Source organism: Rothia sp. HMSC072E10 (assembly GCF_001813965.1).
In the GTDB taxonomy this organism is placed as follows: Bacteria; Actinomycetota; Actinomycetes; order Actinomycetales; family Micrococcaceae; genus Rothia; species Rothia mucilaginosa_A.
In genome coordinates, this window is sequence record NZ_KV814486.1 from 82953 (window position 1) to 140623 (window position 57671).

The 57671-nt window shown below is 62.8% G+C and carries 45 protein-coding genes, 1 tRNA gene and 2 pseudogenes (1 of these 48 only partly in view); 29 read left to right on the forward strand and 19 right to left on the reverse strand.

The window, feature by feature from the left end; all coding sequences use genetic code 11:
* Positions 1–695 (forward strand): annotated as a pseudogene (locus HMPREF2944_RS01985) (hypothetical protein); the annotation flags it as partial.
* A gap of 136 nt (positions 696–831) precedes the next feature.
* On the opposite strand, the gene HMPREF2944_RS01990 reads toward HMPREF2944_RS01985, so the two are convergent.
* The 5 genes from HMPREF2944_RS01990 to HMPREF2944_RS02010 all read right to left on the reverse strand — a co-directional run bounded on the left by HMPREF2944_RS01990 (position 832) and on the right by HMPREF2944_RS02010 (position 8146).
* A tRNA-Pro gene (locus tag HMPREF2944_RS01990) sits at positions 832–905 on the reverse strand.
* A gap of 128 nt (positions 906–1033) precedes the next feature.
* Positions 1034–2896, reverse strand: coding sequence for an ABC transporter ATP-binding protein (locus HMPREF2944_RS01995; RefSeq protein ID WP_070679977.1), 1863 nt, complete (start codon positions 2894–2896; stop codon positions 1034–1036).
* A complete protein-coding gene (locus HMPREF2944_RS02000) occupies positions 2896–4950 on the reverse strand; it encodes an ABC transporter ATP-binding protein (protein ID WP_070679980.1) in 2055 nt (684 codons plus the stop codon). Before HMPREF2944_RS02000 ends, HMPREF2944_RS01995 begins: the two co-directional genes overlap by 1 nt.
* Entirely contained in the window at positions 4950–5963 is a 1014-nt protein-coding gene (locus HMPREF2944_RS02005; RefSeq protein ID WP_049343243.1) for a metallophosphoesterase, read from the reverse strand. Before HMPREF2944_RS02005 ends, HMPREF2944_RS02000 begins: the two co-directional genes overlap by 1 nt.
* Positions 5964–5989: 26 nt before the next feature.
* Positions 5990–8146, reverse strand: a complete 2157-nt coding sequence (locus tag HMPREF2944_RS02010; protein WP_070679982.1) for a transglycosylase domain-containing protein — start codon at positions 8144–8146, stop codon at positions 5990–5992.
* Between the two features lie 188 nt (positions 8147–8334).
* On the opposite strand from HMPREF2944_RS02010, the gene HMPREF2944_RS02015 reads away from it, so the two are divergent.
* From HMPREF2944_RS02015 to HMPREF2944_RS02025, 3 genes are all read left to right on the forward strand, one after another.
* Positions 8335–8538, forward strand: a complete 204-nt coding sequence (locus HMPREF2944_RS02015) for a hypothetical protein (protein ID WP_049331637.1) — start codon at positions 8335–8337, stop codon at positions 8536–8538.
* A gap of 217 nt (positions 8539–8755) precedes the next feature.
* Positions 8756–9238: a RidA family protein gene (locus HMPREF2944_RS02020; RefSeq protein WP_070679985.1), complete on the forward strand. Its 483-nt coding sequence runs from the start codon at positions 8756–8758 to the stop codon at positions 9236–9238.
* Positions 9231–10427, forward strand: a complete 1197-nt coding sequence (locus HMPREF2944_RS02025; protein ID WP_070679988.1) for an NUDIX hydrolase — start codon at positions 9231–9233, stop codon at positions 10425–10427. Before HMPREF2944_RS02020 ends, HMPREF2944_RS02025 begins: the two co-directional genes overlap by 8 nt.
* A 233-nt stretch (positions 10428–10660) precedes the next feature.
* Here the strand turns inward: HMPREF2944_RS02025 and HMPREF2944_RS02030 are convergent, their stop codons facing one another.
* On the reverse strand, positions 10661–11338 hold the full coding sequence (locus tag HMPREF2944_RS02030; protein WP_005504653.1) for a Crp/Fnr family transcriptional regulator: 678 nt from the start codon (positions 11336–11338) through the stop codon (positions 10661–10663).
* 328 nt (positions 11339–11666) lie between these two features.
* On the opposite strand from HMPREF2944_RS02030, the gene HMPREF2944_RS02035 reads away from it, so the two are divergent.
* Positions 11667–12842: a MarP family serine protease gene (locus HMPREF2944_RS02035; RefSeq protein ID WP_070679991.1), complete on the forward strand. Its 1176-nt coding sequence runs from the start codon at positions 11667–11669 to the stop codon at positions 12840–12842.
* A gap of 149 nt (positions 12843–12991) precedes the next feature.
* Here the strand turns inward: HMPREF2944_RS02035 and aroQ are convergent, their stop codons facing one another.
* On the reverse strand, positions 12992–13432 hold the full coding sequence (gene aroQ, locus HMPREF2944_RS02040) for a type II 3-dehydroquinate dehydratase (protein WP_070679994.1): 441 nt from the start codon (positions 13430–13432) through the stop codon (positions 12992–12994).
* A gap of 140 nt (positions 13433–13572) precedes the next feature.
* Here aroQ and nth point away from each other — a divergent pair, with 140 nt between their 5' ends.
* Both nth and HMPREF2944_RS02050 read left to right on the forward strand, forming a co-directional pair.
* Positions 13573–14499 (forward strand): endonuclease III, encoded by a 927-nt coding sequence (nth, locus tag HMPREF2944_RS02045; protein ID WP_070679997.1) that lies wholly within the window; start codon positions 13573–13575, stop codon positions 14497–14499.
* Positions 14500–14609: 110 nt separating this feature from the next.
* Positions 14610–15365, forward strand: a complete 756-nt coding sequence (locus HMPREF2944_RS02050) for an NUDIX hydrolase (protein ID WP_070680000.1) — start codon at positions 14610–14612, stop codon at positions 15363–15365.
* A 97-nt stretch (positions 15366–15462) separates the two neighbouring features.
* Here the strand turns inward: HMPREF2944_RS02050 and HMPREF2944_RS02055 are convergent, their stop codons facing one another.
* Positions 15463–17493, reverse strand: a complete 2031-nt coding sequence (locus tag HMPREF2944_RS02055) for a bifunctional 3'-5' exonuclease/DNA polymerase (protein ID WP_070680002.1) — start codon at positions 17491–17493, stop codon at positions 15463–15465.
* Between the two features lie 1038 nt (positions 17494–18531).
* Here HMPREF2944_RS02055 and HMPREF2944_RS02060 point away from each other — a divergent pair.
* The 5 genes from HMPREF2944_RS02060 (at position 18532) to HMPREF2944_RS02080 (ending at position 22504) form a co-directional block, all read left to right on the forward strand.
* On the forward strand, positions 18532–19515 hold the full coding sequence (locus HMPREF2944_RS02060) for a TadA family conjugal transfer-associated ATPase (RefSeq protein ID WP_246826235.1): 984 nt from the start codon (positions 18532–18534) through the stop codon (positions 19513–19515).
* A complete protein-coding gene (locus tag HMPREF2944_RS02065) occupies positions 19512–20720 on the forward strand; it encodes a type II secretion system F family protein (protein WP_070680008.1) in 1209 nt (402 codons plus the stop codon). Before HMPREF2944_RS02060 ends, HMPREF2944_RS02065 begins: the two co-directional genes overlap by 4 nt.
* An 87-nt stretch (positions 20721–20807) precedes the next feature.
* Positions 20808–21497: a DUF4244 domain-containing protein gene (locus HMPREF2944_RS08940; RefSeq protein ID WP_083313048.1), complete on the forward strand. Its 690-nt coding sequence runs from the start codon at positions 20808–20810 to the stop codon at positions 21495–21497.
* Between the two features lie 79 nt (positions 21498–21576).
* Positions 21577–22044, forward strand: coding sequence for a TadE family type IV pilus minor pilin (locus HMPREF2944_RS02075; RefSeq protein WP_070680010.1), 468 nt, complete (start codon positions 21577–21579; stop codon positions 22042–22044).
* On the forward strand, positions 21992–22504 hold the full coding sequence (locus HMPREF2944_RS02080) for an Rv3654c family TadE-like protein (protein WP_083313049.1): 513 nt from the start codon (positions 21992–21994) through the stop codon (positions 22502–22504). Before HMPREF2944_RS02075 ends, HMPREF2944_RS02080 begins: the two co-directional genes overlap by 53 nt.
* 29 nt (positions 22505–22533) lie before the next feature.
* On the opposite strand, the gene HMPREF2944_RS02085 is transcribed toward HMPREF2944_RS02080, so the two are convergent.
* On the reverse strand, positions 22534–25260 hold the full coding sequence (locus HMPREF2944_RS02085; RefSeq protein ID WP_083313050.1) for a DEAD/DEAH box helicase: 2727 nt from the start codon (positions 25258–25260) through the stop codon (positions 22534–22536).
* A gap of 167 nt (positions 25261–25427) precedes the next feature.
* Between HMPREF2944_RS02085 and HMPREF2944_RS02090 the strand changes: the two genes are divergently transcribed.
* The 7 genes and pseudogenes from HMPREF2944_RS02090 to HMPREF2944_RS09335 form a co-directional block, all read left to right on the forward strand.
* On the forward strand, positions 25428–26339 hold the full coding sequence (locus HMPREF2944_RS02090; RefSeq protein ID WP_070680013.1) for an oxygen-dependent tRNA uridine(34) hydroxylase TrhO: 912 nt from the start codon (positions 25428–25430) through the stop codon (positions 26337–26339).
* Complete coding sequence (locus HMPREF2944_RS02095) at positions 26339–26836, forward strand: GyrI-like domain-containing protein (protein ID WP_070680016.1); 498 nt, start codon at positions 26339–26341, stop codon at positions 26834–26836. Before HMPREF2944_RS02090 ends, HMPREF2944_RS02095 begins: the two co-directional genes overlap by 1 nt.
* 276 nt (positions 26837–27112) lie before the next feature.
* Complete coding sequence (locus HMPREF2944_RS02100; RefSeq protein WP_070680021.1) at positions 27113–28216, forward strand: LLM class flavin-dependent oxidoreductase; 1104 nt, start codon at positions 27113–27115, stop codon at positions 28214–28216.
* Between the two features lie 870 nt (positions 28217–29086).
* Positions 29087–30040, forward strand: coding sequence for a hypothetical protein (locus HMPREF2944_RS02105; RefSeq protein ID WP_070680024.1), 954 nt, complete (start codon positions 29087–29089; stop codon positions 30038–30040).
* 757 nt (positions 30041–30797) lie between these two features.
* Complete coding sequence (locus HMPREF2944_RS02110) at positions 30798–31157, forward strand: Cd(II)/Pb(II)-sensing metalloregulatory transcriptional regulator CmtR (RefSeq protein ID WP_049331677.1); 360 nt, start codon at positions 30798–30800, stop codon at positions 31155–31157.
* A complete protein-coding gene (locus tag HMPREF2944_RS02115; RefSeq protein ID WP_070680027.1) occupies positions 31154–31798 on the forward strand; it encodes a cation diffusion facilitator family transporter in 645 nt (214 codons plus the stop codon). The genes HMPREF2944_RS02110 and HMPREF2944_RS02115 overlap by 4 nt, the downstream gene beginning before the upstream one ends.
* Before the next feature lie 38 nt (positions 31799–31836).
* Positions 31837–31911 (forward strand): annotated as a pseudogene (locus HMPREF2944_RS09335) (luciferase); the annotation flags it as partial.
* Between the two features lie 259 nt (positions 31912–32170).
* Here HMPREF2944_RS09335 and HMPREF2944_RS02120 read toward each other — a convergent pair.
* Complete coding sequence (locus HMPREF2944_RS02120) at positions 32171–32719, reverse strand: pyrimidine dimer DNA glycosylase/endonuclease V (RefSeq protein WP_070680030.1); 549 nt, start codon at positions 32717–32719, stop codon at positions 32171–32173.
* A 2-nt stretch (positions 32720–32721) separates the two neighbouring features.
* Positions 32722–34482: a DUF7059 domain-containing protein gene (locus HMPREF2944_RS02125; RefSeq protein ID WP_246826236.1), complete on the reverse strand. Its 1761-nt coding sequence runs from the start codon at positions 34480–34482 to the stop codon at positions 32722–32724.
* A gap of 99 nt (positions 34483–34581) precedes the next feature.
* Between HMPREF2944_RS02125 and HMPREF2944_RS02130 the strand changes: the two genes are divergently transcribed.
* From HMPREF2944_RS02130 to HMPREF2944_RS09345, 5 genes are all read left to right on the forward strand, one after another.
* Positions 34582–35028 carry a pyridoxamine 5'-phosphate oxidase family protein gene (locus HMPREF2944_RS02130; RefSeq protein WP_070680036.1) on the forward strand — a complete coding sequence of 149 codons (447 nt, stop codon included), beginning with the start codon at positions 34582–34584 and terminating at the stop codon, positions 35026–35028.
* A gap of 303 nt (positions 35029–35331) precedes the next feature.
* Positions 35332–38148, forward strand: a complete 2817-nt coding sequence (gene topA / locus HMPREF2944_RS02135) for a type I DNA topoisomerase (RefSeq protein ID WP_070680039.1) — start codon at positions 35332–35334, stop codon at positions 38146–38148.
* 296 nt (positions 38149–38444) lie between these two features.
* Positions 38445–39410, forward strand: coding sequence for a Ppx/GppA phosphatase family protein (locus HMPREF2944_RS02140; RefSeq protein WP_070680042.1), 966 nt, complete (start codon positions 38445–38447; stop codon positions 39408–39410).
* Between the two features lie 180 nt (positions 39411–39590).
* Positions 39591–41147, forward strand: a complete 1557-nt coding sequence (locus tag HMPREF2944_RS09340; RefSeq protein ID WP_246826237.1) for a DUF6609 family protein — start codon at positions 39591–39593, stop codon at positions 41145–41147.
* A gap of 224 nt (positions 41148–41371) precedes the next feature.
* Positions 41372–41920, forward strand: coding sequence for a DUF6609 family protein (locus HMPREF2944_RS09345; RefSeq protein ID WP_070680441.1), 549 nt, complete (start codon positions 41372–41374; stop codon positions 41918–41920).
* A gap of 76 nt (positions 41921–41996) precedes the next feature.
* On the opposite strand, the gene HMPREF2944_RS02155 is transcribed toward HMPREF2944_RS09345, so the two are convergent.
* The gene (locus tag HMPREF2944_RS02155) at positions 41997–43406 is read right to left on the reverse strand and encodes a chloride channel protein (RefSeq protein WP_070680046.1); all 1410 of its coding nucleotides are present in this window, start codon (positions 43404–43406) and stop codon (positions 41997–41999) included.
* Positions 43407–43777: 371 nt separating this feature from the next.
* On the opposite strand from HMPREF2944_RS02155, the gene proC reads away from it, so the two are divergent.
* Positions 43778–44623 (forward strand): pyrroline-5-carboxylate reductase, encoded by an 846-nt coding sequence (gene proC, locus HMPREF2944_RS02160; protein WP_070680049.1) that lies wholly within the window; start codon positions 43778–43780, stop codon positions 44621–44623.
* A 215-nt stretch (positions 44624–44838) separates the two neighbouring features.
* On the opposite strand, the gene HMPREF2944_RS02165 is transcribed toward proC, so the two are convergent.
* Positions 44839–45501, reverse strand: a complete 663-nt coding sequence (locus HMPREF2944_RS02165) for a potassium channel family protein (RefSeq protein WP_049331713.1) — start codon at positions 45499–45501, stop codon at positions 44839–44841.
* Positions 45494–47143: a TrkH family potassium uptake protein gene (locus tag HMPREF2944_RS02170; RefSeq protein WP_070680051.1), complete on the reverse strand. Its 1650-nt coding sequence runs from the start codon at positions 47141–47143 to the stop codon at positions 45494–45496. Before HMPREF2944_RS02170 ends, HMPREF2944_RS02165 begins: the two co-directional genes overlap by 8 nt.
* Before the next feature lie 503 nt (positions 47144–47646).
* Between HMPREF2944_RS02170 and HMPREF2944_RS02175 the strand changes: the two genes are divergently transcribed.
* The 4 genes from HMPREF2944_RS02175 to HMPREF2944_RS02185 all read left to right on the forward strand — a co-directional run bounded on the left by HMPREF2944_RS02175 (position 47647) and on the right by HMPREF2944_RS02185 (position 52238).
* Positions 47647–48903, forward strand: a complete 1257-nt coding sequence (locus tag HMPREF2944_RS02175) for an ArsR/SmtB family transcription factor (RefSeq protein WP_070680054.1) — start codon at positions 47647–47649, stop codon at positions 48901–48903.
* 85 nt (positions 48904–48988) lie between these two features.
* Positions 48989–51103 carry an FCD domain-containing protein gene (locus tag HMPREF2944_RS02180; protein WP_070680057.1) on the forward strand — a complete coding sequence of 705 codons (2115 nt, stop codon included), beginning with the start codon at positions 48989–48991 and terminating at the stop codon, positions 51101–51103.
* A 251-nt stretch (positions 51104–51354) separates the two neighbouring features.
* Entirely contained in the window at positions 51355–51453 is a 99-nt protein-coding gene (locus HMPREF2944_RS08950; RefSeq protein ID WP_005504750.1) for a 30S ribosomal protein bS22, read from the forward strand.
* Between the two features lie 95 nt (positions 51454–51548).
* Positions 51549–52238, forward strand: a complete 690-nt coding sequence (locus tag HMPREF2944_RS02185) for a histidine phosphatase family protein (protein WP_049331726.1) — start codon at positions 51549–51551, stop codon at positions 52236–52238.
* 98 nt (positions 52239–52336) lie between these two features.
* Here HMPREF2944_RS02185 and HMPREF2944_RS02190 read toward each other — a convergent pair whose 3' ends face one another.
* The 5 genes from HMPREF2944_RS02190 to putP all read right to left on the reverse strand — a co-directional run.
* A complete protein-coding gene (locus tag HMPREF2944_RS02190) occupies positions 52337–52789 on the reverse strand; it encodes a PLD nuclease N-terminal domain-containing protein (RefSeq protein ID WP_083313051.1) in 453 nt (150 codons plus the stop codon).
* Between the two features lie 111 nt (positions 52790–52900).
* Positions 52901–53815 (reverse strand): 1,4-dihydroxy-2-naphthoate polyprenyltransferase, encoded by a 915-nt coding sequence (locus HMPREF2944_RS02195; protein WP_070680060.1) that lies wholly within the window; start codon positions 53813–53815, stop codon positions 52901–52903.
* 91 nt (positions 53816–53906) lie between these two features.
* Entirely contained in the window at positions 53907–55247 is a 1341-nt protein-coding gene (locus HMPREF2944_RS02200; protein ID WP_070680063.1) for an AMP-binding protein, read from the reverse strand.
* A 153-nt stretch (positions 55248–55400) separates the two neighbouring features.
* On the reverse strand, positions 55401–56354 hold the full coding sequence (locus HMPREF2944_RS02205) for a 1,4-dihydroxy-2-naphthoyl-CoA synthase (protein ID WP_070680066.1): 954 nt from the start codon (positions 56352–56354) through the stop codon (positions 55401–55403).
* A gap of 207 nt (positions 56355–56561) precedes the next feature.
* Positions 56562–57671, reverse strand: partial view of a sodium/proline symporter PutP gene (putP, locus tag HMPREF2944_RS02210; RefSeq protein WP_070680069.1) — the 3' portion only. Its footprint extends 378 nt past the window's final position; the window shows 1110 of its 1488 coding nt (coding positions 379–1488); its start codon lies beyond the right edge, outside the window; its stop codon occupies positions 56562–56564.

Genomic DNA, 57671 nt, shown 5'->3' on the forward strand with positions numbered 1-57671 from the left:
CCCTGGCCGTCGTGTACCTGCCGCTCTGGGTCCTCGCCGTGCTGGCCATTGCCGCGAGCCCGTACCTCTCCTGGACCCACGACATTCTCCTCGAAGCCGCAGCGCGGGCTGATGCGTGGAGCGCCGGTGCGTTTCCCTTTCTCAAGGCCAACGGTCTGAACCTTACCGCCAGCGCTCAGCTGCTCTGGGTCATGTGCCTGGGTATTCTGCTGGTGCGCCTCTACACGAGCCTGGGGGCCAAGATTGCGGTGCCCGTCGTGCTCGCCGTGCTGGCGCTCTCCGTCTACCGCGTCTTCAACCCCTACACCGGGCTCGGCGTGCTGGACACGCCCCACGTGCAGCTGACCCTCAGCCTGGCTGCCACGCTCTACTTCTGGGCCGAATGTGCGCGACTACTCTCCGCGCAGGCGTGTGCCCTCACCCCCGTTGCCCGCCTCGGGCAGATGTCGCTGAGCGCCTCCATCGTGCTGAGCTCGCTCATTATCTACGCCGGCCCCACCATCAAGGCCTTTACCGTGGGTGAGCACTACGTTGCCACGGGAGGTTGGGGCACCGCCGTGTACTGGACCGCCTTCCTGATTCTGGGCATCGTCATCGCGGTGGGATTCTGCGCACTCTGGGCCCGCATGGCGCGCTCCCTGGCCGGCCGCGGCCCCCTGGAGGCAATCCTCGCCCTCATTTCTGGGCGCGGCTAGAAACATAGCGTGAACGACGACCCCCTATCTGCGTACCGCGGGTAGGGGGTTGTCTGTATATGCCTAGAATCTGCTCGGGAAGAATACCGCAGATACGACAAAGCCCCGGTCATGAAACCATGACCGGGGCTATCTGTCGGGATGACAGGATTTGAACCTGCGACCTCGTCGTCCCGAACGACGCGCGCTACCAAGCTGCGCCACATCCCGAGGTTAACCTATCGGCGAATACCGTAGGCAACTCACCCAGGATAACCCAAAAAAATACGGAACGCAAACAGAGCAACCAAAAAATCGCTCGACCCGTGCTAGAGGCTGAAGAAAGCCTCGGAACCGGGCTATTCGCCTTCCTCCGGCGCCCGATTCAGCTCATCCCAGGAGGCGTACATCGCCGCGAAGCGACCACCGGCGGCAATCAGCTGCTGCGGGGAGCCATCCTCCACCACGGAGCCATCCCGAATCACCAGCACGCGGTCGGCGCTGAGCACCGTTGAGAGGCGATGGGCAATCACTAGGGCCGTGCGCCCCCTCAACAGTGTGTGCAGGGCCTTCTGCACGGCGCGTTCGCTCGGAATATCCAGTGAAGCGGTTGCCTCGTCAAGAATCAGCAGGCGCGGATCAGCAAGGAAAACGCGGGCAAAGGACACCAGCTGACGCTGGCCCGCGGACAGGGAGATACCGCCGCGGCCCAAAAGCGAGTCGTAGCCATCGCGCAGTCGCTCAATGAACGCATCGGCGCCAACCGCCTTCGCGGCCGTCTTCACCTGCTCATCGCTCGCCTGCGGGTTACCCATGCGGATGTTCTCCAGGATGCTTGTGGAGAACAGGAACACCTCCTGCGTCAGCATAAGCACCTCGTGGCGTAGCTGCGCATCGGTCAGGTCGCGCACATCCACGCCGTCGATGCGTACAGCACCCGAGGACACGTCGTAGAATCGCGCCACGAGCTTGGCAATCGTCGACTTGCCGGCACCTGTCGGACCCACCAGGGCCACCGTCGTACCCGGTTCGATGCGCAGGCTCGTCTTCTGCAGGGCGTGGCGTTCACTCGTGTAGCCGAAGACCGCATTATCCAACTCCACCAGGGCGCCGCGTGCCGAGTCTTCAGGCGAAGAAACCGCAGGACCGGTCTTCTCGAGAACGGGAGAAACGGGATTCTCGGGATCGGCAACCTCGGGCTTCTCCGCGAGGAAGGCAGACAGCTTCTCCAACGCCGACATCGCGGACTGGAACATGTTGTAAAACTCCGAAAGCTGCATGACCGGCTCAAACACGCGCCGCGCGTAAATCACCAGCGCCAGCAGGGTACCGACCTGCATATCGCCGCCGAGCACCGCGTAACCGCCCAGCACCAGGGCCGCCGCGATAAACACATCACCCAGAAGGATCAGCACGGGGGAGTAGATGCCGAAGACCTTAACCGAGTCCATGACCCGCACACGGTAGCTTTCGGCCGTCTGCGCATACTCGGAACGGAGCTTCGCCTCCGCACCAAAAGCCTTGACCGCGCGGATACCGGCAAAAGTCTCGACAAAACGGCTCGTCAGGCGTGCCGACTCGGTGCGCATACGGCGGTACACCGGGGTAGCACGGCTCTGGAACCAGCGCGTCAGATAGTAAATCGGTACACCCATGAACATCATCAGCAGGCCGATTCGCCAGTCCAGCGCAAAAATAGCGGCCGCAGAAATAACCATCGACAGCAGGGTGATGGCCAGCTGGCTGATGCCGCTGTCCAGGAAGGAACGCACCGTATCGATATCGTTGGTCAGGCGCGAAATAACCTTACCCGAGGTGTATTTCTCGTGGAAAGAAACGCTCAGCGACTGGGCGTGCGCAAAGACTCGCTTGCGTAGGTACACCACCACGCCCAGCGAAACCCGCACCGTGCAGGCCACGTTAAGCCAGCTGCAGAGAGCACCCACCGCAACCGTCACCGCGAAGAGCACCACGAGAACCGTCAGCGGCCCCGAATCCCCCTGACGCAGGGGCGCGATGGCGCTGTCCAGCACGCGGGCAATCAACAACGGCTGAACCGCCGAGGCAATCGTGACCACAAAAACCGACAGAATTGACACGATGAGCGCCACGCGATGCGGACGCAGGGAGTGGCTCAGCAGGGCGAGGGAGCGCCTCTTCGTCTCGGCTCGTTCCTCGGGGCTGGCTTCCCGCTTGGAAGGTACCGGGAAATGGGCTGGCATTAGCCCTCCTCCATGGTCATCAGCCGGCGGTACTGCTCCGAAGATTCCATCAGCTCGGCGTGGGTACCCTCTGCCGCGATCGTGCCGTCAACCATCAGCAGCACGCGGTCCGCCAAGGCCACCGTCGAGGGGCGGTGCGCCGTCAGCAGGGTCGTGGCGCCGCCCAGGCCCTCCAGGCCCTCGCGCAGACCGTTAATGATGCGCTCCTCGGTGTCAACATCCAGAGCAGAGAACGGGTCATCCAACAGCAACACGGAGGGACGCTTCGCCAGGGCACGCGCCAGGGACAGGCGCTGACGCTGGCCACCCGAAAGGCTCAGACCCTCCTCACCGATAATCGTGTCCAGCCCCTGCGGCAGCTCGTAGGCGAACTCGCAGGCAGCCAGCTTCAGCGCGGTGTTCAGAGTTGCCTCCAGCTCGTCGCCGCCGGGGTAATCCTCGTCGAAGGTGCCGCCCTCGTACTGGTCGGCCACGCCCATCAGCACGTTCTCGCGCACCGAACCGGAGAACAGGACCGCCTCCTCAAAAACGAACGCGGTCTGCGCGCGTACCTGCTCCACCGAAAGATCCGCCATATCGTGCGAACCCAGACGGAGCGAGCCGGAGGTCGGCTCGTAGAAGCGAGGCACCAGCGAGAGCACCGTGGACTTGCCGCTACCGGTAGCGCCCACCAGAGCTAGAATCTCGCCCGGGAACGCCTTGAACGTCACGTCGTGCAGCACGTCAGCCTGCGGAAGATGCGCGCCGTGCTCCAGCGAAGAATCAGCCGCCGGATTGGGCGCGGGGGCGGACTCCTCGTAGCTGAAGGAAACCTGGTTAAAGGCCACCGATACGGCGCCACCGCTGGGGTACTGCATGCTTTCCTTTCCGGAGCGTGCCGCTCCAGAGGCGTCAGAAGAATGAGAAGAAAGAGAAGAGCGCTGCACGGAATCCTGAACGTTCGCGGGGTTCGGGGAGTACTCGTCGGCCTTCGCCGGGTCTATCAGCCGCACCACCTCAAAGCCGGGCTCGTCCATGACCTCGTTATGACGTTCAAGAGCCACCTTATAGCTCAGGTACGCGGACATGAGCGAGGTCGAACGAATCACGTGGCTCAGCACGGTCGTCTGCACCGCAAAATAGGCGGTCATCGCGCCCAGGCTCAGCGCGCCGTTGGCGACCTGCGAAGCGCCAAGAGCCAGCGCGACTGCCGTGGAGATACCCACAATCAGGGTCTGGTTCAGCGCCACGCGGGCCACGAGCATCGACCTGCCGTACTCGCGTTCCTGCAGAACATCCACGGCCTGGGAGTAGTCGCGAATCTGCTCGGGGGAGCGTCCCAGCGCCTTAATCACGCGGATGCCGCGCACCGACTCCTCGATACGGGTCGAAAGGTCACCGGTCAGCTGCTGAATCTCGTGGGAGACCCGGTAGTATTTGCGCGTGAAGTTCACCAGCGACAGCACTAGCACCGGCACCGTCACCACGAAGACCAGCGCCAGCAGGGGCGATGACTGCAGCATGTAGAAGGTGCCGCCCAGGAACATGACGATCACCGTCAGCAGCTGTACGATGCCGAAGGAAAGCCAGCGGCGTATCGTGCCCAAATCGCTCATCGAGCGCGTCAGCAGCTGGCCGGAAGGCCAACGGTCCAGCAGCGCAATTGGCGCGCTGAGCAGCCGATCGAAGAAGTTCATGCGCATGGACATCTCGATGGTGGAGGTCGGATCCACCAGCAGCCAGCGTCGCCAGTACGCGAAGGATGCATGCGCAATGGCTAGGACCAGCACCAGGCCGCCCGCCGCCCAGATGGCGCTCTCGGTGGTGCTCTGCGAGAGATGATCCACAATAATCTGCAGCATCTGCGGGATGGAAATCTCAAGGGCACCGGCACCGAACGCCACGAGCAGACCCACGCCCCAGCGCACAAGAATCGGACGCGCATACGCGGCGAGGGTGCGCGGGGCACGCTGACCATGCGCGTAGTCGATCGGGTCGGGGGTCGGTTCGCTCGCCGTCTCCAAGAAGGGGTTACGGCGGCGCTTAGTCGTGTGTTCTGTAGAAGTCGTAGACATTAGCGGCGACCACCCGCCGTACCGGCGGGCTCACCGGCGTCGCGGGCCGTCAGGGTCACCAGGACTGCTTCGGGCGGGCAGAACAGGCGCACCGGCGCAAAGCGGGAGGTACCCAGGCCGGCGGAAACCTGCACCGGGATGCCGGACTGCTCGCTCACGCCCTTGGCGCGCGAGGCCGGCAAATCGCAATTGCTGACCAGCGCCCGGCCACCCGGCAGGCAGACCTGGCCACCGTGCGTGTGACCGGCAAAGATGGCCTGCGCGCCGTCCTGCACGAAGCGGTGCAGGGTGCGCATGTAGGGGGCGTGAGCCACGCCGATGCGCACGCTCGGCTCGGTGCTCTCGTCGAAGGCTCCGGGGGCGAAACCTGGATGCTTATCGTAGCGCAGGTGCGGATCGTCCACGCCCGAGAACTCCAGGCGCAGACCGTTTAGCTTCAGCGTATCGTAGCGGTTGACCAGGCCGGTCCACCCGCGCGATTCGAAGGCCTCGTGCATCTGCTCTATGGGCAGGGCCACGCGCGAACCCTCCTCAATCGTCTGAGGGGTGCGCGGCTGCCACAGGTAGCGTGCCGGGTTCTTGAAAATGGGCGCGAAATAGCAGTTCGAGCCGGGCACAAACACGCCGGGGAAATCCATCAGCGGGTCGAGCGCCTCCAACAGTGGCTCCATACCGCCCACGTGAGAGAGGTTGTCGCCCGTGTTCATGACCAGGTCCGGCTCGAGTGCGGCCAGCGAGTGCATAAACTCGGTCTTCTTCCGCTGCCCCGGAATCATGTGCATATCCGAGATATGCAGAATCCTGAAGTCGGGGCTACCGGCGGGCAGCACCGGCAGGGACTCGGTGCGGAGCTGAAAATTGTTCAGCTCAACAAAGTGCCCGTATGCCGCCGTGGCGGCCCCCAATGCTGCAGTGGCGGCTACCGCCCCCGCAACCTTCTTCAGGAGCGGGGAGGAGCCGCGTGCGCCGGGGACCGCCACGGGGACGCGGGCGTTGACTGCGTTTTCACACATCATCAATCGCCTTTCAAACCTCAGCCTTAGCTGGGGTTGGAGTTATAAGACAGAACCTTATCGCTGGGGGTGGTGAAGTCCTTCGTGTCGTACTTCGGGGCGATGGCCTTCATAAAGGTCTGCCACTGGGCACCAGCGTAGGTTGCACCATCCACGTAGTTCAGCACGCGACCGTTAATGCCCACACCGTTCAGAGAGCGGAAACCGAGGTTGTTCGAACCAACCCACGATGCGGTGGCCAGGCCGCGGGTGTAACCCACCTGCCAGGTCTGCGAGGAGTTATCGTTCGTACCGGTCTTCGCAGCCGAACCATTCGGCAGGCCGATACCGCGCTGAGAAGCGGAACCGCCAGCCTGGATAACGCCCTTCAGAACCCAGCTGACACCGTTCGCGATATCCGGGTCCAGAACCTGCTCGCACTGGTTCTGGTATTCCTTCATGGTGTCGCCGTTGTTCTTCAGAATCTTATCGACGGGGCGCGGGGTGCAGTACTTACCTTCGGATGCGAAGATCGCGTACATCGAAGCGCTGGTCAGCGGGGAGATACCGTACTTGGTACCACCAATGTTGGTACCCAGGTCGGGGATGCTGTGCAGCGGCTCGCCGGTACCGTCCAGCGCGTGCATCTTGATGGACAGGTCGTGCACATCGCACAGGTCCAGCTGGGAGAGCATGCCGTACAGGTACGAGTTCAGCGACTGGCGGATACCGTACGCCGCGGTGTTGTAGCCTAGGCCACCGTTGAACGCGTTCTTGTAGGACCAGCCGTTGGCCTGGCCGGTGTAGTAGTACTTACCACCGTCGTAGCAACGGGCGTTCCAGCCGAAGCTGGTGGGCCAGAACAGCTGGGTACCGTTCACGGTACCGTTAGCACCGCGGCCGGAAATCAGCCACTGAGCCAGAATAATCGGCTTGAACGTCGAACCGGGCTGGAAGCCGCGGGTACCACCGTAGGCGCTATCAACGTTGTAGTTGTACTCGGTCTTGGAGTGGTCGTTCGCGTCAGCCGGGGTGCCAAGCTCGGTGTTCTGAGCCATGGCAATCACGCGACCGGTACCCGGCTCGACACTGGTCAGCGCGGAGTTCACGTCGTTCCAGTTGGTGGCGGCCGGCTGGGTGGAGTCCACAGCCTGCTTGGCCACGGTCTGAGCCTCGGGGTTCAGGGTGGTCACAATCTTCAGGCCGCCACGCTTGATGGCGGTGTTACGCAGCTCAGCGGTTGCGCCGAGGGACTCATCCTGCAGCAGGTAGTTGACCACGTAGCGGCAGAAGAACGCCTTGTCGCCTGCCAGGGAGCAACCCTGGGACTTGGTATGGACGTCGAGCTTAATATCGCTGGCGATAGCCTCGCTGTATTCCTTATCGGAAATCTTGCCGTCGCGCAGCATGGTGCCAAGCACCACGTCGCGGCGCTCGCGGGCCAGCTCGGGGTTCACGGTTGGGTCGTACACGTTCGGCGCCTGCACCAGGCCCGCAATCAGAGCGGACTGGGCCACGTTCAGGTCCTTAGCGGAGATGCCCCAGTAGTACTGTGCGGCAGCTTCGACACCGTAGTTGGAACCACCCAGGTTCACGATGTTCAGGTAGCCCTCAAGGATTTCATCCTTGGACTTGTTCTGCTCCATCGAAATCGCAAGCTTCATCTCGCGAATCTTTGCAGCGTACGTCTTGTTACCGTTGAGGGTCGCGGTAGCGTCCTCACCGCGGGACACCGCGGCGTCCACGATCAGGTTGTTGACGTACTGCTGGGTCAGGGTAGAAGCACCCTGGCGGCGGCCGCTATTGGAGTTAACGATGTTGTTGAGGAACGCACGGCCAATACCGATCGCGGAGACCGCACCGTGCTTGTAGAAGTCGCGGTCCTCAACCGAAACGATGGCGTCCTTCATGTGCTGAGAAATCTGGTCCAGCTTGACCGGGTCGCGGTTCTCGTCGAAGAAGGTCGCGATTTCGGTGGTGCCGTCCGCAGCGTAAATCGTCGAGGGACGCGAGAAGGGACCTTCCGCAATATCTTCGGGGAGGTCCTGGAACCATGACATCGATGCGTTCGCGACCATGCCGGCACTCACGGCCGGAGGCACGACAATGATTGCCGCGAGGAAACCGGCAATCACGCTGAACGCGAGGAACTGCAAAAAATCTCCCGGGCGGCGACGCGCACGGGTTTTCTTAGATGAAGCCATTCATTCAGTTTAACTCATGAAGCTGTGAGAGGAAGCCCTCTCTGGAGAGAACCTCGGTTGAGGCGCTCACTCGGGTTTTCCGACCGCTAGATAGCCGCCGGAGACGCGGAATGGGAGGCGCAGCACGTGAAAAACACAATGTGACAATCCCTTTTACAAGTAGGGCCCCGAAAGCTAGGCTAGAGGGTATGAAGAAATGGGAATACGCAACTGTACCGCTGATGATCCACACGACCAAGGCAATCCTCGATAACTGGGGCGAGGACGGCTGGGAGCTCGTCACCGTGCTCCCCGGTGCCTCCGCACCCGCCGGCGCAGCCCCCGCATCGAACATGGTCGCGCCCACTCAGGGCAACCCCATCGCCTACTTTAAGCGCGAGAAGGCCGACTAAACGTCGCCCCTCCGGCGGCTCCCCCAGCTATCTTCGCTCCGCGCCGAAAACGTGGCTGCAATTGGGAATAGCTGAGGCGGGCCGCCGGTTAGCCGTTTAACCCTTCGTAAAGCGAAGGGTACACCGCGGACCCGTGGAAAGAACTGTATAACGGCACGCAACGCACACATCTCATCACCGTCCGGGTGTGAACACCCGCAATCCTTCTGGAGTAATCATGACTGAATCTCGCATCGAAGCCCGCATCCGCGAACTCGGCTACGAGCTGCCCGTCGCACCCGCCCCCGTCGCCGCCTACGTTCCCGCGGTGACCTCCGGCTCCTACGTGTACACCTCCGGCCAGCTGCCCTTCGTCGACGGCGTTCTGCCCGTCACCGGTAAGGTCTCCGGCTCCGGTGAAGAGGGCTTCGTGAACCCCGAGGATGCGAAGAAGTACGCGGGCATCAGCGTGCTGAACGCCCTGGCCGCCGTTAAGTCCGTGATTGGTGACCTGGACCGCGTTCAGCGCGTCGTAAAGGTTGTGGGCTTCGTGGCCTCCGAGGTGAACTTCACCGCTCAGCCGGCCGTAATCAACGGTGCCTCCGAGCTGCTCGGCGAGATTTTCGGCGAGGCTGGCCAGCACGCCCGTTCCGCCGTGGGCGTGCCCGTGCTGCCCCTGGATTCGCCCGTCGAGGTCGAGATTATTGTTGAATATGTCTAATCAGCTGTACACCGGCGCACTGCCGCTGTCGGCTATCCGCGCGGCCCAGGCGCAGCGCGCCTCTCAGGAAGGTCGCCAGGTTGAGACTCCCGGCGGCGCCCACGACGTGAAGACGCTGCCCCTGCCAGTGCAGGAGCGCCGATTCGGCACTGCGGAGGTACCCGCCGAGCCCGAACGTCCCCGCATGTTCACGGGCCGCAACTCCTCGCCCGCACCCCGCACCGAGGCCATTCAGCGCCTCTACGTGATCCCGGAGTTCATGCGAGCCGCCGCAGAAAGCTGGCGCGAAGAGGGTAACGAGGGAACCCCCGGCTGCACGATGCGCCAGGCGGCCTCCGTCATCTTCGTGCGCGACGGCGACAACGGTTTGGAGACCATCCTGACCTACCGCCCGGGCACTTCGCCGCTGGGCGTGGTGGCCTTCCCCGGCGGTACCGCGCTCCCCGGTGACGACGAATCCGCCTCCTGGGTGGGCCCCGGCGCCGAATACTGGCAGAAGCAATTTCACTACTCCGACGTGACGAAAGCGCGCCGTAGCGTCATGGCCGCCGTGCGCGAATCCTTCGAGGAGACGGGTATTCTGCTGGCCGGCGAGGATGAACAGGACGTCGTGGAACGCTCCAGCACCCCCGAGCTGATGACCTGGCGCGAGGCAGTGGCCGATCAGGACAAGAGCTTCGCACACTTCCTGTCTTCGAGCGGGCTCAGTATTCGCGCTGACCTGCTGCGCCCCGTGGCGCGTTGGCAGTCCCCGGACTTCTTCCTCAAACGCTACGACATCGCCTACTTCACCACCGCCCTGCCGGTGGGGCAGGACCCGAAGCTGCTGCTCGGCAAGGGCGTGTGGGGTGATTGGCTGAACGTGCGTGAGCTTCTGGAAGCGCGCGACACGAGCGAGCTGGGCGACCGCATCGGCCAGCCCAATACTGTGGGTCGCCGCCTGGAAGAGCTCGTGACCCCCGGCGTCATGTGCATGCTGGAATCCCTCGCGAGGGCCCAAACCTCGGTGGCGTGGCTGTCGAAGCGCCGCCGCATCGAGGTGCGCAAGGCCGTGCTCGTGAGCCATAACGGCGCTTGCATGCTCTCCTTCACCGAGGTGGAGCCTCCCGCTCCGACCGGGCCGGTCTTCACCGGAGGCCTGGGCGCGGTGCCCCAGACCGGAAGCGAGCTGGACGGACGCGTCGCATAGCCTCGGGCCTGCGCACGCTGGGCATGCACACTCTCAGACCGACCGTTACCGAGGCCCAGGTCGCCTCGGCCGCACCGCTCGACGCATAAATTAACGGCAGGAGCCGCCTCCCCATGCAAAGGAGGCGGCTCCTGCCGTACGTAAAGCGTAACGTTGCGGCACTCATCCTGCCTGGCAGAGCCGGGACGAAAGACCGCAAGGTCGGAGAATGATAGCGGTTATGCCGCTACCGCCTAGCGGGAACGCTGGCGCAGGCGGGGCAGGTCGAGGATGACCACGGCGCGTGCTTCCAGACGAATCCAGCCGCGGGAAACAAACTCGGCCAGAGCCTTGTTCACGGTCTCGCGGGATGCGCCAACCAGCTGTGCCAGCTCTTCCTGGGTCAGCTCGTGTGCAACGAGCACACCGTCGGTTGCGGGGCGGCCGAAGCGGTCGGCCAAATCCAGCAGAGCCTTGGCCAGGCGGCCGGGAACATCGGAGAAGACCAGGTCGGCCAGGGCCTCGTTAGCGTGGCGCAGGCGACGAGCCAGGGTCTTGATAACCTGGTCGGAAATCGAGGGGTCGAGCTGCTGGGCACGTTTGAAGGACTCGTGCTTAATAGCTGCCAGGCGGGTCTCGGAAACAGCCACCGCGTTGGTCGAACGGGGCGAAGGATCGAAGAGAGCCATCTCGCCGAACACATCGCCGGGGCCCATGATGGCGACCATGTTCTCGCGGCCATCGGCGGCGGTGCGACCCAGCTTCACCTTGCCGGAGAGCACGGCAAAGAGCTGATCGTCCTGGTCACCCTCGTAGAAGAGGACAGCGTTACGGGAGAGGTCAATCTCCTGAATGTCATCGGTCAGCAGGGCAAATGCTGCGTCGTCAAGATTCGCAAAAAGAGGGGTGCGACGGAGGATCTCGAGATCCATGAAGTTCTCCTAGATATGAGGTGAAGAGCCGAAGCCCGTGATGTTCAGTGAGTGAGCCTGAACCTATGTAAAGTATCTCACGACTGCAGTGTGAGACGGCTCAAGCGGGTGTGACATATTCAACTGATAAGAGCGTACCCTAAAATTTTGGTTTAAGCACTCAGAACTCCGGAGCTTTACAACAAAAGTTTTTCATTCCCGGCAAATTCTAAGGTTTAGCACAGCTTATGGGTCTACTATCGGTCCATTGGGTGTGCCCACCGACGGGCCGCATATCGTGGGTGCATCCCTGATCATTTCTACCCACCCCCAAGGAGGCCCCGTCAAAATGGCTGACATTAACCCCCTTGATATCGTCATCCCTATTCTTCTACTGCTCTACTTCCTCGCCGGAATCCGTAGCGGCTTCTTCACGACCCTCGGCACCTTCCTCGGCCTCGGCCTGGGCGTTTGCGCCGCCGCGTGGCTCGTGCCCCTGGCCGTCGCCTCCGTCGGGACCCAGTGGAGCCTTATCACCGCGGTTGGCGTGCTCATCCTCTGCCTGACCATCGGGCAGTGGCTGGGCGTCGTCGCCGGACGTACCATCCGGAAGGTCACCGACGTTACCCCGCTGAAGGGCATCGAACGATTCTTCGGCGGCGTGCTCAACCTCGCCGCCTGCGCCCTCGTGCTGGTCGTGCTGACCATCTCGATGCGCACCGTGCCCATCCCGCAACTGAACACTGCGCTCAGCCAGTCCAAGACCCTGACCTGGATGGTCACCAGCACCCCCGATGCCCTTAAGGACCAGATCGACTCGGTCCGTAACAACGTGCTCGCCTCCACCTCCATTCCCGAGGTCAGCGAGCTCATCGCCCCCGAAGCATCCGCCCCGACCCAGAGCGTTGAGTCCGATGCGCTTGACGCCGCCAGCGCCTCCGTCGTGGAGATCCTGGGAGCCGCAGAGCAGTGCGGCTACACCTCCACCGGATCCGGCTTCGTGGCCGACACGGGCCTGGTCGTCACCAACGCCCACGTGGTTGCCGGCGTGAGCTCCCCGGTCGTGCAGGACTCCCGCGGACGCACCTGGCCCGGCACCGTGGTCTACATGGATAGCGAACAGGACCTCGCGTTCATCAGCGTGCCGAAGCTTCCCCTGAAGCCGCTTACCATCGGTAAGAACGCCTCCGCGGGTAGCCTCGTGACCTTCATGGGCTACCCCAAGGGCGGCCCGTTCAAGGCGCTGCCCGCCACCGTGCAGGGCATCGGCAACACCCAGACCATAGACGCCGACACCGGCCGAGCCAACGCCATGCGCCAGGTCTATCAGCTGGCAGCCGACGTTCAGCACGGCAACTCCGGTGGTCCCGTCCTCGACGAGAACGGCAACGTTGTTGGTGTGATCTTCGGTAAGGCAACCACCGGCCAGACCGGCTACGCCATCACCGCGACCACCCTCAAGCAGGCCCTGGCCGAGGGCGGTAACAACACCGCCGCCGTCTCCACTGGATCCTGCCGTAAGTAGCTAGTATCGAGCCGCGGAACAGCGGCACAACAGATCAGGCTCCCGCCCTCACACGAGGAACGGGAGCCTGAACTATTTAACGAAAGGGGGGAGGGCAAGTTACTCAGCGAGATGCTGCGCTGGGCTATTCCGCCAGATGCTGCGCTGGGCTATTCCGCCAAATGCTGCGCCAGGAAATCTACCGCCATGACGTAACCGTAAGCGCCGGCACCGGCAATCACCGCGGTGGCCTGCGGGGATACGAAGGAACGGTGACGGAACTCCTCGCGGCGGTGAACGTTCGACAGGTGTACCTCAACCACCGGAAGCTCCACCGCCTCCAGGGCGTCGTGAAGCGCCACGGAGGTATGCGTGTACGCCGCCGGATTGATAATGATGGCGGCCCCGCGCGTGCGGGCACGCTGAATCTCGTCCACCAGAACACCCTCGTGGTTGGACTGCATGAATTCAACGTCGAAACCGTGGGCGGCGGCACGCTCACGCACTGAACGCTCAATATCGTGCAGGGTCGTGTAGCCGTACACCTCGGGGCGGCGCTGCCCGAGCAGGTTCAAGTTCGGGCCGTTAAGCACAAAAATCGTATCTGACATAGAACCAGTGTGGCACAGCAGGCACCCGCACAGTACGAGCCAACGCGAACTGCCCAGAAAATGACGCGGTATAGAAGACGGAGGCCAACTACGGTGAACCTCGCTACCGTCCGCCCCCCAAAGCCCGGTACCCTCACGCTATGACCGAGAACGCCACCCACCCCGCAACGGCCGCACAGAACACCCCGGCCCAAGACACTGCGGCAGACAACACCGAATCACTCCTGCAGATTCGCGTCGTCCCAGAGTTCAAAGCCGCCGCGGCCGCACGCCGGCTCAAGGCCCGCGCACCCGAAAGCCACCTCTCCACGGTGCGCCGCGCCCGCAAAATCAACCGTATCCTGGGCGAAACCTACCCCTACGCGGTCGCCGAACTCGACTTCGACACCCCCTTCGAGCTACTCATCGCCACCGTGCTCTCGGCGCAGACCACCGACGTGCGCGTCAACTCCGTGACCGGTGCGCTCTTCGCCCGCTACCCGGATGCCACCGCGCTCGCCTCCGCACGCTACGAGGAGGTCGAGCCCTACATCCAGTCCCTCGGCTTCTACCGCGCCAAGGCACGCTCCATCGTGAACCTCTCGCGCCAGCTCGTCGAGGAGCACGGCGGGCAGGTGCCCTCCACCCTCGAGGAGCTCGTCAAGCTCGCCGGAGTCGGCCGCAAAACCGCAAATGTGGTGCTCGGCAACGCCTTCGGCGTGCCCGGACTGACCGTCGACACGCACTTTGGCCGCCTGGCCCGCCGCATGGGATTCACCACCGCCGAGGCCCCCGAAGCGGTCGAAAAAGACGTTGCAGAGCTCATCGACCGCAAGGACTGGACCATCTTCTCGCACCGCATGGTCTACCACGGCCGCCGCATCTGCCACGCCAAGAAGCCCGCCTGCGGCGTATGCCCGGTTGCAGATCTCTGCCCCTCCTACGGCATCGGCGAGACCAACGAGCAGAAGGCCCGCAAGCTCATGAAATACGAAATGGCCCCCGGCCGCGAGGACCTGCACCTTCGCTTTCTGCAGGGCGCAACCCGCCGCCAGCTACAGGCCGAGGGGTACCCGCTCAGCGCCTAGCCGGCCCCTGCCGTACACTGGTGAAACCGCCGTAGACGGCCCGCACGGATAGCGCGAGCCATGGACGAGCACAACCCCACGCCTGCATACGATGCGGAGAGCAACCAACTATGACCGTGACCAGCGGAACCGAGCACCCTGCCCGTGACCTTCTCGAGGCCCTCGCCAGCGGCGGGGTCGAATTTGACGTGGACGCCCTGCTACGCAGCGCCCCCGCCAGCCCCCTGAGCAAGGAGGCCGCCGTGCTGATTCTCTTCGGCGTGCTCGATGACTCGCCCTCCACCGGCGAATTCGAAGGATGCCCCGAGAACGTGGGTGCCGACCTGGACGTGCTTCTGCTCGTGCGCGCCGCAACACTGCGCGCGCACGCCGGTCAGCCCGCCTTCCCCGGCGGGAAAATCGACCCCGAAGACTACGCGCTCGCCGAGTCCACGGGCGAACCGGTCGCACACATCGCCGCACTGCGCGAGGCCGTGGAGGAGACCGGCCTGGACCCCGCCGGCGTGCAGGTCCTCGGCCAGCTACGCACCCTGCCGCTACCCATCAGCGACTTCATGGTCACCCCCGTCATCGGTTGGTGGAACAGCCCCGTGCCCGTCAGCGTGGTCGACCGCAACGAGTCCGCGCTCATCGCCCGCGTGCCCGTGCGCGACCTGCTGAACCCCGCCAACCGGCACACCGCCTACGTCAAACGCGGCCGCACCTCGCACCGCACCCCCGCCTTCGACGTGCGCATGCCCGGCGGTGAGGAGTTCACGGTGTGGGGATTCACCGCGATTCTGCTGGACCGCATCTTCGACTCGCTCGGCTGGACCGTGCCCTGGAACCGCAACGATCTACGTCCAGCACCCGGGTACGAGCCCTAAATCTACCGGCCGTATGGCGTGCCGGCCAGCCGGTGGAGCCAGCCGGTGGAAACGAACGCGGCCCCACCCCGCGGCGGCCCGCACAGCCCGCCGCGGGTTATTTACCTTCGGAGTAATCGTGCACGTGGTGCACCGAGACGGGAAAATCCACCGGGACCCTGCCGAAAAGCAGACGCGCCGCCTCCGCCGCACACTCGCGCACGATGCGAGCCACGCGCTCGGCCTCCAGCTCCGGACCGCACAGCAGCAGCTCATCGTGCAGAAAATAGACGATGCGGGTGCGCATGGGCATGCCGAAAATCGTCTCCGTCAGCAGACGGGTGCGCACCGAACCCATCCAGCACAGCGCCCACTCCGCGGCGGTTCCCTGAACAATAAAGTTGCGGGTCATGCGGCCGTGAGCACGCGCGGTCGACACCGCACGCGATTCGGCCGCCGGCGAGGAACGATCCGCCACAATCTCGCGAAAACGATCGCTCACCGGCGGTGAAGTGCGCCCCAGAAAAGTCGTCACCTGGCCGCCCGCCTCACCGATGCGCGCCGCCCGCTCCGTGAACTCCATGGCCTGCGGGAAGAGGGCCGCAACGTGCGGAAGAAGCGCCCCAATCTCGCCGCTGCGTCCGCCGTACATGATGGCGAGCATGCCCACCTTGGCGTGGGCGCGCTCCGTCAACCCCACGCCCTTGAGACGCGCCAACTCGGCGATGCCGGCGTACAGGTCGGCGCCTCGTCCGGCCGATGCGAGCGCCTCATCCCGGCTGAGGGCCGCCAGGATGCGCGGCTCAATCTGCGAGCCGTCCGTCACCGTCAGAATCTGCCCCTCGGGGGCCTGAATTGCCTGCCGAATCTCGGCGGGAAGCTGCAGGGCACCGCCGCCCGAAGCGCCCCAGCGCCCGGTCGCGGCCCCGCCCACCTCGAGGTGCGGGCGGAAAGCGCCCTCAGAAACCCATGTGTCGGACCACGTCCAGCCGTTGGCGGTCCAGATGCGGTACAGCTTCTTGTAGCGCAGAATCGGTTCAATGAGGGCCTGCCGCTTCTGCCGCTGCGAGGGCACGGCCTTCGCCCAGCTCTTGAGCTCCCAGGACCGGGTCGACGTCACCGAGGCACCCGCCGACTGCAGGGCGTGTAGAAGCTCCTGCGGTGAGTCGGGGTTAAGCGTGGGCATGAACAGCATGCGCTGGATCTCTTCGACCAGCTCCTGCATCTTTTGTGGGCGTTGGCCGGGCTCGGGCCGGGGGCCCAGTAGTTCCTGCAGGTGTTCGTGGTGAGCCCTCACGTTAAAGGGGATGCCGTAGTACCCGATTTCGGCAGCGACGAGGGCGCCCGCCGATTCGGCCGCCGCCAGCAATCGCAGACGTTCGGGATGCTTCGAGGAGCTGATGGCCCGCGCCTGGGCCAGCCATTCGCCCATGAGGGCGCGCACGACGGGGTGTTCCGGCAAAAGACGGACGGGCCCGGCCGAAAGCTGTGCCTCGAAAGGCTCGTGAGGCGCCGGCTCAAGAAGATCATGGGTCCCCGAGGCCTGCGCGGGATTCTTTGCGGAAGCACCGGCTGAACCGGCGTTCTTCTGAGCGGCACCGCTCAGGAAATCCGCGCCGAATAGTTCCTCCTGCCCTTGAATTTGGCGGGCCACCGGCAGGTATCCCTGGGGCTCTAGAGCCTCGGTGAGCTCCGAGAGGTCCAGCTCGGTTTCGTAGCTGACAAAGCGGCTGGGATGCGTGGCTGCGGTCCGCAGAATACGCTGCACGAGCCGCAGATCGTAGCACTGGTGCACGCGCACCCCGCGCCGCAATAGCAGGGGTGCGATGTGGCGGGTATCGGCCCAGATCCAGCGCGGGGGTCGGCGGTCCGGGGACTGCTCGGCCCTCCGCTCAACCTCGCGCACGTAGGCCGCCAGGTTCGCGGCGCTGACCCGGTCTGCGCGCAGAATCTGCGGAATAAAGGAAGGGTCGGCCAGCTGCTCGGCGGTGGGGTCTTCGTAGTGGAAAGCTCCCCAGGACGTCACCGGGCTCTCCGCCCGTCCGCGCGCGGGCACGCCCGCCGCAATGCGGGCGGTGACGGGCTGATTCGCGGTGCCGGTGCGGGCCGTGATGTCCGCACCGGTGGCGGGGCTGAGAAGGATGTACATAGCTCCATTATCGGTGACGACCGGGTGCGGGCCGTGACGGGGCGTCGACCCTGTGGATAGTAGGAGCGGCTGAGCGGCTGAAGGGGTTGTGCGAGGCTGGGGGCGCTGTGCGAGGCCGGGATGCCGTGTGAGACAGGGGCGCTGTGCGAAGCGGGGGCGGGTCTTGAAGCGGGTGAGTTTTGGAGTAAGCGAGTTTTGGGGCGGACGACTCTGGGGCTGTGCGGTTTTCGCGTTTCGTCATAAAGCCGTCGGAACGGAGGCTGAGCGGCCAAAACGAGGCGAAAACGCCCTGTGGATAACGGATTTTGCGGGGTTTAAGTCGGAATTATCCACAGAACGATTGTTCTATATTTGGGGGTTTTCCTCTCATGGTGTGATGAACCCATGAAGACCACCGACCAGCTACAGAACCCGCAGCGCACCCTACTCGCTGACCCGCCGCGCGTGAGGGCGCAGATTCCTCCGCGGGAGTCGGAACAGGGCCTTGCCCCCACACCGCCAGCTGGGGCGCCTCCCGGGGTGCCTATGCCTAGCGAGGTGTCTACCGGGGCGAGCGTTCCCGCACTGATGGTGCCCGAAGACTACCGGGCCCGCGCCGTGGCCGTACAGGCGAGGGAGTGCATCCTGCGTTCCCCGGAATTCAGCTCCCTCGCGCTCGACGGAGCCGCGGCCTTTAATGGGCCCTCATCGGCACAGCCCTTCTTCGAGTTGCCGTTACGTCCTCTCCTCGAGGGGGTCGTGGAGGAGGTTATCGCCGAGATAGACGGAGCCCCGCCGCCCGGTGCGCTCCCGGGGCCGTCCCGGGCAGCCCCGGGGATTCTGCACCGTTTTATGCCCCGGGTCCTCTCGGGTACCCTATCCCTGCGGAGAAAGCCGGGGAAGCTGCCGGGCGTTTTTACTGCACATCTCGCAGGTCCGCGCGCCGCTGAACGGGGGACCGCCCCGTGGAGCTACCCCAGCGTCGAACACGTACCCGTCGACCGAGAACTGGCTCTGCGCTATCTGGGGTCTGAGCTCTACGGGTTTGGCGCGCTCGATTTGCTCCTCGAAGCTGGAGAAAAATTCGGGGCCGCCATCACCGACATCTACGTGAACTCACCCTGCGATATTTGGGCGGGCATCGGTGGTGAAGTTCGCCCCGTCGCCCTGAGCCTCGGCAACGAGCAGCGAGTGCGTGCCCTGGCCGAGCGCCTTATTCGCCGCCGCGGTGGGCAACTGGATACCGCGCACCCGGCTACCGACGTCAGCGATGAGGTGGGTCGACGCATCCACGCCATCATTCCGCCCCTGAGCGAGCGCACCCGCCTGTCCATCCGATTGCCGGCAAGGGAACGCCCTGGCCTAAACCGCCTCGTCAGCGTCGGATTGTGCGATGCCGCAACCGCCGACTACCTGCGTCGCATGGTGGCCGAGCGCCGTGGATTCGTCATTAGCGGCGGTACGGGAACCGGTAAGACGACGCTCCTCAACGCCCTGCTGGGGCTGTGTGAACCGGCCGAGCGCATCGTCATTCTGGAGGACACCCCGGAGCTCGCCCCCGAACACGAGCAGGTCGTTGCCCTTAGAACCCGAGCCGCGAATTCAGAGGGGGCGGGCGCTATCGGCCTGGGCGAACTCATCGTGCAAGCCCTGCGCATGGGCCCGGACCGCCTGGTTGTGGGGGAGTGCCGCGGGGCGGAGGTGGTGCACCTGCTGACTGCCATGAACACCGGTCACCGCGGTGCCGGGACCACGCTGCACGCCAATAGCGCCGAGGCGGTGCCTCGCCGACTGATTGCCCTGGGCGCGCTCGCGGGCCTGGATTATAGAACGGTTGCTCTGCATACGGCGACGGCTTTTGAGCGCATTATTCACCTCGAGCAGCAGGGCGGCCGCCGCCGCATTGAGGGCGTGTATAGCCTGCACGTTGAGGGGCCCGAAGAGCGGTTGCGGGTGCGGAGGATTCCCATTAATCCGGAGTCCGATCGAGGGGTAGCCCCGTCGGAGTCAGCCGGAGGCGTCCGGGAAAGGGGGAGAACATGAGAGCCGCACGAACCGCATCGCTGAACCTGCGGGAGCACTGGAAGAATCGCCGCCCCGGCGTAGCGGATGCCGAAGAGATGCGCGTGTGGCCGCTCGTGTTGCGTTCCCTGGCCCTCAACCTGCGGTCGGGGATGAGTCTGCACGAGGCGGTGCAATCCCTCTCGTACCCCGAAGAGCACCCACGGATCGGTGAAGATATTCGCCGGTTTATTCGAGCTCTGGAGACCGCCGCGGCCTGGGGACTATCGCCGCATCTGGCTTGCGAACAGGTTCTTGACGAGGACGAACGCAGCCTGAGACCTCACAGCCGAGAACGCCTGCGCGACCTGTCCCTCAGCCTGCGCATGAGCGAAAACGCCGGAGCGCCCCTGGCCACCAGTCTGGAGCGAGCCGCCGAGCACGCCGAGGAACGTATCGATGCACTCCTGGGACGGCAGAGCGCGCTGGCGGCGCCTCGAGCTACCGGTCGAATCCTCTCGTGGCTACCGCTCATCGGGCTGGGACTGGGAATGTTGATGGGCAGCGACCCGCTGGGTGTGCTCACCGGATCGGTGGCCGGTGCCCTCGCGGGCTTGCTCGGACTCGCGCTGGCCCTGATAGGGCGAGGGTGGACGGCCCGGCTGATGCGCCGGGCCGAGGAGGAGAGCGAGGGCAGGAGCTCCCCGGCCGCTCAGCCCGTCCGACTCGGTGGGCACCTCGCGAGGGAACCGACCGGTCGTGAGGGTCGACGCTTCGGCTCTTTGGGGCACGCGTCTTTGGGGCACACGGAAGCCTGCGCTCCACCCGGAGTGGACACGGCTCTCATGTTGGAGCTGCTCGCCGCGCAGCTGAGGGCCGGGCTCTCGCCACTTTCGGCCCTGACGGCTCTCGCCGAGGCCCTGAACAGCGGGCAACTGCGAGCGATATGCCGCCGACTGCAGATGGGAGCCACCTGGGAGGCGGCCTGGGCCGGAACCGCCACGGGAAGCTGGGGTCCGCTGAGGGACGCACTCGCCCCGGCCTACACCGCCGGTAGCCCGAGCGCGCCCCTGCTCAGGGCCCTTGCCGACGCGCAACGCCTGAGTGAGCGTCGCGCCGCGGAGCGGGCCGCCGGAAAACTTTCGGTTGCCCTGGTCGTGCCCCTCGGACTCTGCTCCCTACCGGCATTCATCTGCCTGGGCATCGTGCCCATCCTCATTTCGCTCCTGCCGACCCTCACCGGGTAGGACCCGCGGGAACGATCCCACATTCTCGCGCCGAGTTGAACGAACCGCTCGGTGCGCAATCCCAAATACCTTGAGAAAGGAAGACCAATGACGAACATTCTGACCCCCACCTACCCCGAACGACGTGGAGAGAACGAAGCCGACCGCTACGAGGCGGAGGCTGCCCAGACTATCCTCGGGCCCGTGCCGCTCTCGGTTGCCATCGCCACGACCCTCAAACAATTGCGCGAGGAATGTGCGGACCTCTTCGACGGGGATGAATTGCCCGATACGAAGGCCCCCAAGATTACCCTGCCCGGCGCCTCGAGCGAGGCCCCGATGGGGCTCCCGCAGGAGCTGGCTCGGCGCGAAGAACGCGTTCTGAATATTGCCCGTGCCCTGGCCGAGGGATGCACCCTAGACTCCTGTGGCCCCACCTGCTGCGCGCTGGGTTGCGCACTTGACGAAGGCGAAGAACGTAGCTCGCGCGCTGCGGGAGATGGGACTGAGCCCGCTGAACCGACCGGGTGTTACGGGACTTCATGCGGGGACGAACCGCTCGAGCTCTCCACCACTCTCGGTGCTGCGGAGCGTGAAACGCACGAAGCCGAACGTTACGCCCCCGCCGGTGACGTGGAGGAGGGCGCATCCACCGCGGAGTACGGAATCGTCATGCTTGCGGCGGTTGGTTTCGCGGGGCTGCTGGTGGTCATCCTCAAATCGGACGAGGTGCGTTCAATGCTCCTGGACATCGTGCGTAACGCCCTCTCGATTGCGGGAAACACGGGCCTGCTATAGGGCTATAAGATATTGGGCCAGGCCTAATTATGACCGGTAGAAACACCTAGAATATCAGTACAGAAAGGAGGAATAAAGAATGACCGTTCGTGTCATTTTGGGCCGTATTGTGGGTAGGTCTCGGAGGCGCAACCCTCGGCCCGAGGAACTGGGCTCCGTAACCGCCGAGTTCGCGGTGGCCCTGCCCGCCGTGACCGCGGTGCTCGCCCTCTGCCTGGGGGCAGCCTCCACCGGCGTGGCCCAGGTAAAGCTGGAAGAATCGGCCCGGGCGGCGGCCCGTGCAGCCGCCCGGGGCGACTCGGAAGCCGAGATTCGTGCGGTCGTCGAACGCATCGACCCGGCGCAGAGCGTGCAGGTGAGCGCGGCGAACGGGGAGCCTGGTGAGGTCTCGCAGGTGCAGGTCGTGGTGACCCGCCCCGCTCCCGGCGTTATCGGCTCCGCGACGGGATGGACCCTGCGAGCCGAGGCTCACGCCCGACAGGAAGGAGGCATCGATGAACCGGAAGAACCGGGAGGGCACAGCGCCGACTCTGGCGACCCCGGCTAGGGCGGGCGACCCGGTATCCGCGGGGTCCCGGGAGGAGGGCAGCGGCACAGTTCTCGCGTTGGGCATCGTGGCCGTTCTGCTGATTATGACGGTGACTGTGGCCGGACTCATCGGGGCGGTTTCCGCCAACCGACGGGCCTCCTCCGCAGCCGATCTCAGCGCCCTGGCCGCGGCGGACGCCTACAGGGGTCTTGCCCCCGGAGACCCCTGCGAGGTGGCCAAGGAATGGGCCGTCAAGAACGGCGCCCGGCTGGAGGCGTGCATCTTCCCGGACCGACCCGAAACCGTGGAGGTGACGGTCGCAGTGCCGGTCAGCGGCCCGATGAGCGTGCTGGGCCCGGCGAGAGCGCGAGCCCGGGCGGGAGCCGCGCACCCGCTGGGGGAGCACGCCCCGGAAGTCCCCGAGGTTGAGGACCCTCCCGAGGAGATGCCCGCGGAGGAAGCGCCACCGACGGGCTGAGCTTCGGGAGTCTAGCCCTCGACGGCTTTCTAATCCCTGGCGACTATCCCGGGAGTCGCCCCCTCTTCCGTATCGGTGCTTCCGTCGATGCTCTTCAGCATGGCCCTCAGCAGGGCCATCGCGCCGGCCTTGCTGAGGGGCTCGTTGCGATTACCGCACTTGGGCGAGTGTACGCAGGAGGGGCACCCCTGCTCGCATCCGCAGCTTTCGATGGCCTCGAGGGTGGCGCTCAGCCACCGCCGAACCGCGTTGAAGCCGCGCTCGCTGATGCCCGCACCGCCCGGCGCGGCATCGTAAACGAAGATCGTGGGCTGGCCGGTATCGACGTGGTAGAGCGTGGAGAGCCCTCCCAGATCCCAGCGATCGCTGGTGGCGATGAGGGGCAGCAGGCCGATGGCGGCGTGCTCGGCGGCATGCAGGGTGCCCGGGCCGTCCTCTTCGGTCACTCCGGCCCCGAAGAGGTAGCTGGGCTCGAACGTGAACCAGACGGCTTCGGTGATGAGCACCTCCGGGGGCATGGGCATGGGCTCGTTACCCAGGTGCTCACCGCCGTAGACCGAGAAACGTTTGTAGCCGGTCACCTGGTTGGTGACCTGAACCTGGCCGCGGTGCATCGTGAGGACGGTGTCGGAACTTTCGCCGGGGCCTACGCTGCGGGCCTCCTCGAAGCGTACGCGCGCCCGCTCGGCGAGCACTCGCACCTCGGTGGTTTCGATAGCTCGCGTGTAGAAGTCCGGGTTGGCGAGGCTGAGCAGAATCACGCGCTCGTCCTCGCTGAGGGATTCGACCACGTAGAGAACGTTCTGGTGAATATATACCGCTCCGGGGTGCCCCTGACTCATGGCGTGTGCGGCGTCCATGGTGCCGACGAGCGTACCCTCCTGCCCGTCGATGAGCTGGTAGGGGCCACCACCGGTTCCGCGGATGTCGACCAGGTCGGCGGCAGACTCGGCGTGCGTCCAGTACCAGCCGTCGGCGCGGCGGCGCAGGTACCCCTGCTGCACCAGGCGATCCAGGAGCGCCTCGGTGTGCGGGCCGAAGAGGCTCAGCTCCTCAACGCGGATGGGGGCCTCCTGGGCGGCCGCACAGAGCTGAGGGGAGAGCACATAGGGGTTGGTTGGGTCGAAAACGGTGGCTTCAACGTCCTGCCCAAAAATCGCCTCCGGGTGGTGCACCAGGTAGGTATCGAGCGGGTTGTCGTCGGCGATGAGAACGGCGAGCGCGTCCTGGCCGCCTCGTCCGGCTCTGCCGATGCGCTGGGTAAAGGATGCGCGGGTGCCGGGCCAGCCGGCCACGATGACCGCGTCCAGCCCGGAAATGTCGATACCCAGCTCCAGTGCGGAGGTGCTGGCCAGGCCCAGCAGCTCGCCGTTGCGGAGCCTGCGTTCGAGTTCGCGGCGCTCTTCGGGGGTGTATCCTGCCCGGTACGCGGCGACACGGTGGGCGAGGCCGGGCTCAACTTCGTCGAGGTAGCGTTGGGTCTTCTGCGAGAGGACCTCCACGCTACGACGGGAGCCCGCAAAGACCAGCGAGCGGGTGCGCGATAGCACCAGGTCGGTGAGCATCTGCGCACCCTGCTCGATGGGGGAGAGGCGGCGTGGGGCGTTCTGTTCGGCTTCGGATTTGAGGGCCTCCTGCTGGGTGCTGCGGGCACCGGCGGCCAGGCGGTCGGTTGCTGCGGGCGGGAGTAGCTCGGGTTCCCAGAGCACCACCGCAGTCTCGCCGCGGGCGGCCGTGGATTCGGTGATGGCGGTGACCGCCCGCTGCGGCACGCCAATGAGCTTGGCGAAGGACTCGACCGGGTTGGAGCTGGTGGCCGAGGCGCCGTAGAACACGGGCACGGTGCGGTAGAGGGCGCAGACGCGACGCAGGCGGCGCATCAGATTGGCGATGTGCGCGCCGAAGACCCCTCGATAGCTGTGGGCCTCGTCGAGCACCACGTAGCGCAGCCCGCGCAGGAAGGAGGCCCACTGCCGGTGGTTGCTCAGAATCGAGTAGTTGAGCATGTCCGGGGTGGTGAGGATGAAGTTGGCGTGCTCGCGAATCCAGCGGCGTTCGCCGGTGGGGGTGTCCCCGTCGTAGCTGGCCGGGTAAAGCCCGGGAAGATTGTAGGAGGTGAGGGCGGTGAGTTGGTCTGCGGAGAGTGCCTTCGCCGGAGAAATATAAAGAATATTCGCTCTATTATTGAGGTTCTCAGTCCCGGAATACGCGGAAGTTGAGCTCACCGGTTCGCCGCACGAAGCTCGGTAAACGGCGTCCAGCGTGGGCATCAGGTAGCTCAGGGTCTTGCCCGATGCCGTGCCCGTGGCAACGATAACGTGCCCGCCAGCACTCTTCGCACCTTCAGCGTGTGCAGGAGCCCCCGCCTCAACGCGCCCCGCCTGCCAGCCGTAGCGTGCCGCGCTCGCCTCCAGGGTGGCGTCAAGACCGGCGTGGGCCGCCTGCGCGGCGGCGACCTGGTGAGCGTATGGCTCCGAAATGCCGAGAGATTCGAAGGCCTCCACCACGCGCGGATGCATCCACTGCGGCCAGGGGGCGTGCTCCGCCTCGTGGGCCGGGATGGTGTGCACGTGGGTGATCTGCTCGGGCAGGGTGGAGGCGGGCGACAGCTCGGGGAGGAGGGCGCTCAGAGCCTGCTGAGTGGCGTTTGGAAGGTCGCCGAGGCGGCGGGGCACGCCGGGTACCGCCGGTGGGCCCGAACGGTCTACGTTCGCGGATTGGGGGTCTGCGGGGTGATGAGCTGCGTGCTGGGGCATGGCTTCAATTGTAGGTCTCGGCTCGCGCGCGAACTCCCTCGTTCGTTACGGGCCCATCCGTCTTCGGTCGGAGGCGTTCCGGGGTATCGGGCGTATTTCTGTGCCGAGGGTTCGCACGCATCAAGGATTCTGTATGTATTGAGGGTATTGCACGTTAAAATAGTTTCGTGGCTCAAAATAAGATTATTCTGTATTACCAGTTCGCCCCCATCGCCGACCCGCAGGCGGTCATGCTCTGGCAGCGTGCCCTCTGCGAGAAGCTCGGCCTGCGCGGGCGCATCCTGATTTCCAAGCACGGCATTAACGGCACCCTCGGCGGCGAGATTAACGCGGTCAAGGCGTACACCAAGGAAACCCGCAAGTACCCCGGCTTCAAGAACATGGAGTTCAAGTGGTCCGAGGGTGGCGCGGAGGACTTCCCTCGCCTGTCCGTGAAGGCTCGCGACGAGATTGTGGCTTTCGGCGCTCCCGACGAGCTGCAGGTGGACGAGAACGGCGTCGTTGGCGGCGGCGTGCACCTGAAGCCCGAAGAGGTCAACAAGCTCGTTGAAGAGCGCGGCGACGAGGTGGTCTTCTTCGACGGCCGTAATGCCTTCGAAGCGAAGATTGGCAAGTTCAAGAACGCCATTGTCCCCGACGTGCGCACCACCCACGACTTCATTCGCGAGATTGAGTCCGGCAAGTATGACGACATTAAGGACAAGCCGGTCGTCACCTACTGCACCGGCGGCATCCGCTGCGAGATTCTCTCCGCGCTCATGAAGAACCGCGGCTTCAAGGAGATCTATCAGATCGACGGCGGCATCGTGCGCTACGGCGAGAAGTACGGCGATAAGGAACTGTGGGAAGGCTCGCTCTACGTCTTCGACAAGCGCATGCACATGGAGTTCACCCCCGACACCGTCACCATCGGCAAGTGCGAACAGTGCGGCGCGCCCTCGAATAAGTTCGAGAACTGCTCCAACGATTCCTGCCGTGAGCTGGTTCTGCTCTGCCCCGAGTGCGCAGCTGATGATGCGAAGCGCCACTGCGTGCCCGAGTGCTCGGTGGACCGCGAAGCCGCCGAGGTGAGGGCCTAATGGCCTCCGCCAAGGAGAACGCGGTTCAGATTTCAGAGCCCCGCGTTGAGGAACACCCGGCGATGGTCGTTGCCGGCGTTTCGCGGGTGTTTTCCCTGGATGAGGACTTCTCCCCGCTGTGGGATGAGCTGAATCAGAAGGCCTCCCCGGCAATGCTGGACGTTCTGAATGTGACCCAGTACCTGGGCGTGTGCACTCAGCCGAACCCGAAGGGTCAGGTCCGCTACACGGCGGGCTTCCTGGTGTCGGAGCCGGCGAACGCGGCGAAGCTCGGCCTGGGCGTGCTGGAGCTGCCTGCGAGCACCTACGCGGTGGTCGAGGTGACCGGCCCGATTTCGGAGTCCATTCCGGCGGGCTTTGCGAGCTTCGAGGAGGCGTTCTTTGCGAAGAACCCGCAGTACCGCCCGGTTGGTGGCCTGGAGGTTTACGGCCGCGGCGATATGCAGGCGGCTGATTACCGTATGGAGCTGTGGGTTCCGCTGGCGAAGCGTTCCTAGGACAGCTTGTTTCTGTCGTTTTAGTTGCAGTTTTAGCTGTTGAATAGAAGGGCCCGGTGGTGCGATGTGTTCGTGCCGCCGGGCCTTTCTGCGCCCTTTTGTGGCCTATATTTTGTGCTCCGGAGTGGGTGACACGTGCGGCGAAAGCTGGGGAGCGGTGCTCTGGGTGTAATACCCCGAAATAAAATACTTGACATGTAAAGTATTTGGGGTTAGATTTAAAACACCAGCCCGGCACTACAAGAGAATCGGGCACAACCCGCAAAGGAAAAAACAATGAGCACCCCCACCAACCCCGGCACCCCGCAATTCGATCCGCAACTCGACGAATCCATCTGCATCAGCCACCTCGAACCCAAAGCTGGCACCGAAAAGAAGCTCGGCTTCCTCTCCTTCGGCCACTGGGCTGAGGTTCCCGGCTCCCGCGTACCGAACGCCGCAGAATCTCTACACCAGGCAATCGACCTTGCCGTAGGCGCCGAAGACATCGGGCTGGACGGCGCGTTCTTCCGCGTGCACCACTTCGACCAGCAGCAGGCAACCCCCTACCCGCTACTCTCCGCCATTGCCGCGAAGACTGAACGCATCGAGCTGGGCACCGGCGTGATTGACATGCGCTACGAAAACCCGCTCTACATGGCGGAACTCGCCGCCATGGCTGACCTCATCGCGGCGGGCCGACTGCAGCTGGGTGTCTCCCGCGGTTCGCCCGAATCCGTGATTCGCGGTTTTGAGAGCTTCGGCTACTACCCGGCAGAGGGTGAAAACGAGAGCGACATGGCGCGCCGTCACCTCGACATCTTCCTCAAGGCAATCGAGGGTGAGGGTATGGCACCCAGCGCTCGCGTTCCCGGCAAGTACGCCCCCGTCCAGCCGCAGTCGCCGGGCCTGCGTGACCGCATCTGGTGGGGCGCGGGCACCGATAGCACCGCCGTGTGGACCGCGCAGAAGGGCCTGAACCTCATGTCTTCGACTCTGATGCTTGAAGATAAGGGTATTCCCTTCGACCAGCAGCAGGCGCAGCAGATTCGCCTCTTCCGCTCCGAGTGGGTGAAGGCGGGTAACTCGGGTGTTCCGCGTGTTTCGGTCTCCCGCTCGGTGCTGCCCGTGATTGATGAGACCTCGGCACGCTACTTCGGTCGCCGCGCCGCGGAGGATTCACAGGATTACACCGGCATTATCGACAACAGCTTCTCTCGCTTTGGCCGTAGCTACATTGGTGACCCGGCGGAGATTGCCGAGGAGCTCGCTCGTGACGAGGCGGTTCAGGCAGCGGACACCGTGCTGCTGACCGTACCGAACCAGCTGGGCGTGGACTTCAATCTGAAGATGCTGGAGACAATCGTCAAGGAGATTAAGCCCGCGCTGACCACCAAGTAAATATCATAAAATTATTGAATTTATTGGTTATTTTAGAAATATTTATTGGTAAATAAATAGGGTGCAGAACGGTGTAAAAACAGCATGCTGTCTGGGTGTATCGTCCACGTGTAAGTTTGCGCTTTATTCCCTAAACTAATTTTCATTATGAAGATCGCCCCCGGAGCTATGATTCCGGGGCGATCTGTGTGCTATCGGGCTATTTGAATCCGCATGTGAGGGTTGAGAATATGTGGGGTCGGGGCACATCCTATCGAGGCGCATCCTAGGTGGAAGGTCTGTTGCCTTGCGTCCTGAACCTTTCAAGGGCGGGGGAGTGGGTTTTTCCCTGCGTTTCATAAAGTCGTCCGACTCGTTGATTTGACGGTGCAGGGCGGCACTTTCGAGTAATATTTGTGTTGGGTAGGCAAAGGTGATAAACGTCACGATAATAGCGGTGAGTCTCTTCTTCTGCCTGAAGGTGAGTGTTGGCTTCGGGGGTGAAGAGTGTGGTTTTTTGTGGCTTTCTACAAGAATGAATACCCGGAAAAAGGGGTATTGCCTGTTGTGGGCTATATTAAAGCCACATATTTCTCCGCACTGAAAATAAATAATTTAAAGCGTATAAATGCAATTTATTTAAAAATTTTATTTAATGCATCTCAATGCATTTTTATTATCTTTTGAATATGCCTAGTCTTAACACGCCACCCAGGATTTTCCAACGACGATGAACCGTCGTGAAAAGGGTAGATCGAGTGCTCATCCGGAAAGCCCGGAGATAAGAGCGTTCTTCCAGGTGGATACTTCTTCCTGTACCGACCCTTTCAGAGCATCTTCGGTAGTGCATCGTGAATTATCACTCAATATACGAGATAAGGACTAGTCCTCATGACTTCTGAAAAATCCTCCAACGAGGCTCAGCAGCCCGGTTTGAGCCGCCGCCAGTTGGCAGCCGGTGCAGCCTGGGCAACCCCCGTTATCGCCGCATCCGCTGTCGTTCCGGCATACGCTGCCAGCACCGGTGATACTGCCGGCAGCGAATACGGTCTCTTCGTGACCACCGCTTATAACGGTGGTTTTGTCGGTTATACCCACAGTGATGACGCTGGTTTTAATGGCCCCACCAGCCCCCAGGCATACTGGGCTAACGGTGGCACCTATACCCCGACCATGAATGTTACTTCTGAAGGCTGCTTCACCGATGGTATGGCAAAGGTTGGCGCGGGTAGCTACACTCCTGTGACCAACTCTGGTAGCGGTTCTAACGGTGGTTATGTTAGCTCGACCGGCTTCTGGTTCTCTGTACCCACCACTGCGGTGAAGACCGGTACCAGTTACGTTCCCGGCTCTAGGGCAGTTCTGAAGGCAGGTGCGCGTTTCAGTACCCTGGTGACCGTGGTCGTCCCGACTACCTCCAACTGGAAGTGGACTCTCAACAATATTGCCCTTCAGGGATCCGCTCAGAAGTGGACTAAGACTCTCAACGGCCGTATGTCTGATTTGAATGCTACCGCTCCGTACCTGGGTACCGCGAACGTGGCTGGCACCTGGAATGCTTCTGTGCCGACCATCAAGGATAACGGCGACGGCACCGCAACCTTTACCGGCACGATTACTTACACGACCAGCCGAGATTACACTCTGACCCAGACCGGTTCTAAGTACTACGGTCAGGTTGTTATTCTGCCCGGTGTGATTGAAGTTTACCCGGCATACGGTTTTAAGAGCTTCTCCCTGACCTCGCAGGTGGAATCGGCTACCATCACCTACTCGGGTGCTGAGGTGCCGAACGTTCAGCTGAATAACGAGCTGCAGACCACCGCTACTATTCGTAGCTGCTAATCCCAGGGATAAGTCTTCTACATTAGGCAGTTGAGAGGAAGAAAGCAGGGAATATATTGGCGCCGATGTTCGGCGCAGATGGTACATCAAGCGCTACGCGGACGACGGTATATGCACCGCCCCTGTAGAAGTTGCACCCTGTGGATGAGAGTGACCGCACGGAGCATATCAGAGCAGGCAGACGGTGTTTGACACCCCGAGTGAAATGAAAAATTGGGTTGAGGTAGCTTAGAGGAAGAACACGCCTTACCCCGGTTTCATGACGCACTGCGAGGAGTCTTTTAGATAACGTGCAGATGCGTCGGTTTTTAACCCCTATAGTCTTCAAATTCTGCCGATAGGGTTCGGGGTCAATCCCGTGCTATACGTGGCTTATTGCGGTGCTACCCGGTGTAGAAGAGTGCTCTCTACGATTCAGAGTAAAAGCCTCGCCCCCGTAGTTCGGGGGCGGGGCTTTACCGCGCTTTAGAGCTTTCGCAGGAGTTCGGAGGCCGAGTCCTCAAAACCTCAGCTAGTTCTCGTCGCTAAAGTGCAGGAAGCTCTTGAGTACCAGCTCACGCACCGCGTGCAGCAGGGTATCGCGCGGATGCTGCTGTTGTGTACCGCGTGCCGCGCCAGCGTGCCGCCGTCGCTTCCGTGATGGGCGATGGTCGCTGATGAGCGCGAACTCTGCCGCCTCCCGAGGGCAAGGGCGCGGAGCGCGTGCGGCAGCCCGCACAAGTGGACAATTGGTCAGTTATTGCTGTATAGTCATCGTATGCTGACTATTGCTTCACACCTCGACGTCATGAACCGGCTCGGCCGCGCCATGGCCGACCCGACACGTTCCCGGATTCTGATGACCCTCCTCGGCGGCCCGAGCTATCCAGCCGTGCTCTCGCGCGAGCTGGAGCTGACCCGCTCGAACGTGTCCAACCACCTGACCTGCCTGCGCGATTGCGGAATCGTCGTCGCCGAGCCCGAGGGCCGCCAGACGCGCTACGAGATCGCCGACCCGCACCTCGCCGCGGCACTGACGTCCCTGATCGACGTCACGCTCGCGGTGGACGAGGCCGCGCCGTGCATCGACCCGGCATGCTCGGTGTCGGGCTGCTGTGGAACGGCGGCGGGAGCATGAGCGAGACCCTGACCGCCGCGCGCCGCGCGATGCTGCACCGGCGCGTCCGCTTCATCGTCGGCTTCACGATCACGTACAACGTAATCGAGGCAATCGTCGCAGTCTGGGCAGGCGTCCTCGCCTCGTCCGCGGCGCTCATTGGCTTCGGGCTCGACTCGGTTGTCGAGGTACTCTCGGCTGCGGCCGTCACCTGGCAGTTCACCCGCAAGGACCCTGAGCGGTGGGAAACGGTCACCGTCAAGGCCATCGGCATCGCGTTCTTCGCGCTGGCGGCCTACGTCTCGATCGACGCGGTGCTGGCCCTGGTCGGCCAGGAGGGCCCCGACCGCAGCCCGCTTGGTCTCGGTATCACCGCGCTGAGCCTGGTCGTCATGCCTCTGCTGGCGTGGATTGAGGTCCGCACCGGGCGGGAGCTGGGCTCCAAGAGCGTGATGGCCGACGCCAAGCAGCTCATCCTGTGCATCTACCTCTCCGGTGCAGTGTTCATCGGCCTCGTCCTCGACAGCCTGTTCGGCTGGTGGTGGGCTGACTCGGTCGCGGCGCTGGTCGTGGCGGTGCTCGCGGTGCGCGAAGGCCTGGAGGCCTGGCGCGGCGACGTCGAGTCGCCGTTCGAAGTGCTAGAGGACCTCGAAGACGACTGACCCGTCACCCGACGATGAAGAGCCTGTGCTGCAACCCAGACATGCGCTACGAAAACCCGCTCTACATGGCTGAACTTGCCGCCATGGCCGATCTCATTGCGGCGGGTCGACTGTAGCTGGGTGTGGACTTCAACCTGAAGATGCTTGAGGCAATCGTGAAGGAGATTAAGCCCGCGCTGACCACTAAGTAAAGCCCCTGAGGTGAAGGTCCTGGGGTAAAGACCCCGTGCCAAGCTGTTTCCAGCGCTCTGTAACGCGCTGAGATGTTTGTTCCCATACAGCTTGAGCCACACATACAGCGATGCCCCGGCAGGCACCCGCAAGGGTTCTGCCGGGGCATTACTATGCTCACGTTCTTAGAAATCCTTCTGTCTAAAAGTCTTTCGTCTTTTCCCAAGGCTCAATAGCGCCCGGAACCACCTCAAAGAGCGGATGCGCACACGCCGCCAGCTCGCCGCGTGCCGCCAGTCGCTCGCTCAACCGATGCTCCCACTCGGGGTCACGCCCGGCCATCTTGTGCTGCAGAAAGGCGAGCTCGTACTCCAGCTGACCCAAAGGAACGGGAATATGCGCGACCGAAGGATACGGGTTTCCTGCCTTGTCGGCGCAGTTTTTACCTGTGCCGTTTTTACCTGTGCTATTTTCGTTTGTGCTATTTTTGCCCGCATCGTGTTCGCCCGCACCAATCAGTGCACGGTTGAACGAGTAGCCGCGGGCATCCGCCTCATCCGCCAACCCGCACAGGTAGGCGGCAACCGCCTCCAGCGGCTGCGGATGCGCGCGAAAACGAATCAGCTGCGGATGGTTCGTGTACCCGCGAGTCAGACCCCGCAGAACCTTCTGCGCCAGCAGAGTTTCACGCCAGCAGGCGACCAGGGCACGGCGGTCAAGCAAGGAGGGGTGCAGGGACCAAATGCGCACGCCTAGCCCTGTGCTTCTGCCGCATATACCTCAGCGGCATTTTCACCAGCCGATGCTGCGCCCGTGTGCTCGTCGCTAAAGTGCAGGAAGCTCTTGAGCACCAGCTCGCGCACCGCGTGCAGCAGGGTATCGCGCGGATGCTGTTCCTGCGTACCGCGCGAGGCGGCGGCCGCCTCGTCGTATTCGGGCCAGGAGAGCAGCATCGCAAGAGCCGCCACAATCTGGCCCACGGCAAGCTCGCCATCGCTCGCGGAAGTGAAACCCGCCGTCTCGGTGGAGAGCAGCTGGGTGCGGCACAGACCCGATCCGGCACGCAGCAGAATAACGCTCGGGTGCTCGGCGCCGGGTCGGCCGTGGCGTTCCTCGGTGACGTCCTCGGCGACCTCCAGGTGCGCGGCGAGGAGTGCCTCGTCGTCCATGGCGGCCAGGCGGTCGTAGCGGCGCACCGATTCGGTGAGGGCGCGGGCGATGGGCTGCTGAATCGGGTAGGTAATCTCCTCGAAACGCTGCAGGGGCTCGGTCACGCCTGCCGCGGTCACCTCGGTCGGGCGGCGCAGCCAAATCATGCCGAAGCCAATAGAATGAACGTTCCGGGATTCGAAGTCGTTTAGATACGCCAGGTAGGTCTGCTCGTAGTGCTTGCGGTCGCGGTTCTCGCTCGCATCCTTCAGCCAGGTCTCGGCGTAGGACTCGGGGCTCAGCGTCTCGCGCTGAATAATCCAGGCCTCGGCGTCGGCATCTTCAACCCAGGCGTGCACGCGCTCGTCCCAGGAACGCGGCTGCGAGGGGTCCTCGGAATCGCGGATAATCTCCCAGTTGCCCAGCATCTGCGCGCGGCCGCCGGGCACCAGAACCGAGGGCAGGCGGCGCACCATCGTGCTGACAATCTCATCGCCGGGCAGGCCGCCGTCACGGTAGGTGAACTGCTCCTCGGCGCTCTCACCGGCCACGCGCGGGGTAATCACGAACGGCGGGTTCGACACCACCAGGTCGAAGCGTTCACCGGCCACCGGGTCCAGCAGGGAACCCTCACGCAGGCTCACGCGATCCTGCGGGTTCTGCGGGTCGATATCAAGGGCGGGAGCGTTCAGCAGCAGGTTAAAACGGGTGAACGCCAGGGCACGCTCCGAAATATCGGTGGCGGTCACGTGACGCGCGTGAGCCAGCAGGTGGAAGGTCTGAATACCGCAGCCGGTACCCACATCCAGGGCACGCTCGACGGGGGTGCGCTCGGTAATCTGCGCCAGGGTCAGGGACGCGTGACCGATGCCGAGCACGTGATCCTTGCGGAGCACGCCGGGACGCTGATGCGCGCCCAGGTCCGCGGCCACATAAATCTCGGTGCCGTCGTCGGCGGCGTGCGGGCGCAGGTCAACGCTCGCGGTCCAGCGACCTGCCGCGTCGCGCTCAATCAGGGATGCCTCCGCGAAGTCCTGCAGGGTCTCGCTGAAGACCTCTGCGGCCTCCGCCTCGGTCAGCGGGCGGGCCAGCAGGAAAAACGCCAGCAGGCGCGCCAGGTTCTTCTGTTCCGCACTGTACTCGCCGCGCAAAATCTGCTCGACACGCCAAATTCCGGGGACCACCTGGTCGCGGGCCATCGCATCCGCGGCGTTCGCGCCCAGAAGCTCCTGCACGGCGTCGTACGTGTAGTTCAGGGCAGTGAGGCGCTCGCGCAGGCGCACGAGGCGGGCGTAGTCGTCGCTGCGGGGCGCATCCGCAACAGCGGCGTACTCGGGGGCGAAGTCGGGGGCAGAAATACTCATGCACACCATTCTACGCACCGGGCCCACACCACCTTCCCGTTATCCACAGCGACCCGCCGCTGCCCTGACGCGGGCCCAACATCGCATACACTGTAGAGCATGAGCAATCTCTACCCCGATGAAAGCATCAGCGCCGAGAAATGCTGGGAACGCCTGCACGCGAACACCCTCGGCCGACTCGTCATGACCGACGGGCAGCACGTCGACGTGCTCCCCGTGCTCTACGCCGTGGCCAACCAGGAAATTTACATCCGCACCACCCGCGGCAATAAGTTCTCCTCCGTGGTGGTCAGCCGCCGCGTCGCCTTCGAAATCGACGAAACCCTCGAGGACGGCATCCGCTCGGTCATCGTGGTCGGCGTCGCCCACTGGCTCCCGCCCGAGATGACCCCGCAGATTGTGCGCACCTTCGACCTGCCCGACTCCGAAACCCACGAAATGCAGTGGGTGCGCATCGTGCCGCAGACCGTGTACGGCCGCGAATACCCGCTACTGCCCGCATACCTGGACGGCACCCACCCCGACTCTGATACCCTCACCAGCTAGCGGTTAGCGTCCACACCCCGGAAAACGCGGCCCCGCAGGATCCCCGGTGAGCACGTCAACGGGTGCCCCGTGCACCAATCAGTCCACCGGTACCGTATGATGGAGCGAGTACCCTGCGACCACCGCGTCTCAGCGCACACACGGTGCGGGGCGCAACCTCGACCCCCGCTCCGGGAGTCCAACACACTAATCGCTCAACGAAACACCTCACCCATCGTATTGAACCGCCCCGACCGCCCGGACCGGGCGTTCGTGTGGGTTATGGTTGAATACGTAGCGACAACACATAGATAGAGGAGTGCCGTGCCCGCTCAGGCCAAGAATGGAAAAGCCCTGCTAATCGTGGAGTCCCCCTCCAAGGTCAAGACCATTAGCGGCTACCTCGGCGAGGACTACCTGGTCGACTCGTCCATGGGTCATATCCGTGACCTTCCGCAGCCCTCCGAGCTGCCCGAAAACCTCAAGAAGGGCCCCTACGGCAAGTTCGCGGTCGACGTTGAAGACGGCTTCGAACCCTACTATGTGGTCAACCCCGACAAAAAGAAGAAGGTTACCGAGCTCAAGCGCAAGCTCAAAGAAGTAGACGCGCTCTACCTGGCAACCGATGGTGACCGCGAGGGTGAGGCCATCGCGTGGCACCTGAAGGAAGTCCTCAAGCCCAAGGTTCCCGTCTACCGCATGACCTTCCCCGAAATCACCCGGGAAGCCATCCAGCGTGCCTTCGGCGAACTGCGCGACATCGACCTGCACCTGGTCGATGCGCAGGAGACCCGCCGCATCCTCGACCGCATCTACGGTTACGAAATTTCCCCCGTACTCTGGCGCAAGGTCGGTCGCGGCCTCTCTGCAGGCCGCGTGCAGTCCGTCGCGACCCGCCTCGTGGTCGAACGCGAACGCGAACGCATGGCCTTCGTCGCCGCCAACTACTGGGACCTGTCCGGCCGCTTCCTGAACGCGGCCTCCGAGGGCTTCGACGCCAAGCTCGTCGCCGTGGATGGCAACCGCATCGCCACCGGCAAGGACTTCGCCGACAACGGCACCCTCAGCTCCTCCAAGGTCACCCACCTGAACGAGGAGGCGGCCCGCGCGCTCGCCGCCGCCCTGCAGTCCGCCGCGTTCTCCGTACGCTCCGTTGAGACCAAGCCGTACAAGCGCCGCCCGGCAGCGCCGTTCACGACCTCCACCCTGCAGCAGGAAGCCGCGCGTAAGCTGCGCTTCTCCTCTCGCGTGACCATGCAGGTTGCGCAGCGCCTGTACGAGAACGGTTACATCACCTACATGCGTACCGACTCGGTTGCGCTGAGCGATCAGGCCGTCAAGGCCGCACGCCGCCAGGCCTCCGAGCTGTACGGCGCCGAGTTCGTGCCCTCCGCACCGCGCGTGTACACCTCCAAGAGCAAGAACGCGCAGGAAGCCCACGAGGCAATTCGTCCCGCGGGTGACACCTTCCGCACCCCGGACGCCGTGCGCGGCTCTCTGTCCAACGACGAGTTCCGCCTCTACGAGCTGATCTGGAAGCGTACCGTCGCCTCCCAGATGGCCGACGCGACCGGTTCCACCGCCTCCGTGCGCCTGGGCGCCGTGGCCTCCAACGGTCAGGACGCCGAGTTCGCTGCATCCGGTACCGTCATCACCTTCCGCGGCTTCCTCGCCGCCTACGAGGAGGGCGTTGACGCATCCCGTGTGGCCGAGCGTGAGGCGAAGGATGCCGAGAAGCGCCTGCCGAACCTGACCGCCGGCGAGGCTCTGACCGCAGAGGCGATTGAGCCCGCCGGTCACGAGACCCTGCCGCCCCCGCGCTACACCGAAGCCTCCCTCGTGAAGACCCTGGACGAGCTGGGCATTGGCCGTCCGTCCACCTACGCGGCGGTTATTTCGACCATCATGGACCGCGGATACGTGAACGTTCGTTCTGGTTCGCTGATTCCCTCCTGGACCGCGTTCTCCGTGGTGCGCCTGCTCGAATCCAGCTTCGGCCCCTACGTGAACTACGAGTTCACCGCCCAGATGGAGGAAGACCTCGACCGCATCGCGCGCGGTGAGGAGTCCCGCGTCGAGTGGTTGGACGAGTTCTACTTCGGCGGCGACTCCAAGCGCGGCCTAAAGCCCATCGTTGACAACCTCGGCGAGATTGACGCCCGCAGCATCAACTCCATCCCGATTGCGGACGGCATTGTGCTGCGCGTGGGCAAGTTCGGCCCCTACCTGGAGGCCGAAGGTACCCTCGACACCGAGACTGGCGAACTGACCGAACCGATCCGCGCGAATGTACCCGCCGACCTGGCACCGGACGAACTGACCGAAGCGAAGGCACGCGAACTGCTCGAACAGGGCAAGTCCGACGGCCGTGTGCTCGGCGTGGACCCGGTTTCCGGCAACCAGATTGTGGCTCGCGACGGCCGCTACGGCCCCTACGTCACCGAGGTGATCGAGGAGATGACCGAGGAGCAGATTCAGGCGTACCTGGACGCGCAGCCGACCGAATACTACAAGAACGGCAAGCCCAAGCCGAAGAAGAAGCCGAAGCCCGCCAAGCCGCGCACCGCCTCCCTGTTCAAGTCCATGGACCTGGCGACCGTGACCCTGGAGCAGGCACTGCAGCTGATGAGCCTGCCGCGCGTGCTCGGTACCGACGCTGAGGGCGTGGAGATTACCGTGCAGAACGGCCGCTTTGGCCCGTACCTGAAGAAGGGCACGGACTCCCGCTCGATTGGCAGCGAGGACGAGATCTTCACAATTACGCTGGAGCAGGCACTGGAGATTTACTCCCAGCCGAAGCAGCGCGGTCGTGCGGCGGCTAAGCCTCCGCTGGCTGAGCTGGGCGTGGACCCGGTCAGTGAGAAGAAGATTGTGGTGAAGGACGGCCGCTTTGGCCCGTACATCACCGACGGTATTACGAACATTACGGTTCCGCGTGCGGAGTCGGTCGAGTCGCTGACCCACGAGCGTGCGGTGCAGCTGCTTGCTGACAAGCGCGCGAAGGGCCCGGTCAAGCGTAAGACCGCCGCGAAGAAGACCACTACCGCCAAGAAGACTACTGCTAAGAAGACGACCGCAAAGTCTACTACCGCGAAGAAGACGACCACTCGTAAGACCGCGGCGAAGAAGACCGCTGAGTAGCTCTTCTACCTGAAGGCGCAGGATGCGTCCCGAAACCCCCGTGTGGGGATGGGGCGCCTCCTGCGCCTTTTGCGTGCTCGGGCTTTTGCGTGTCCGGGGGGACGTTTGTGCTCGGGATGTTCGGCGCGTTTTTTGTGTCCGCGCTGTGTTTTTTAGGCTTGCGCTGTGCTGATGCTGGGCATCCGCCCGGATTGTTTGCGGAGTGAGCCGCGCCTCTGACAGACTGGGAGAGGCGCCGCACCTGCGGTACCGCACACAGATAGTATCCCGCCGCGGGCGGGGGAGGGGAGCGCATCGTGCGCCTGGGAGTTCTGGATGTCGGGTCGAATACGGTTCACCTGCTACTGATTGACGGCAGCCCTGGAGCGCGCCCCGAACCGTACGCGTCGCACAAGATTCCGCTGCAGCTCGTGCAGTACCTCGAAGCTGAGGGCAATATTTCGCAGGAGGGCGCGGACGCGCTGACCCGCTTCGTGACCAGCGCCCGCGACTTCGCTATCGAGAATGAGGCGGAGGACCTGCTGGCGTTCTCCACGAGCGCTATCCGTGAGGCGGGTAATGGTGCGGCGGTGCTGCATCAGGTGCGTGAGCAGACCGGCGTGAGCCTGAACGGTATTTCGGGTGATCAGGAGGCGGCGATTACGTACTTTGCGGTGCGCCGCTGGCAGGGTTGGGGTGCGGGCCGCATCCTTGATTTTGATATTGGTGGCGGCTCTTTCGAGTTTTCGACGGGTACGAATGCGTTGCCGGATGCGGCGATGAGCGTGCCGTTGGGGGCGGGCCGTTTGACGCGTGAGTTTTTTGATGAGCAGCCGCCGAAGCAGGTGAAGCGTCTGCGTAAGTATGTGCGTGAGCAGATTGCCCCGGTGGCGGAGAATCTGTTGCGTTATGGTGCGCCGGATATGACGGTGGGTACGTCGAAGACGTTCCGTTCGTTGGCGCGTATTTGCGGTGCGGCGCCGTATTCGGCGGGCCCGCATGTGAAGCGTGAGATGCACCTGCAGGATTTGCGCCTGTGGACTCGTCGCATGGAGGCGATGACGGTGTCTGAGCGTGCTGACCTGCCGGGTGTTTCGAAGGCTCGTGCGGAGCAGATGCTGGCGGGCGCTATCGCTGCGGAGGCGGCGATGGAGGCGTTCGGTATTGAGACGATGCGCGTGTGCCCGTGGGCGCTGCGTGAGGGCCTGATCCTGAAGCGTATTGAGCACCTGGCGGAGGGTACGGGTACTCCGGTCAACCCGAAGACCCTCCTGGGCGCTTAACCCCATGATGATGAACCCCGCAGGCTGGTGCGTAATGGGCACCCGCCTGCGGGGTTCAAGTTGTACTTTATTGTTTCGTGATAATCTGTGAACGTTGACGGCTGTACAGCGATGTAAAACGCGGCTGTCTAGGAAGTTTATCCACCAACAAAGTTGTCGGAAAGGAATGAGTAATAAACCATGAACTTACTATATTTAGCTAATGTCGTAGTTGCCGAAGTGGGTGGGGACTACTACTGGCATTGGACTCATGACCAGGAAATTGGCAAAGCGCTGGTTGCTGCTTGTGCAACGGTTATTGCAGCACTTATAGCGATTACTGGTGTTGTCTTGACTGTTCGTAAAACAACGCAGCAGATAGAGCTTTCCAAACAAGGGACACCTCCCGAACTGACCCGCTATAAAGAATGGCTTGAAGTTTCCGAACGGTATAAGGAACTCGCAAAGACCTCGGATGCGTGTAAAACTGAGGATAACTTGAACGAGTACCAGGAAATTGAATCTTCGCGCACGGCAGCTCTCGAGCGTGCAATCTGGGAGAGGAAGGTTCTTTCAGCTTGTCCAGATATTCGTGCTCAGAAGCGAATTCTGAATATTCCATACGCAATGTCAACAGCTAAAAAAATTGATTTTTTTGCCTTGTGGCCATGGTTTAAATCTAGGCCGGTAAAGATACTTGAAAATATTTTTGCTATTCTTATGACTGCGTTGATTTTTGTGGAATTTATTGAATATCTTTGGAAGCCTATAAGTATGCAAAGCGCTTTTAGCGATGTGTTTGTGGTCTTTCTCATTGGATATGTCTTTAGTATGCTTCTGTCTGTTTATGCAGCAGATTCCGGTGAAATGGATGCCGAATATTACTTTATTCGACTACATAGTGCAGAAACTGAAGTAAATGAAGAAGAAACTATTAAGTCATTTTCAAGGTATTTTCCAAATATGCGTCGAGTGCGTCTCGCATATCTAAAGAGCGAGTATCGTAATTGGATATATTATCCAGGATATTCGCTTCAAGGAAGGCGGTTGTTGCACTTCTTTATTCCAGTTATTCTATTTTTCTATTATTTCCTCCCATTTTATTGGATTTTGTGTTTTGTTAGTCGGGTTAGGTATGGGGAATGGAAAATGTATGGGGCATATCGCCCTGGTGCTTTCGGGCTCGATGAGGAAAAATCGAAGCGATTTTCATGGGCTAAGTTGCTCAAGTCGATAAAAGAGTTAGAATTTAACGATAAGAAGGTATGCGTTTTGTGGTTAATTATGGTGGCGGCAGTTATAGCCATAGGTACCTTGACCGGAGGAAAGCAGATAATAAACATACTAGTATTCAATATTGGCTACGTTATTAGCTTTTTCTTGATTAGCATGAATGAAAAGGTGCTGAATAAACTATCCGATGGACCTTCGAGTGAATTTCAAAAGAAGGTATCCTCGTGTGCTGTTATTTTGCTATTTGTCTTAATGGCTTTGCTGGGTAGCCTATTCTTTGCAACTGAAAATTGGAGGCTGATTTGGTTGGGGGTGCTAATGGTAGACGCACTGTATTTCTTCCCTTATTATTTTGTGCATGGAAAATCAATGATATACCTGGGTCTTATCTGTGCCATTAATATTTTCGTGGGTTATGTCTGCACTGACATTTCATTAGAGGTAATTGCATATATTGATACGGCAATTAAGTTCATGTTTGGAATTTACCTACTATTTCTTTCAAAGCCATCGAAGCAAGTATAAGACGCAGATTTTGATGCGCTAAAGAGCAGTCCCGGGTGTACGCGCATCCGGGGCTGCTTTTCGCTATTTGACGGACTCCATATTGTCATGCTGATATAATTACAGAGGGTGTAATTAACAGACAGAATGACTGGACTATATTGACATATTGCAGAATCTTTTCATATTAAAATTTAGTGGCGCGACAAGAGAAATAATTTTACGAGATGCTATTGGAGGTATCGATGGCTTTTCTAAGCTATAACAAAGACGAAAAGTTAGAATTTAATTACAAGAGGGCCTGTGGGCTGTGGCTAATTGCGGTGGCGGTAGTTATAGCAATAGCCACCTTGGCTGGAGGAAAGCAAATAATAAACATGCAGGTATTCAGTATCGGCTACGTCGTCAGCTTTTTCTCAATCAACATGAATAAAAAGGTGCTGAATAGACTAGCCGATGGCCCTTCGAGCGAATTTCAAAAGAAAGTATCTTCACGTGCCGTTATTTTATTATTTGTCTTGATGGTTTTGCTGGGCGGCCCATTCTTCGCAACTGAAAATTGGAGACTGATTTGGCTTGGAGCGTTGATGGCAACCGCGCTACATTTCTTCCCATACTATTTTGTGCATGGAAAGTCAATGATATACCTGGGTCTCGCCTGTGCCATCAACGTGTTTGCAGGATATATTTTTACCAACATTCCGTTAGAAGTAATCGCATATATCGACGCGGCGATTAAGATCATCTTCGGAGTCTATCTGCTATTCCTTTCAAAGCCGTCAAAGCAAATTTAAGGCAGTTCTTCGGCACAACAAATCAGGGCGGCCCCGGACGCACACATGCATCCGGGGCCGCCCCTATTTCTGCAATCTACTTCTTGGCTCCGAACGCCCGCGTCCACGCCCAGCGGGTCAGCACCGCCGTACCCACCGCAACCGCCATCGGCAGCCACGCACTCGCACCCTGACCCGTAAAACCAATCAACAGAGTCAGCGCAGACAGCGGCGCATTCATCGAAATACCCAAGAACGCCGCCGTACCCGTCAACGCCGCCGCATACAACACCATCGACGCGCCACCAGGCACCCCGCCCAAAGCAGGGAACGCCCACAGTACCAGCGCCGCAACGCTAAACGCGGCCGCCGCACCCAACGCCAAACCCGGCGTCAGCGTGCCACCGTACGAGCCCGAACGCAGGCTCAACAGCACCACGGCAGCCTTCGCCACGCACAGAGCCACCACATACCAGGCCGCCACCGCAGACAGACCGCCAGCCGCCGCATCCAACGACACATTAAGCGTGTGCTGAGTCAGCAGACGACCATTACCCAGAATCTCCGGAAGCCACAGCGAAACCACCGCGACCAGCGCAAACGCCACAGGAATACGCCACAGAAGAGAACGATTCTTCGCCTTAATCTTCTCCGCACGCTGCGACAGCGCCCTAAAACCCAACGCCAGCGGAGTCAACACCACACCCGTCAACGCCGCCACGGTCAGCGTCGTCCCATCCAACGGAAGCTGCGGCACCGGGTACGTCGGCTCATTGACAATCACCAGGTTCGCCGTGATCGTCGCCGTCCACACCGTCACCGCACCCACATACAGCGACCGCAGGCTCAGACCCGCGGCCATCGCCTCGATGAGGTACACCAGGCCGCCAATCGGCACCTGATACACAGCCGCCAGGCCGGATGCCGCACCCGCCGCCACCAGCAGGCGACGCTCGCGATCGCCCAGCAGTAGCGAACCATCCGGACGGGTGCCGCCAATACGCTCCAGCAGACGCGCGCACCGACCCGCGGCCAAAGCACCCAGCTCACGAGGCGCGACCTCCTTACCCACGGGAGAGCCCGCACCCACCGCAACAATCTGAATCACCGAATGGGAAATCTGCCGCCACAGCGGGGGCTTAAGGTCTTCCTCGGTAGCACCCGCAATCTGCGCCTTCACGCTCACCACGCGCCGACCGCCCGACTGCAGGTAATACCAAACCAGCGCCACGAACGGGCCCAGAGCTGCCAGCACCAGCGCACGGCGCGCCGGGTCAGCACCGTCAGTCACCATCGGGTGATGACCCTCAGCCTGACCGAAAGTTAGCTCCTGCATAAAGTCCAGAACATAATGTAGAGCAATCGCACCCAAGCCGCTGAACACGCCCGTGACCAGCGCGGCAAGGGTCAGCCCCAGCAGGAGGCGAAACGAAAAAGAACGGGAACCCGCAGAATTCTGCGGGCTATTTGAGGAAGAATTCGAGGAAGAACCAGTATGAGAAGACATAGAAAAAAAGGGGTTTGCGTGTTGCGTGCTGTGTGTTGGGTTGAGGCTTCACAACCCACGCGAATCGCAGCGAAAGCTGTGGCGCAAACCGGATGGAAACCGCAGCGAAATCGGGGGAGACAAAGCCGATTTAATTTTACGCCCGCGCTTTTTGCGCCTCAGCAACGGAGGCAACGCGAAAACCCGGTTTCGGATGGCAACACGAGCCTCGTCCACGGGGTCGGCGCATCAATTCTCGGCTTTCACGCGTTGGTTCGGTGTGCCCCAAACCACCCGCACCCGCTAAGCTGGAAGGGTACGCCTCCATGCGCCCGCCGCACACTGTGCAAAGTAGCCGCCGGGCGCAGGCACCCCATTAGGAAGGATCAACGATGACCGCAACTATTGCTTTTCTCGGCACCGGCTCCATGAACGGCTCCATCGCCGCGGGTCTGCTCGCAGCCGGCCACGACCCCGCACACATCCGCGCCACCGTGCGTAGCGAAGAATCCCGCGCCGCCCTCGCCAAGCGCCTCGGCGACAAGGTAGAAATCATCACCACCGGCGGCGAAGCCGACGGCAACCATAGGGCAACCGCCCACGCGGACGTTGTGCTGCTCGGCGTGAAGCCCTACGGCATCGTCGAGCTTGCCCGCGATATCGCACCCGCCCTCGCGCCTAACGCTGTTGTGGTGTCCGTTGCTGCTGGCGTGACCCTCGAAACCCTCGCCGAGTGCCTTCCCGCAGGTCAGCCCATTGTTCGCTGTATGCCGAACACTCCCTCCTCCGTGGGCAAGGGCGTGCTCGCCATCTCCGCCACCGACACGGTGAAGGACGAGCAGAAGAAGCTCGTCGAAGAGGTTCTGGGCACCGTCGGCCTGGTCGTCGAGGTGCGCGAGGACCAGATGGACGCGGTCACCGCCGTCTCCGGCTCGGGCCCGGCCTACGCGTTCCTGCTCGCGGAGGCGATGGCCGCCGCCGGCGAGAAGCTCGGCCTGGACGCAGACACCGCCCTCAAGCTCGCCAGCGCAACCGTTGCCGGTGCGGGCTTCCTGCTCGACACCAACCCGGATGCGCCCGCCCTGCGCCGCGCAGTGACCAGCCCGAACGGCACCACCGAGCGTGCGCTGAACACCTTCGTGGACGGTGGCCTCTTCCAGCTGACCGAGCAGGCGATGCGCGCCTGCGCGGAGCGTTCGGCGGAAATGAGCCAGCTGTACACCGCTGACGGGGACTAATACCGCTCGGTAGCGTCGCCCGCGCTGGGTAAAACTACTGGGTGAAACTATGAAAACAGCCTCTTCCCGGAACTTCGGGAAGAGGCTGTTTTCTATGTTTCAAATGCGGGCCGCTCAAAATCAGTGGAGCTGGGAGAATAACCGTCGCGGAGCGGGGAAAAGTAACCCACCGCGCCCTCGCGTTCCCGCTCCAACACCGCGCTCTAATAGCGCTCTTAGGGCCGCGCCGCAAAGCGCTCAATCAGGTCCACCTGACCGGACACAATCAGAATATCGCGCGAGTGAATACGAGTCGTGGCGTCCGCGTAGGTGAAGTCCTCGCCGGGGGACTTGATACCGACCACGGACACGCCGTACTTGGCGCGAATATCCGACTCGGCCAGCGTAAAGCCGTGGGTCTCCTTCGGCGGGCGCATCTTCGCGATGGCGAAGTCGTCGTCAAACTCGATGTAGTCCAGCAGACGGCCCGAGACCAGGTGCGCGGCGCGGCGGCCGGCGTCCGCCTCCGGGTAGACCACGTGGTGCGCGCCGATGCGCTCCAGAATCTTGCCGTGCGCGGGGGTGATGGCCTTCGCCCAGATGCGTTCCACGCCCAGGTCCACGAGGTTTGCGGTAATGAGCACGGACGCCTCAATCGAGGTGCCCACACCCACCACGGCGGACCCGAAATCATCTGCACCCAACTGGTGCAGGGTGTCGATATCGGTCGCGTCTGCAGAGACCACGTGGGTCAGCACGCCCGACCACTTCTGCACCAGCTCGGGGTCCTTCTCAATCGCGAGGACCTCCTTGTTCTGCACGCGCAGCTGGGCGGCCACCGCGGAACCGAAGCGGCCCAGGCCAATCACGAGGACGGGATCGTTATGTGCACTAGCCAATGGTGGGCCTTTCTTCGGGGAACTTGTAGAGGCGGCGGCGTGAACGTAGCGCCAGGCCGGTCGCGGCGGTTGTTGTACCCACACGGCCGATGAGCATCAGCACGCTGAGAACGTAGATGCCCGACGGCGGCAGGTTGGAGGAGAGGCCGTCTGAGAGGCCGCAGGTCGCGAAGGCAGAGATGACCTCGAAGATTACTTCCTTGAGGTCCGCGCCGCTAATAATCAGAATTGCCGCTGAGCCAACACCCACCACGGTAGCACCCATAACAATCACGGAGATAGCAATGCGCAGGGAGGACTCGGGGATGGTGCGGTTGAACGCGACGACCTTCTGATCGCCTCGCGCTTCGGCAAGAATCGACAGGGCAATGACCGCGATGGTGGTGACCTTCACGCCGCCCGCGGTGGAGCCGGAGCCGCCGCCAATGAACATGAGCATATCCGTCAGGAGCGTGGAGACGGGGGCGATACTGCTCATGTCGACCAGGTTGAAGCCGCCCGAACGCATCATCACGGAGGCGAATATCGCGTTGAGAACCTTCTCTCCGGGGGAGTAGCCGCCGATGGTGGCGGGGTTATTCCACTCGAAAAGACCCCAGAAGAACGCGCCAAAGACGAAAAAGAACAGGGTCGTGACGACGGTCAGCTTAGCCGTGAGCGACCAGTGCCGGGGGCGGAAAGGATTGCGCTGAATCGCAATGAAAACGGGGAAACCGAGCGACCCCAGGAACACGGCAATACAGATGGGTACGAGTAGGAAAAGATCGTGGCCGTAGGGCACAATGCCGTCGGAGTGTGGGGTGAAACCGGCATTGTTGAAGGCCGAGACAGAGTAGAAAATGCTGTGCCAGATGGCTTGAAAGGGGTCTTCACCCAGGGTCAGGAAACGCGGAATCAGCACGAGCGCAATGATCGCCTCAATGGAGAAGGAAGCATAGGAAACGCTCTTGACGATGCCGCCGACCTCGCCGAGACGGCTGATGTTCAGGTCTTCCTGCGCGATGAGCTTGGTGCGCAGGCCCATCTTGCGGCCGATGGCTAGTGCCAGCAGAGAGGTGATGGTCAGAGTACCCAGACCGCCCACCTGGCAGGCCACCAAAATCATGGCCTGTCCGAAGGTTGACCACTGCTCGGCGGTGGAGACGGTGGTCAGACCCGTAACGGTTACCGCGCTGGTAGAGGTAAAGAAGGCATGGTGGAAGGGGGCCGGCTGCCCATCGTTGGAAGAGATGGGCAGCAACAGGGCAAGCGTGAAGAAGATGATGACCAGAAGGAACGCGCCGATTGCGGTACGCGAGGGCGAGGATAGAACGGTTGCGTCAATGAAATCGCGGAAGCGTTCGAGGGTATACCGGTTGAACCCGAGAGGGCCCTTCGGCTGACGGCGGGTACCGGAGTGCTCGTGACGGTCGCGTAACGCGGGCAACCTGTCCAATTTGAGACCCGGGACGCTCGCGAGGACGCTCAGGCCTTCAAGCTCTTCGATGCGCTCGCGGTAGCTCTCGTTATGCTCGCCGGGGCGGTACTTATGCTGAATACCGCTGAGGGAGCTCCAGCGGGGGTTGAGAAGATTCTGCGAGCCGTTGCGACCGCGATAAGGGCGTCGAGGACGGCGCCGGGGGGGACGGAATATGTTTCCCATGCGCCTCCTTCATGAGCTCGTGGACGGGGTGCGCGATGCGGGTGCGAGGATAGAGAAAAGCACAAAATGGTGCCTTCCTAGTGTATCGCGCCGGGCGTTCAGAACCGAGGCGATGGACAGGAGCGAAGGCACACGATGCGGGAGCCTTCGCGCGGGGCCGATGGTTCTTCTGCAGGCTTGCCTTCGCACTTTTGGGAATTCGAAGGCTATTGAGCCTCGGAACCTCCAGAAATCCACGGGAAACACTATATTCTCTTATGAGAATATTCTGTCTAAAAATTGCCGTGATAACCGTGTATGCCCAATTTCTAATGCTCTGAAACGTTTGGTGGCTATCAAAAGAGCATGTGCCGTGGATCTGGTCGAGATTTCTAGAGAAGACGAGCCGAAACGAACGTGCGAGAGGTTCTTATGGGGTGCAGAGCATAAAAAATTTAAGGGGATTCTCCGCATCACCCTCATTCTTAGCTTGAGGTGCCCCTTTTATATGTCATAATCGCTATATGCATTCTGATGTTTTTTCTGTCATCGCGGACCCTACCCGTCGTCGAATCGTGCGTATCCTCGCCGAGCAAACCCATACGGTGGGTGCTGTTGTTGAAAAGCTGAGCATGAGCCAGCCGACCATCTCAAAGCACCTTAAAGTCCTTCGCGATGCAGACGTCGTCTCTGTGACGGTGGAGGGGCAGCGTCGCCTCTACTCGCTGAACCCCGAGGTGTTCGCAACCGTCACCGATTGGATTAACGAGACGGTTCAGATTGCACGCCGCGCCAGCGAAGCGCCCGTGGCCCTGCCCGGCGGTGCCACCTTGTCTAGCGAGCACGCCCCCACAGAAAAGGCCGAAGCCGTCGCCACCGAGCCGGCAGTCGAGAAGGTCGCCGAGGAAAACCCCGAGAAGGTCGCCGAGCCCAAGGCTGTTGAAGCCCCCGAGGAAAAGCCCGCGGCACAGTCCGCAGAGCAGCCTGCAGCCGAGGCCCAGCCCACCGCGGAGGAACTGGAGCAGGAGCGAATCCGTCGTGCCCGCGCCCAGTACATTACCCCCAACACGCGCATCATCGCCCGCCCGGCGCACCCGGCACCCGCCGAAGCATCGCCCGCCGCCGCAAGCGAGACCACTCGAGACTATGAATCTCAGGCCATCCCCGAGCGTGAGGAAGCGGTAGACAGCACCCCGATGCGTCCCTTCACCCCCGCCTCCTACGGCTACGATGCGGGCCGCACCGCCCGACCCGAGGTGCAGGTTGCTCCCACTGCCACCGCAGAACCCATCGAGGAACCCGCAAAGAGCGAAAAGCCCGTCGAGAAAACGGAGAGCCCCGCGGTTTCCGTGTCCTCCGGTTACGGCTTCGACTCGGCCTCTTCCTACGGCATCGACCCCGCTGCCGTGGTGGGCGGATCGGTTCAGCCCATCGTCGAGGAAAGCACAGCTGAGGAAACCACTGCCGTGGAAGACTCCTCCGAGCGCTCCGAAGAATCTGCCGTAGCGGCTCCTGCAATTGAGCCCGCAGAAGATTCCGCAGCTGCTCCCGCAGAGGATTCTGCGACGGCAGAAGAGGCGTCGGAACAGGCCGAGGGCTCTGAAGAAGCCTCCGAAGAAACCCCCGAGGAACCCGAATCCGCACCTGCCGAGCCCGAGCAGAGCGAACCCGAATACCAGACGATGCCCGCCTACAACTCGGCGTACGTCCCCGCCCAGGAGTCCAAGGAGAAGGAACACCGCGGTGGCCTCTTCGGCTTCCTGCGTGGCCGCCGCCGTTAGCCTACGCATCCTGCGCCCTGCGCGCTACCCCCTGTCCTCAAACACCCACTCTCACTCACCTCTTTAAGCGAAAGACAGCATACACGTGGCTATTCATCGTAAAATTCTGCGCTGGCTCGAGAACGAATTGTTCGAAGGTAATATTCAGCTGGGCCAGGACCTGCCCACGGACAGCGAGATTGCGCGCGCGATTGGCGTGGGACGATCTCGCACCCGCGACGCCCTGCGAACCCTTGAAGACATGGACCTGGTGCAGCTCTACACCGGTCGTGGCAAGGAGATGCTGGTTCACCTGAGTGATGAGCCTGCCGCCGCCGCAAGTGCCGCCCTGCGCCTGCACATGTCGAGCTCGCGCTACCCCACGCGTGACCTGGTGCAGACACGAATTCTGCTGGAGAGCTGGGCGATTGCGCGTATTGATCCGAAGACCGCGTCCTTTGCCGAGATGGACGACGTCCTCGCCCAGATGGAAGACTTCGACCTGTCCATCCGCGATTTCCTGGAGCTTCTGCTGAGCTTCCACCACCAGGTGATGCGTTGCGCCGGCAACGAGCTACTGGTCGGTCTTCTGGCGTCCGTGCGTCAGCCGAGCTTCGAATCGATGCTCTCCCTGGTTGGCCGCATGCCGCTGTGGAGTAGCGCCGTGGAGCGTCTGCGCGCCGAGAGCCGTGCCATTGCCGAGGCCCTGAAAGCCGGCGATGCTGCGACGGCGCGCGCACTGGTGATTGGCCAGCTACGCGGCATGTATTCCGAGGCGGGCATTGACCTGGAGGAAGAAGCGACCTCCGCGAACGGGCTACCCGGTGAGCCGGCGGCGGCCTCCTTCGCCCCGGTTGAGCTGGAGGATTTTGAGGCCGACGACCTGGTTGAAGATTTCGACGAGGCCATTGCCGATGACCCCTCATTCTCGGATGCAGATTTTGCGGTTGCCGGCGTTGAGGTTTCCGGCGATGCGCAGCCCGTTTCGGATGGTCCCGCGGAGGAACCCCGGAGTGAGACCGTTGCGCCCGTGGTTTCGGACCCCGCACCTGCCGAGGTGAAGGCTCCCGAGCCCGTACAGTCGGTTCAGTCGCAGCCCGCCCGCTCGAAGACCGAGCCCCAGAAGGCCGAGTCTCCGCGCGCCGAGGCCCCCGCCCGCCCGGCGCGCTCCGTGAGCGCGGATGTGCCGCTGAGCTTCGGCACCCCGCACCCCCGCACGGCGACCCGTGCTCCCCAGACTCAGGTAGCCCAGCCCGCGCAGAGTGCCGGCGCCCCGTGGCAGGGCGGCTCCGCGCAGAACCTTTCCGCGCAGAACACCCCCGAGCCGGCTCGGGCCGATGCCCGTGACGCTCAGCGGACCCTGCAGTCCGCTCCCGCCGAGGAGCCGGCGGAACCCGCAAAGGTTCTGCGTGCGGCATCCGGTACGTCCCGTCGCCGTAGCGGCCAGATTATTTCCTCGGTGCGCGCCACCATCATCAAGCCCGTGGACCGTAGCCACACCCTGGTTGCCCCGAGCGTGCTTGCGTCCCGCGCCGCCGAGCCCGCCGCTTCCTCCGGCGACCGCGTGCTGCGCGCTCCCTCGCGCGAAAGCGTGGAGGCACCCGCTCGGAAGACCGCCGCCCCCGAGTCCGCCCAGCCGGCCGCTCAGCAGGCGCATGAGGAGCCCTCGGCCGAGCCCTCGAACCGTCTAGAGGCGGCCGCGACGCTTCAAGATACCTACGCGATGCTCCCGCACGAGCAGGATCAGGAGCCGGAGCGCCGCGGTCTGCTGTCCAAGATGAAGCGATTCTTCGGTGTGGACGTGTACGAGCCCGCCTCGCGCGGTGACGAGGAGCAGGCCCCCGAACCGGCTGAAGAAAAGGACGCCGAGGAGAAGGTAACCGCACCGGACGCCGAGGCCCTGGCCCGTGCCGAGGCCGAGCGCGCCGAGCGTCTCAAGGCTTTCCACGCCGCCGCATCCGAGGACTCCGCCGATGAGGAGCCCGAGCTCGCTACCGCTGATTCTGGCGCCCTCGAGGAGCCCGCGGTGGAGGGCTCCGAGGCAGAGCCGGTCGAATCCGTCGAGCCCGGCGAAACCTCCGAGCCCGAGGAAACTACTGAGCCCGGCGAAACCTCCGCACCCGCAAATGCCGATGCCGCTTCTTCGGATCACACCTCTGGCTCCGCCCTGTCGAGGGGCCGTTCCAAGGGCTCGAAGAAGTCCAAGAAGAAGCGTCGCTAGGCTTTCGGAAACACCGTTTTAGCCCGGCTTAGCCCCGGGAAGATCCGGAAAAACGGGGAAAAACTCCTCAAAACCGGCTCTCGAATGGTGAAAATGGGTGCAAACCTAGTACTCTAGGTAGGTAGCGCTCCGAAACGCAGGGTATTTCTGTGCCTAAAATGCGTTCCGGATCGGTTATACCGGTATACATATTCCCGGGTAGCTACCGAGTCGAATGGCTCGGCCGGGTACGAGTAAAGTGAGGAAATCCTATGGGTTCCGTTATCAAGAAGCGCCGCAAGCGTATGTCCAAGAAGAAGCACCGCAAGCTGCTTCGTAAGACCCGCCACCAGCGCCGCAACAAGAAGTAAATAGGCTTCTTCAGCCCCGCCCTCTTGCACGAGGAGCGGGGCTTTCGCGTTCTCGCTGTTTGGGGGTGGGGGCCGCTATCTGAGAGACTGGACCCATGACTGAAACTCACACCGTTAAAGTTCATCTCATGCGCCACGGTGAGGTGCACAACCCCGAGCGTATCGTGTACGGCCGCCTTCCCGGTTACCGCCTGTCCGAGAAGGGCCGGCAGATGGTGCGTCTGAGCGCCGAGGAGTTCGCGGCACGCGCTGAAGACGGCGCCCGCTTCGTGCACCTGGTCTGCTCACCCCTGCAGCGCACCCGCGAGTCGGCCGCACCCGTCGAGGAGCTGCTGGGGTTGACCGCCCAGCCTGACGAACGCGTCATCGAGGCCGATAACTACTTTGAGGGCCTGCACGTGAACGCGCAGGAGCTTCTGCGCAACCCGCGTCACTGGACGAAGCTCTACAACCCGGCCCGTCCCTCCTGGGGCGAGTCCTACCTGGAGCAGGTACGCCGCATGGCCGCGGCCGTTCAGGACGCCGCCCGTCGCGCCTACGAAATCGGCGGCGAGGGTGCGGAGGCGATCATCGTCTCGCACCAGCTGCCGATCTGGATTACCCGCCTGGGTGTGGAGGGTCGCCTGCTGCAGCACGACCCGCGTTCCCGCGAGTGCAACCTCGCCTCGATTACGACCCTCGCGTTCAGCACCGTGGACTTCGAGCACGAGATGCCGCGCTTCGCGGGCTACTCCGAGCCAGCCGCACCGCTGTACGGTGGCGTTATCCAGCTTCCCGGAAGCTAAGTCACGCGCGTTATTCGCGGGTATAGCTAAGGCTGCGGGGCGCATCCATTGAGGGATGCGCCCCGCAGCCTGCGTTAAGAATGGGGAATCGTACCGGGCTATCGGCTCGGGTCGTCCTCCGGACGTTCGCCTTCGGTCCCTTCATTTTCGGACCGTTTATGTTCGGGGTTAGAATCCTCGTGCCCGTCGGTGCCGGCTTCTCGAGATGCGCGCTCCGCCTCGCGGCTGGCGCGTTCGCGCTCGGCCTTCGCCTTGAGCCAGCGCAGGTAGGCCTCATCGTCGTCGGGGGAAGCCATCGAGGGGGCGTTGCCTCGCTGAGCCGCGCCGGGCAGAGAGATAGAGCCGCGGGCGCCGCGCTCCCGCTTGGGGCGGCCCAGCAGCAACCACAGCACGGGACCCACCACAGGGAAGAACAGGGTGACAAGAACCCACAGCCACTTGGGCAGGGTACGCTCCTCGCGCGCGGGGGTGCGCACAGCATTCAGAAGGGCGTAGATGGTCAGGCCCACCACGAGGGCGCCCGCACCAATAATCAGCATGGCTCGAAACATAGAACCACTATGACATATCGCGGGTCGTCGCCAAAAGCGAGTCAGCTCAGGACTGATTCACCGCTGCCGTGCGGTATCGAAACGACAAAACTTTGGGAGGGCTCCGGCGGCTTAGTAGCCGGTGAACACCTGAATTTCGTGGCTGATGATATCCAGCGAACCCAGCCACACGGCCAGCGCCAGGAGCACCGAGTACACGAGCGCCACGATGCCAGCCTGCTTCAGCACGGGAATCAGCTCGCGGCCACCACGCATCCACACAGTCGTGCAGGAGTGAACGGTCGGGCCCACGAGCACGAAGACCAGCATGAACCAGGGGTTCTGGTCGAGCAGCAGGACGGTCAGGAGCAGCGCGAGGGCCATCTCCGCGATGTAGGCGACGCGCGACCAGCGCTCGCCCAGGCGCACCGCAAGGGTCAGCTTGCCGGCCTCGATATCGGTGGGGATGTCACGCACGTTATTCGCCATGAGCAGTGCGCAGGAAATCAGGCCAATACCGATAGCCCCCACCCAGCCCAGCAGGGTCAGCGTGTGGGCCTGCGTGTAGAGGGTGCCCAGGGTGGCGACCAGACCAAAGTAGACGAAGACGAACACGTCACCCAGGCCCATGTAGCCGTAGGGGTGCTTGCCGCCCGTGTAGCCCCAGGCCGCAAAGACGCTCGAGGCGCCAATCGCCAGGAACCACCACTGGTTTGCCAGGGCCACCAGCACCAGGCCCGCCAGCATTGCCGCACCGAAGCACGCGAATGCGGCGTACTTGACCGAACGGGGGCTGGCCACGCCCGAACCGACCAGACGCAGGGGCCCCACGCGGTCTTCGTCGGTACCCTTAATGCCGTCGGAGTAGTCGTTGGCGTAGTTCACGCCCACCTGCAGGAAAAACGCGACCAGGAAGGCCAGGAAGGCGTACAGCGGCTTGTACTCGCCAATCTCGTAGGCAGCGGCCGAACCGGCAATAATGGGAGCGACGGCAAGCGGCAGGGTGCGCAGGCGCGCGCCTTCAATCCATTGAGCGGCAGTGGCCACGGGGGTTCCTTCCAGGGGTTGATGCGTTTGCGGTGAGGAGGGCTACGGGAGGTACGGGACGGCGCCGTGAGGCAGAACCGCGGCGCGAATACTATCCGCGCGAGGCCTCCCGATAGTCCCTGTCCAGGATACTGTATATTTCGCGGCGGTCCGGTTTGCCAGTGCTGGTAAGCGGGAAGTCGGGCAGGATGCTCAACAGCTTGGGTGCCGCCGCCACACCCAGGCGTTCGATGCAGAGGCTCCGCAGGGCCTCGCGTAGCTCCGCGTTCTCGGCGAGGGCCGTAGCCGCGCCCTCGGCCGGGGACACGAGCGTGAGGGCGGCCGTCACGGCGGAGCCCCAGCGTGCATCCGGCAGACCGCACACGAGGGCTTCGCGCACGGCGGGGTGGCTCTCAAGAGCCTCAGCTACCGCGCGGGCCGAAATTTTGACACCGCCGGTGATGACGATGTCGTCGCTACGCCCCAGCACGCGTAGGATGCACGGCTCACCGGGGGCGTGAGTGCTCAGCAGGCCGTAGTCGTCGGTGCGGTACCAGCGGGTGCCGTCGGCAGCGGCGAAGAAATGCTCTGCGGTACGACCGGGGTCGCCCAGATAGCCCTGCGCCAGATGCGCGCCGCTGATCCAGATGCGACCAACCTGCGGCGGATCCTCATGCGCCGGGTCCTCATTCGTTAGCTCCGTACCCGCGGAGGGCACGCTCGGCATGCCCTCTTCAGGCACGAGCTCCACCCGCACGCCGGGCAGCACCCGGCCGGAGTAGATGCACCCGCCGGCGGTCTCGGCGCTACCGTAGGTGGTCACGACGTTGAGGCCCAGCTCTTGGGCGGCTGCGAGCAGGTCAGCGCTGGCGGGGGCACCTCCGAGCAGAATCCCGGTAAAGGAGCGGAGCGCGGCGTGAATTTCTTCGCCCGTGCGCGGCTGGTTCCGGGCCGTCTCGAGAAGCTTGTGCAGCTGGGTGGGCACGAGCGAAACAAAGCGACGGGTGGAGCTCAGCTGTTCGACCGCCCGCAGGAAGACATCGGGGCTAAAGTGCACCGGCTCGGTCACGGAGCGTGCGATGACAGGCTCGGTTCCGGCCAGCACCGAGCGGGCCAGAACCTGGGCGCCCGCAACATAGTGCGCGGGTAAGGCTAGAAGCCACTGGGAGGCCTCGCTTCCCGCGCTCTTGAAGAAGCCCTCGGTAGCCTCCGCGCTCGCCCGCAGGGCCCGGGCGCTCAGCGCGGTGTGCTTGGGGATTCCGGTGGAACCGGAGGTACCCACGAGCAGGGCGACGGAATCCTGATTGTTCCCCGCGAAGATTCGCCCGAAAGAATCCAGGAGGGCCCGCGGATCGGCGGGTCGATCGGCCCGCAAGCGTACCGCGTGAGGGTGCAGGGCATCCTCCCCGGGGGCGGGTAGGGGCTCGAGCCCGGGTACGGGGGTGGTAATCATAGAAAGTCCTTAGCGGCTGTTCGTAGCGGCTGTGCTCTAGTGGCGTGTCATGCGCCGGGGCTGCAATAACGCGCCCAACAACGCGCCGGAGCCGGATTCTTAGCTGAGGGTCTCAGGGGTGAATCCGGCTCCGAGCCTATTCATTTGAAGCTACTAGAAGTAGTAGGGGTAGTTGGACCAATCCGGGTCACGCTTCTGCAGGAACGCATCGCGGCCCTCCACGGCCTCATCGGTCATGTAGGCCATGCGGGTGGCCTCACCGGCGAAGACCTGCTGGCCGAGCATACCGTCGTCGGGCAGGTTGAAGGCGTACTTGAGCATACGGATTGCCTGCGGGGACTGGCGGGCGATGTGCGCCGCGTATTCCAGGCCCTTGTTCTCGAGCTCTGCGTGGGGAACCACGTCGTTGACCGCGCCCATTTCGTACATGCGCTGTGCGTCGTATTCTTTGGCGAGGAAGAAGATTTCGCGGGCGAACTTCTGGCCCACCTGGCGGGCGAGCAGCGCCGAACCGTAGCCCGCGTCGAAGGAGCCGACGGTCGCGTCGGTCTGCTTGAACTTGCCGTATTCTTCGGAGGCGATGGTCAGGTCGGCCACCACGTGCAGGGAGTGACCGCCACCGGCTGCCCAGCCGGAGACCAGGGCGATAACGACCTTGGGCATGGTACGGATGAGGCGCTGCACCTCCAGGATGTGCAGGCGGCCCGCGCGTGCCGGGTCGATGCTTTCTGCGGTCTCGCCGCTGGCGTAGTGGTAGCCGTCGCGGCCGCGGATGCGCTGGTCGCCGCCGGAGCAGAAGGCCCAGCCGCCGTCCTTGGGGGAGGGGCCGTTGCCGGTGAGCAGTACGGTGCCCACGTTAGAGGTCATGCGGGCGTGGTCGAGGGCGCGGTAGAGCTCGTCCACGGTGTGCGGGCGGAATGCGTTGCGCACCTCGGGGCGGTCGAAGGCGATGCGCACGGTAGGCAGATCGCGCAGAATCTCGCCGTTTTCGTCGCGCTCAACCTGGCGGTGGTAGGTGATGTCGGTGAAGTCCTCGAAGCCCTCAACGACGCGCCAGTCGGCGGGGTTGAAGATATCCGAGACCTTTTCGGGAAGTTGTGCAGTCATAGACCCTATTTTACGGTGCCCGCGGTGCGGCTCGTCGAGGCCGGGGAACGAAGCACGCTCGACATAATATTCCAATAGCAGAATATGATGCGCGGGGAAGGGTCTCTGTCCTTGCGCTCATACCTGTATCTTGGCAGGTTAAGACCCTATAAACAGACCAAGGCCCGGACCGCGTGTGTGCGGCCCGAGCCTTGGGGAAGAGACTCTTTACTTGACCTTGGCGAGTTCAACCGCGCGGTCGAACTCTTCGTCAATGGCGTCGTTCTTCTTGTAGGTCATGAGCGAAACCACGATGGCGACAAGCAGCGCCGAAGCGAAGCCGGGAACCATTTCGTAGAGCACGGACTTCATGGGGCTCTGGCCCCATGCGAATGCCACAACGGCACCGGTAATCATGGAGGCCAGTGCACCCTGGGTGGTCAGCTTACGCCAGTAGAGGGAGAGCAGAACGGTCGGGCCGAAGGCCGAACCGAAGCCAGCCCAAGCGAATGCGACCAGCTGCAGAATGGAGCTGTTGGGGTTCCATGCCAGGGCACCGGCGACCAGCGCCACGATTGCCACGCCTGCACGGCCGAGCCACAGGGACTTGCCGGCGCTGAGCTTCTTCGAGGAGAAGATGCCGTAGAGGTCCTCCACCAGAGCGGAGGAGCACACAATCAGCTGCGAGGAGAGGGTTGACATAATAGCCGCCAAAACCGCGGCCAGAATCAGACCGGCGATGAAGGGGTGGAAGAGGATCTGCGAGAGGTCCAGGAATACGGACTCTGCGGTTTCGGGGTTGGTGAGGGAGGCTTCGGGGTGGCGTGCAAAGTACGCGATACCCATGAATGCGCCGCTGAGTGCACCGAACACGGTCAGAACCATCCAGCTGATGCCGATGCGGCGGCCGGACTTTGCGTCGGCGGGGGTGCGCATTGCCATGAAGCGCACGATGATGTGCGGCTGGCCGAAGTATCCCAGACCCCAGGCGAGGGATGAAATAATACCGGCGAAGGTGGTGCCCGCGAAGATGCTGAGGGCGTCGGGGCGAACCTGGCTGATGGATTCAACCACCGGGCCTACACCGCCAAGATCGATGATGGTGATGACCGGCACGGCGATGAGTGCTGCAAGCATGAGCAGACCCTGAACCATGTCGGTGTAGGAGGCGCCCATGAAGCCGCCGAAGAGGGTGTAGAACACGGTGATGCCCGCCAGCAGGAGCATGCCGGTGTGGTATTCCTGGCCGAAGGAGGACTTGAAGAACAGGCCACCGGACACCATACCGGAGGAGACGTAGAAGGTGAAGAACACCAGAATCACGACACCGGAGACGAT

Bases quoted from the DNA above. Each gene is read 5' to 3' on its own strand.
- HMPREF2944_RS01995 (WP_070679977.1), bottom strand. From the start codon at position 2,896: ATGCCAGCCCATTTCCCGGTACCTTCCAAGCGGGAAGCCAGCCCCGAG.
- HMPREF2944_RS02000 (WP_070679980.1), bottom strand. From the start codon at position 4,950: ATGTCTACGACTTCTACAGAACACACGACTAAGCGCCGCCGTAACCCC.
- HMPREF2944_RS02005 (WP_049343243.1), bottom strand. From the start codon at position 5,963: ATGTGTGAAAACGCAGTCAACGCCCGCGTCCCCGTGGCGGTCCCCGGC.
- HMPREF2944_RS02010 (WP_070679982.1), bottom strand. From the start codon at position 8,146: ATGGCTTCATCTAAGAAAACCCGTGCGCGTCGCCGCCCGGGAGATTTT.
- HMPREF2944_RS02015 (WP_049331637.1), top strand. From the start codon at position 8,335: ATGAAGAAATGGGAATACGCAACTGTACCGCTGATGATCCACACGACC.
- HMPREF2944_RS02020 (WP_070679985.1), top strand. From the start codon at position 8,756: ATGACTGAATCTCGCATCGAAGCCCGCATCCGCGAACTCGGCTACGAG.
- HMPREF2944_RS02025 (WP_070679988.1), top strand. From the start codon at position 9,231: ATGTCTAATCAGCTGTACACCGGCGCACTGCCGCTGTCGGCTATCCGC.
- HMPREF2944_RS02030 (WP_005504653.1), bottom strand. From the start codon at position 11,338: ATGGATCTCGAGATCCTCCGTCGCACCCCTCTTTTTGCGAATCTTGAC.
- HMPREF2944_RS02035 (WP_070679991.1), top strand. From the start codon at position 11,667: ATGGCTGACATTAACCCCCTTGATATCGTCATCCCTATTCTTCTACTG.
- aroQ (WP_070679994.1), bottom strand. From the start codon at position 13,432: ATGTCAGATACGATTTTTGTGCTTAACGGCCCGAACTTGAACCTGCTC.
- nth (WP_070679997.1), top strand. From the start codon at position 13,573: ATGACCGAGAACGCCACCCACCCCGCAACGGCCGCACAGAACACCCCG.
- HMPREF2944_RS02050 (WP_070680000.1), top strand. From the start codon at position 14,610: ATGACCGTGACCAGCGGAACCGAGCACCCTGCCCGTGACCTTCTCGAG.
- HMPREF2944_RS02055 (WP_070680002.1), bottom strand. From the start codon at position 17,493: ATGTACATCCTTCTCAGCCCCGCCACCGGTGCGGACATCACGGCCCGC.
- HMPREF2944_RS02065 (WP_070680008.1), top strand. From the start codon at position 19,512: ATGAGAGCCGCACGAACCGCATCGCTGAACCTGCGGGAGCACTGGAAG.
- HMPREF2944_RS08940 (WP_083313048.1), top strand. From the start codon at position 20,808: ATGACGAACATTCTGACCCCCACCTACCCCGAACGACGTGGAGAGAAC.
- HMPREF2944_RS02075 (WP_070680010.1), top strand. From the start codon at position 21,577: ATGACCGTTCGTGTCATTTTGGGCCGTATTGTGGGTAGGTCTCGGAGG.
- HMPREF2944_RS02080 (WP_083313049.1), top strand. From the start codon at position 21,992: ATGAACCGGAAGAACCGGGAGGGCACAGCGCCGACTCTGGCGACCCCG.
- HMPREF2944_RS02085 (WP_083313050.1), bottom strand. From the start codon at position 25,260: ATGCCCCAGCACGCAGCTCATCACCCCGCAGACCCCCAATCCGCGAAC.
- HMPREF2944_RS02095 (WP_070680016.1), top strand. From the start codon at position 26,339: ATGGCCTCCGCCAAGGAGAACGCGGTTCAGATTTCAGAGCCCCGCGTT.
- HMPREF2944_RS02100 (WP_070680021.1), top strand. From the start codon at position 27,113: ATGAGCACCCCCACCAACCCCGGCACCCCGCAATTCGATCCGCAACTC.
- HMPREF2944_RS02105 (WP_070680024.1), top strand. From the start codon at position 29,087: ATGACTTCTGAAAAATCCTCCAACGAGGCTCAGCAGCCCGGTTTGAGC.
- HMPREF2944_RS02110 (WP_049331677.1), top strand. From the start codon at position 30,798: ATGCTGACTATTGCTTCACACCTCGACGTCATGAACCGGCTCGGCCGC.
- HMPREF2944_RS02115 (WP_070680027.1), top strand. From the start codon at position 31,154: ATGAGCGAGACCCTGACCGCCGCGCGCCGCGCGATGCTGCACCGGCGC.
- HMPREF2944_RS02125 (WP_246826236.1), bottom strand. From the start codon at position 34,482: ATGAGTATTTCTGCCCCCGACTTCGCCCCCGAGTACGCCGCTGTTGCG.
- HMPREF2944_RS02130 (WP_070680036.1), top strand. From the start codon at position 34,582: ATGAGCAATCTCTACCCCGATGAAAGCATCAGCGCCGAGAAATGCTGG.
- HMPREF2944_RS09340 (WP_246826237.1), top strand. From the start codon at position 39,591: ATGAACTTACTATATTTAGCTAATGTCGTAGTTGCCGAAGTGGGTGGG.
- HMPREF2944_RS09345 (WP_070680441.1), top strand. From the start codon at position 41,372: ATGGCTTTTCTAAGCTATAACAAAGACGAAAAGTTAGAATTTAATTAC.
- HMPREF2944_RS02155 (WP_070680046.1), bottom strand. From the start codon at position 43,406: ATGTCTTCTCATACTGGTTCTTCCTCGAATTCTTCCTCAAATAGCCCG.
- proC (WP_070680049.1), top strand. From the start codon at position 43,778: ATGACCGCAACTATTGCTTTTCTCGGCACCGGCTCCATGAACGGCTCC.
- HMPREF2944_RS02170 (WP_070680051.1), bottom strand. From the start codon at position 47,143: ATGGGAAACATATTCCGTCCCCCCCGGCGCCGTCCTCGACGCCCTTAT.
- HMPREF2944_RS02175 (WP_070680054.1), top strand. From the start codon at position 47,647: ATGCATTCTGATGTTTTTTCTGTCATCGCGGACCCTACCCGTCGTCGA.
- HMPREF2944_RS08950 (WP_005504750.1), top strand. From the start codon at position 51,355: ATGGGTTCCGTTATCAAGAAGCGCCGCAAGCGTATGTCCAAGAAGAAG.
- HMPREF2944_RS02185 (WP_049331726.1), top strand. From the start codon at position 51,549: ATGACTGAAACTCACACCGTTAAAGTTCATCTCATGCGCCACGGTGAG.
- HMPREF2944_RS02190 (WP_083313051.1), bottom strand. From the start codon at position 52,789: ATGTTTCGAGCCATGCTGATTATTGGTGCGGGCGCCCTCGTGGTGGGC.
- HMPREF2944_RS02200 (WP_070680063.1), bottom strand. From the start codon at position 55,247: ATGATTACCACCCCCGTACCCGGGCTCGAGCCCCTACCCGCCCCCGGG.
- HMPREF2944_RS02205 (WP_070680066.1), bottom strand. From the start codon at position 56,354: ATGACTGCACAACTTCCCGAAAAGGTCTCGGATATCTTCAACCCCGCC.